Here is a 54747-nt window from a genome sequence, read left to right on the forward strand (position 1 = left end):
CGTTTTCAAACAGCCGCTCGGCGCATAGTCCCGGATATTTGCCGGCGCCGAAACGGATGCCGATGTCGACGTCGTCGCGGTCGAAGTCCCTGACATCGTAGGTGATGTCGAAGCGCAGTTCGATGCCCGGCTTCTGCCGGCGGAAATCGTCGATACGCCGCATCAGCCATTTTGTCGCGAACTGCGCGTCCAGCGTGATCTTCAGCAGCGCCGTTCCGCGCGTCGTCTTCTGCGCCCGCGAAACCGCCCGGCCCAGCAGGTCGAGCGCGTCGGTCGCGGCGTCGAACAGCACCGTGCCGGCCTCGGTCAGCCGGATGGTGCGGCTGGTTCGCGTGAACAGCACCAGGCCGAGCTGGTCCTCGATTTCCTTGATCTGATGGCTGACCGCGGCTGGCGTCAGCCCGAGCTCGTCGGCGGCTCGCGTGAAATTGAGATGCCTGGCCGCCGCCTCCAGCGTCCTCAAGGCACGAGTTCCCGGCAGCAGGCGGGCCATCAGGACGAGACCGATTCGGGCGGGGTCATGGTGCTTCGATCCTCAAAGAAAACTTGATGATGAGAAAAGAACTACTCGTTTCCCCCTTAGATTTCAATCCTGCATGATGTGACCATCGAAACACCATCAAACCGGATTTGATATCCGGAGAACGGATGACACCATGTCCCACATCGCTTTGAGATCACCAACCGCCCGCCCGACATGGCTCAGCGCTGCGCTTGATTGGCTCCGCCACACCAGGGTCGCGGTTCGCCTGCCGGACCAGACCATCGAGGATCTTTCGGATCGTCAATTGCGCGACATCGGCGCCGAACGGAAGGATGTCGCGCGCGCCATGGACCGGGAGCTAGGCCGGTTGGGCCTGCTCGACACTGGCTGGCAGAAACCGGGACGACGTATAGGGGAGTAAGTGCGTAGGGCAGTAAGGCAGTAGGGGAAGTTAGAGCGGCACCGACGCTTATCCCCTACTGCCCTACTGCCCTACTGCCCTACCGAACCACCCTCACCACCGTCCTATCCGACAGCAACGGCAAAAGCCGCGCCATGGTTTGCGCCGTCACCGCCACGCAGCCTTGCGTCGGCGTGAAGCCCGGCCGCGCCAGATGGAAGAAAATGGCGCTACCGCGCCCGCGCCGCCGTGGCGCAATGTTCCAGTCGAGCACCAGGCAGGCATCATAGAGCCGATCGGTACGCCGCATCCGCTCGTGGCTGGCGCCATAGGGGATTTTCACCGGGCGATTGTAGTTGCGGTCGTCCGGCACCTCGCACCAGCCGAGATCGGGGCCGATCAGCGCCATCGCCAGCCGGGTCCTGCGGCCGCCGGAAAACTGATCCCCACGAAAATAACCGGACAGGATCCGCATGGGGCCAAGCGGCGTAGCGCCATCGCCTTCGCGCTTGTTGGCTGAAATGCCACCGCGCCCCAGGGCGCAGGCAAACACCAGGCGGCCGGCCTGCAAAAACCCCTGACTGGGGTTGCCAGGCCTGGCGCGCACGCTGAGAACGCGCAGCCCTTTTGGCAAAAATGCGCCGGCTGCATTGCATGGACGTTTTTTCTTGTATGATCGTGTCACGGAACAAATCACTGTGATCGGCTGTTCTGTCGGTCAGCTTCCGCATAAACGGGGGGCGGTCAACTGAATTTTCTTTTCAAAACAACGGATTGATCCATGACCTCACGCACCATTCTGATCGTTGACGACGATGACGACCTGCGCGGCACACTCGTCGAGCAACTGGCCCTCTACGAGGAATTCGACGTCCAGCAGGAAGCAACGGCCGCAAAAGGCGTCGCTGCGGCCCGCGGCGGCCTCGTCGACCTGCTCATCATGGATGTCGGCCTGCCCGACATGGACGGCCGCGAGGCCGTGAAAATCCTGCGCAAGGGCGGCTACAAGGCGCCCATCATCATGCTGACCGGGCACGATACCGATTCCGACACGATTCTCGGTCTCGAAGCCGGCGCCAACGACTATGTGACCAAGCCGTTCCGCTTTGCGGTACTGCTTGCCCGCGTCCGCGCCCAGCTGCGCCAGCACGAGCAGAGCGAGGACGCCACCTTCTCGGTCGGCCCCTACACTTTCAAGCCGAGCCAGAAGCTCCTGATCGACCAGCGCGGCGCCAAGGTGCGGCTGACCGAAAAGGAGGCCTCGATCATCAAGTATCTCTACCGCGCCGACCAGAAGGTGGTGACGCGCGATGTACTTTTGGAAGAGGTCTGGGGCTACAATTCCGGCGTCACCACGCACACGCTGGAAACCCACGTCTACCGTCTGCGCCAGAAGATCGAGCGCGATCCTTCCAATGCCGAAATTCTTGTGACAGAAAGCGGCGGCTACAAGCTGGTTCCTTAAACTTTTCATGATCCAATGAGCGGTCGGGCGGGACCGCTTTCGGGTGCGATCCTGATGCTGGAGGGTGGTAGGATCGACTCCGAAACGCATCGGCCAAAGATCGGAATCGATTTTTGGAAAGCATGGTGCGTAGATTCAGGATGTTGGAGCGTCCTTTGCGTATCCAATGGGATGCGGCGCTCTAAGGGAGGGATTGGACTGACCGCTCGGGGACTTAGCTAGATGGCGCTGGATGACGACATCCGTATCCTGTCCGCCGTGAGGCTCTTCGAGGGCTTCACGCAGGAACAGCTGCGCCTGCTCGCCTTCGGCGCCGAAACCACGCTGCTGCAGGCGCACCACAAGCTCTACCGCGAGGACGACGTGGCTGATTCGGCCTATATCGTGGTCAGCGGCCGCATCGTGCTCTATCGCGAGCAGAATGGCGACCGCATCCCCATCAACACGGTTGGTCCGGGCACCATGTTGAGCGAGCTGGCGCTGATTGCCGACACCAACCGGCTGACCAGCGCTTCCGCCGAGATCGATTCGGAAGTGCTGCGGCTCAGCCGCAAGATGTTCCGCCGCATCCTCGAAGAATACCCCGAGATCGCGGTGCAACTGCACCAGCGCATCCTGGAGGATTTTCAGGCGTTGATCCGTCGCATCGAGGAGCTGGCGCCGCGCTTTGCGGGGTAGGTTCGACTATGCGCCGACCACGCCTACTCTAAATCAAATCGCGCAATCACAGGCACATGGTCCGAGGGTCTTTCCCAACCGCGCGCCGGCCGCAGGATTTCATAGCCGGCAAAATGCTCGACCAGGTTCGGCGACGACCAGACGTGGTCGAGCCGGCGGCCGCGGTCCGATGCCTCCCAGTCCTGGGCGCGATAGCTCCACCAGGTGTAGAGCTTCTGCTCCTGCGGGACGGTGAGCCGCATCAGATCGACCCAGTCGCCGGCGCGCCGCATCGCCTCGAAGCTTTCCGTCTCCACCGGCGTGTGGCTGACGACCTTGAGCAACTGCTTGTGCGACCAGACATCGTGCTCGAGCGGTGCGATGTTGAGGTCGCCGACCAAGATCGAGCCGGACATTTCATCATGTTCGGCGCGAATGGCGTTCATCTCGGCGACGAAATCGAGCTTGTGCCTGAACTTGCGGTTGATCTCCGGGTCGGGCTCGTCGCCGCCGGCAGGGACGTAGAAATTGTGCAGCAGGATCGCCTTGCCGCCGGCCCGCACGGTGACCGACAGATGCCGGCTGTCATCGATCTCGCAGAAGCGCCGCTTCTCGACCACTTCGATCGGACGCCGCGCCACCGTCGCGACGCCGTGGTAGCCCTTCTGGCCGTGGAAGGCGATGTGCCCGTAGCCAAGCTTGCGGAAAGCCTTTTCGGGAAACAATTCGTCGGGAACTTTCGTCTCCTGCAGACAGAGCACGTCAGGAGCCTGCTCGATAAGCAGGCGCTCGACGATCGGCATGCGCAAGCGAACGGAGTTGATGTTCCAGGTGGCGACGGAAAAGGGCATGCGATGGATCCGGGACAGCGCAAGACCCGCCACAGCCGGACAGGCTCTGACGGATGATGACGCCTTTTTGAAAGAGTCCGTCCCGGACCCTGCCAGCCGCAGCCGGCAAAGACAAGCCGGGCCGTGCTTGAAGCCCGGCTCAGGCTGCGGTCGGGGTTCGCCAAGATTCAGGTCAGACCGGCCTCACCTGAATAACGGCGTAACCTAGCGCGTCTTGGTGTTCAACTCGCGGTTCGCGGTATAGTCGATAGCGAAGGTGTCGGGGGCGAAGCTGACGCCTTCCTTGACGTTGAAGATCATCACCGTCGTGTCCTTGCCCTGCGCGTCGGTGATGGTCCACTGGCGCAGTTCGTAGGATTTCGGATCGAACATCATGGTGATCCTCGCATTGCCGAACACCGATTTGTCGGAGAGCTGGATGGTCGTCAGGTCGTCCTCTTCCTTGACGCTTTTGACGCGGTTGCCGGAGAGGTCGATCCTGTCGTCGAGCAACAGCTTCAGCGGCGTCTTCGACAGCGGATAGAGGTCTGACGTCTTCAGCTTCTTGTTGAGGATGACCACCGATTTGCCGTCGGAAATCACCCGGAAATTCGACGATCCGTCATAGTTGAAGCGGATCTTGCCTGGACGTTCCAGGAAGAACTTGCCGCCGGTCTGCTCGCCCTTCGGCCCGAACTGCACGAATTCGCCGGACATCGATTTGACGGACGAAAAATGGTCGGCGATCTTCTGTGCCGCCGGCGGAACCGCGGCTTGCGCCGATGCCAGCAGCTGGAAACCGGGCACGACGTTGATGGCTGCGGCACCCGCAAGGACCATGCCGAGGCCAAGCACCTGACGGCGGGTTGGGGCAAAATCGCTATTGGCGAAAAATGAGTTTTTCATGCCGGTCACTCTCGTCTGTTGCGTATGTTGTAGCAGTCCGTGGACCCCCAGTTAGGCTTAAGTTTGGCGGGTCGCACAGCGCTCAGTCGCTTCAACGCGCCGGAAGGTTCAAAGGTTGCTCGCAGGCGCTGCGCAGCGCCTGCCGGCGCATCAGAACTTGTCGTCCTCCGTCGGCACAAGGATCTCGCGCTTGCCGGCGTGGTTGGCCGGGCCGACAATGCCTTCCTTCTCCATCTTCTCGATGATCGAGGCGGCGCGGTTGTAGCCGATGCCGAGCCGGCGCTGGATGTAGCTGGTTGAGGCCTTGCCGTCGCGCAGCACCACGGCCACCGCCTGGTCGTAGGGATCGTCGGAATCCTCGAAATTGCCGCCACCGCCGCCGCCGGACCCGCCTTTGCCGGACGGCTCATCGTCGTCGTCCTCGCCATCGTCCTCGGTGATGGCGTCGAGATACTCAGGCACGCCCTGCAGCTTCAGATGGGCAACGATCTTCTCGACCTCGTCGTCCGAGACGAACGGCCCGTGCACGCGCTGGATGCGGCCGCCGCCGGCCATGTAGAGCATGTCGCCCATGCCGAGCAGCTGCTCTGCGCCCTGCTCGCCCAGAATGGTTCGGCTGTCGATCTTCGACGTCACCTGGAAGGAGATGCGGGTTGGGAAGTTGGCCTTGATCGTGCCGGTGATGACGTCGACCGAGGGACGTTGCGTGGCCATAATGACATGGATGCCGGCGGCGCGTGCCATCTGCGCCAGGCGCTGCACGGCACCCTCGATGTCCTTGCCGGCGACCATCATCAGGTCGGCCATCTCGTCGATGATGACGACGATGTAGGGCATCGGCTCGAGATCGAGGTTCTCCGTCTCGTAGATCGCCTCGCCGGTCTGGCGGTCGAAGCCGGTCTGCACCGTGCGGGAAATCTTCTCGCCCTTCTTCTCCGCCTGCTGGACGCGTGCGTTAAAACCGTCGATGTTGCGCACGCCGACCTTCGACATCTTGCGGTAGCGATCCTCCATCTCGCGCACGGTCCATTTCAGCGCCACCACCGCCTTCTTCGGATCGGTGACGACCGGCGTCAAAAGATGCGGGATGCCGTCATAGACCGAGAGTTCCAGCATCTTCGGGTCGATCATGATCAGCCGGCAGTCCTGCGGCGTCAGCCGGTAGAGCAGCGACAGGATCATGGTGTTGATGGCGACCGACTTGCCGGAGCCGGTGGTGCCGGCGACCAGCACGTGCGGCATCTTGGCGATGTCGACGATGACAGCCTCGCCATTGATGGTCTTGCCGAGCGCCAGCGCGAGCTTGGCCTTGGTGGTCTCGAAATCGCGGCTGGCCATGATTTCGCGCAGGTAGACCGTCTCGCGCTTGGCGTTCGGCAGTTCGATGCCGATGGCGTTGCGGCCGGGCACGACGGCGACGCGGCAGGCGATCGCGCTCATCGAGCGGGCGATGTCGTCGGACAGGCCGATGACGCGCGACGATTTGATGCCGGGCGCGGGCTCGAGCTCGTAGAGCGTGACCACCGGCCCGGGACGGACATGGATGATCTCGCCCTTGACGCCGAAATCCTCCAGCACGCCCTCGAGCAGGCGGGCATTCTGCTCCAGCGCGTCCTTCGACAGGCTGGCGTCGCGCACCACGTTCTTCGGTTCGGACAGGAAATGCAGCGACGGCATTTCGAACGTTTCCGAGCCGATCAGCGAGGTTTGCGCCTCGCGCTGGATGCGGGCGCCGGCCACTGGACGCGGCGCCGGCGCCTCGACGCGGGTCGCGGCATCGGAGCGGAAGTTCTGCACCTTGGCGGTCGGGGCGGCGCGGCGCTGGATGGGCTCCTCGTCGGCAAAATCCATGTCGGCGTCGTCATTGTCGAACACGTCGTCATCGTCCGGGTCGACGGAAACGCTGCGGTCGTTGACCATGGCGGCGAAGAATTCCGGCTCGACGCGGGCGCGGCCGCCCGGGCTCATCCGCGCCTCGGCATATTCAGCCGATTCGACGCGCTCGGCGGCGCGGCGCCAGGCAGTGGAGCGCTGCTCCATCTCCGGCTCGAACTCGTCGCGCTCCTGCTGGCGGCGCACGGCGCGGCGATGCATCCAGGCGCGCAGCGACAGCCACCAATGGGTGATGGCGCCGAGTGCCAATATGCCTTCGTCGCCCTCATCCTCGTCATTGTCGAAGAGCAGGTCGTCCTCGCGCGGATCGGCGGCGGGCGCTGGCTCGAGCACCGCGAAGCCGTTCTTGCGCGCGATCAGCGCCGAGCCATAGGCAAACAGCCACAGCGCCGGCGCGGCAAACAGCACGGCAAGCACGCTGGCGAAGAGACCGGTCGGATAACCGCCGATGACCAGGCCGGGGATCTTCAGCACCATGTCGCCGAACACGCCGCCGAGCCCGGTTGGCAGCGGCCAGGTCTTGGGCGGTGTCACGCAGCCGGCGATAGCCGCCGCAACCAACGCGAAGCCGAACCAGGCGAGCCCTCGCTTCGGCAACCTGTCGACGCCGCGCGCGGAAAACAGCAGATAGCCCCAGATCACCGTCGGCACCAGGGCGGCGACCGCGGCAAGACCGAAGAACTGCATGGCAAGGTCGGAGAAGACCGCGCCCGTATAGCCCATGGCGTTGGTGACGATGTTGGCGGTGGCGTGGGAAAAGCTCGGATCGGCGACGTTCCAGGTGGCGAGGCTGGCGATGCCGAAGGCAACGAACACGAACAGGGCGACGCCGACCAACCGGCCGATCTGGCGCCGCGCGAATGCCTGGATGCCGTGCCCCGTATCGGTCAGCGCGAGCGGTGCTGAAGCCCCTGAACGCATGCCTCGTTCCCCGTCTGTCATGGACTGGCCGGGCGCAACACGCACTCCGGCAGATTCGGATGCCAGACTATCGGTGGGAAGGTTAAGGCCGCATTAACTATAAGAAGTTGAGGCGGCCAAAGTGCATCACCGTGAGTTGCGGACGCCTGCCGGAGCCCGCCTTTCCGAGCCGGACACGTCGACGCAAAAAAGCCTCGCGAGCCGGAGCCAGCGAAGCCTTTCTTGAGGAGGGCGAAAGTGGGATTTGGCCCTCCGCTGATCCGGGGGTGGGATCGAGGCGCAAGCTAGCCGACAAACGATGCGCCTGTGGAATCACTCTGAATCACATTCGCTTGAAGCCTAGCAGGCCGGATCCATACCAACAAAAAAGTGGCGGACCCGCGAGCCCGCCATCGCTTGCTTGGAAAGATCAGGTCCGCGCGGGCCTGATCCTTGCCATCTCAGTTCGCGCCGCCGAGCGCCTGCAAATTGGCGCAGAATTCGGCATGCGGCTTGCTCATCGCCGCATCCTGGCATTCCTTCATCATCGCGTCCTGCTTGTCCTTGGCCATCGAGTCCCAGGCAGCCTTGAACTCGGCCTTGGGCTTCATGGTCTTCATGCCGCTGTCGACGAAGAACGGCGCCATGTTGTCCGGTGAGTCGAGAGCGCCGGCGAACGACACACCGCTGACCATGGAAAGAGCAAGCGCGCCAATGCAGATATTCCTGATATTCATGAGATGGTTTCCTTCCCTGTTGTTCGCGAGCGCCCAAGCGGACGATCGCCACCCCAGTTCGGAACCGACCCGGCCGATGTTTCAGGCCGGATGCCTGAAGATGCGCCCGATCAACTGATTGTGATCGAGCCGCCGGGATTGGCGGCAGGCCGGCATCTAGAGCAATTCCAGGAAAAGTGTGCAGCGGTTTTCCGTCCGGAATTGCGCAAAAACAAAAGGTTAGACAAAAAAGAGGCCCGGACAAGTCCGGGCCTCAATGCGTGAGCCCTTTTCGGGAGCGTCACGACGGGATGGGAGGATGCAGGGCGGCGCAAACCGCCCGGCACTGGCGAGGCTTACGAGTGATAGGCCGCTTCGCCATGCGAGGTGAGGTCGAGACCTTCGCGCTCTGCGTCGGCGGTCGGACGCAGACCAACGATCATATCGACGATCTTATAGAGGATGGCGCTGCCGATACCCGACCAGAGCACGGTCACAAGCACGCCTTTGCCCTGCGCCAGCAACTGGGTGGCCGTTCCGGCATAGCCGGCGGCGAAGTCGGCCGTCGAATAGTCGACGATGCCGGCACCGCCGAGGGCGGGGTTGACCAGGATGCCGGTGCCGAGCGCGCCGATGATGCCGCCGACGCAGTGGACGCCGAAGACATCGAGGCTGTCGTCATAGTCGAACGTGTTCTTCACCACCGAGACGAAGAAGTAGCAGACGCAGGTGGCGACGATGCCGAGCACGATGGCACCCATCGGCCCGGCAAAGCCGGCAGCCGGCGTAACGGCGACGAGGCCGGTCACCGCGCCCGACACAGCGCCGAGCATGGAGGCCTTGCCGCGCAGCAGCGATTCAAGCACGATCCAGGTCACTGCCGCCGCCGCCGTGGCGACGAAGGTGTTGATCATGGCCAGCACCGCATAGGCGTTCGCTTCGAGGTTCGAACCGGCGTTGAAGCCGAACCAGCCGACCCACAGCAATGAAGCGCCAACCATGGTGAGCGTCATCGAGTGCGGCGCCATGATGTCCTTCTTGTAGCCGATGCGCTTGCCGATCATGAGCGCGCCGACGAGGCCGGCGATGCCCGCATTGATGTGAACGACCGTGCCACCGGCGAAGTCGATGGCGCCGAAGCTGAAGATCAGCCCGGACGGATCGGAATAGGCGCTCGGACCACCCCAGAACCAGACCATATGCGCGATCGGGAAGTAGACGAAAGTGACCCAGAGGATGACGAAAAGGATCAAGGCGGAGAATTTGACGCGTTCGGCGAAGGCGCCGACGATCAGCGCGGGCGTGATGCAGGCGAAGGTCATCTGGAAGACGACGAACACCAGTTCAGGGATGGCGACGCCCTTGGTGAAGGTTTCCGACAGCGTCGATACGCTGACACCGGAGAGAAGCGCTTTGGAAAGGCCGCCGACGAAGGCGTTGCCGGCGGTGAAGGCGAGGCTGTAGCCGTAGAAAACCCAGATGATCATGACCACGCTGGTGATGGTGAAGACCTGCATCAGCACCGACAGCATGTTCTTGGTACGAACCAGGCCGCCATAGAAAAGGGCAAGGCCCGGAATGGTCATCAACAGCACCAGCACGGTGGAAATCATCATCCATGTGGTGTCGCCCTTGTCGACGGTGAAAGCGGGGGCTGCCGGCGCCGCCGCGGCGACGGCGGGAGCCGCTTCCTGCGCCAGCGCGGCGACCGTGCCCAACGCTCCGAGCGCGAACGAGCCCAGCAGCGCTGAGCGCGCCGCCGACTTCAAGGTGGAAGGTATGTTCATTGAACTCTCCATTGGAATACGTGCTCGCTGCTCAAAGCGCGTCAGTGTCTGTTTCGCCGGTGCGGATGCGCACGGCCTGGTCGATGCCGAAAACGAAGATCTTGCCGTCACCGATCTGGCCGGTCTTGGCCGCCGCCGTGATGGCTTCGACGGCCTTGTCGACCATGTCGAGACCGACCGCGACTTCGATCTTGATCTTCGGCAGGAAGCTGACCGCGTATTCCGCCCCGCGATAGATTTCCGTATGTCCCTTCTGACGCCCGTAGCCTTTGACTTCGGTGACGGTCAGGCCCTGGATGCCGACTGCGGTGAGCGCTTCGCGCACCTCGTCGAGCTTGAACGGCTTGATGATAGCCATCACGATTTTCATAAGGTTTCACCCTTTGCTGTTGCGGGTCCCCCGCGTTTGCACGACTTCGCCGATCCCAATGAGAGCCGGAGAGTGCCCGCTAGGATTCAAGCTCCGTGCCAATTGCCGAAGCAGCCTGTTAACCTGTTGTAAACAAAGAGATTGGAGGCCGTCGGACGGCAGGCCGTGCACAGTCACAGCATTGTCACTGATTAAAAAATAGGCAATTTTCTGAAAATGCCTATTCGACAGGCCGAAGCTGGATGCGACCGCTTCCTGTCCTGCTCAACGCTTGAGCCGGATCAGCCCTTCCTGGGCAACGGAGGCGATCAGCGTGCCGTCGCGGGCAAACAGCGAGCCGCGCGTGAAGCCACGCGAGCCTTGCGTCGACGGGCTGTCCTGCGTGTAGAGGATCCAGTCGTCGAGCGGATGGCTGCGGTGGAACCACATGGCGTGGTCGAGGCTGGCCGCCTGGATGTCGCGGTCGAAGATGGCGCGGCCATGCGCGAAGGTCGATGTATCGAGCAGCGTCATGTCGGAGAGATAGGCGAGCACCGCCGCCTGCGTTGCACGGTCGGCCGGCACCGGTCCGGTCGTGCGGATCCAGATGTTCTGCTCCGGTTCCAGCTTCTCGCGGCTTGTATAGTGCTTCAGCATCACCGGCTTCATCTCGATCGGCCGGTCGCGGTCCCAGTAGCGCTTGATGCCTTCCGGAACCGCCTCGCCGAACTTGCCGAGCAATTCGCGCTGCGACAGCAGGCTGTCGGGCGCCGGCACGTCCTGCGGCATCGGCACCTGATGCTCGAGACCGATCTCGTCCTGCTGGAACGAGGCTTCCAGCGAAAAGATCGCCTGGCCGTGCTGGATCGCCACGACCCGGCGCGTGGTGAAGGAGCCGCCGTCGCGGATGCGGTCGACCTCGTAGACGATCGGCACCGTGGTGTCGCCCGGCCGCATGAAATAGCCATGCAGCGAATGCACATGGCGCTCGGCCTCGACCGTGCGCTGGGCGGCGACCAGCGCCTGGGCGATGGTCTGGCCGCCGAAGACGCGCTGCCAGTCGAGCTTGGGGCTGCGACCACGGTACAGGTTGTGTTCCAGCTGCTCGAGGTCGAGAATGCCGAGAAGCTCGTCCATGGCCGCCGTCATGTTTCGCGCTCCATCCGCGGAAGTGTTATGGCGGTTTCCGACAGGAATCGCGGGCAGTCAAGGCCGAATGGCCGGACATGGCCGGCCAGAGCCAGGGCCACGAAAGGAATTTGTCATGGTTGACCGCAAGGCGGATGCAAAAAACCGGGCCTCGCTCGACGTGCTGGTCGCCGGCGCCGGCTATGTCGGCCTGGCCAGCGCCGTGGCGCTGAAGCAGGCGCGTCCGAGCCTCGCCGTCGCCGTGGTTGACGCCGCGCCCGCCGGCGTCTGGCAAAGGGACGGCCGCGCCTCGGCGATCGCTGCTGCCGCCTGCCGCATGCTGGAGCAGCTTCAGGTCTGGAACGAGATCGCACCGGAGGCGCAGGCGATCACCGACATGATCATCACCGATTCGCGCGCGTCCGATCCGGTGCGTCCGGTGTTTCTCACCTTCGACGGCGAGGTCGCGCCCGGCGAGCCTTTCGCGCATATGGTCGCCAACAAGGATCTGAACGGCGCCTTGCGCCGGCGCGCCGAAAAGCTCGGCATCGACATCATCGAGGGCCTAGCCGTCAGCGCCTTCGACACCGACGGCGCCGGCATCACCGTGCACCTGGCCGACGGCGCGACGCTGAAGGCGCGGCTGCTGGTCGCCGCCGACGGCGTCAGTTCGAAGCTGCGCGACATGGCCGGCATCAAGACTGTGAAATGGGAGTATGGCCAGTCCGGCATCGTCTGCACCGTGGCGCATGAGCGCCCGCACAATGGCCGCGCCGAGGAGCATTTCTTGCCCGCCGGCCCCTTCGCCACACTGCCGCTCAAGCCGGACAGCAACGGCACCAACCGCTCGTCGATCGTCTGGGTCGAACGTTCCGAGGATGCGCAAAAACTGGTCGACGGCGACGACCTCGCCTTTGAACACGAACTCGAGCAGCGTTTTGGCCTGAAGCTCGGCGCGATCCACGTCGCCGACAAGCCACGCGCCTGGCCGCTTGGCCTCACCCTTGCCCGCGCCTTCGTCGCGCCGCGCATCGCGCTTGCGGGCGACGCCGCCCACGGCATCCACCCGATCGCCGGCCAGGGCCTCAATCTCGGCTTCAAGGATGTGGCCGCGCTTGCCGAAGTGGTGGTCGAGGCCGACCGCCTCGGACAGGACATCGGCGCGCTCGACGTGCTTGAGCGCTACCAGCAGTGGCGGCGCTTCGACACCGTGCAGATGGGCATCACCACCGATGTGCTGAACCGGCTGTTTTCCAACGACATCGGCCCGCTGCGCACTGTCCGCGACATCGGCCTTGGCCTCGTCGAACGCATGCCCAAGCTGAAGGATTTCTTCATCCGCCAGGCATCGGGACTCTCGGGCGACACGCCAAGGCTGTTGAAGGGTGAAGCGATCTGATCCGTGTCAAGCACATGCCAGGGTGTGTTGAGATTCAGGTCAGGCCGAGTCGAGAATGGTGGTTTCCGAGAACCGGAGCGGAGCGTACTTAACGTACGTGAGCCCCGGAAGCGCAGGAAACCGCCATTCGCAGGCAGGCATCACCTGAATATCAGCACACACTAGTTCACCTCGAAGCCCAGCTTCTGCCTTAGCCGCAGAATGCGCTGGTCGGCTATCTCCAGGCTTTTCTCGCCGCCCTGAGCCGCGCGGTTCACCATCTGCAGCAGATCGTTTCGCTCGGCCACGTCGAGACGTTCGCGCAGGAACGGCGCCAGCTTGTCGATGACGATCGTGGTGTCATCGATCTGTGCCGCCGCCCATTTGGCATAGACCACTGCCTCGTCAGTCTTCTTCTTGTCGGCGATCTCCAAGATCACCGAGCGGATAACGGCTTCGCGCTGCGGCAGCACGGGGCCATTCTCGGAGACGATGGCGGTGATCAGCGTGGCGGCGGCCACCACCGGATCGTCGATTGCCGTCAGCGGCGACAGCGCCGCCTGCTTGCGCAGCTTCTTGCGCCGGATGCTGCCTTGCACGCGCCCGACGACGTCCGCGACCTCGCGCGCCGCGTCGTTCATGGCCTTCATCCGGTACCACCAGAATGCGGCCGCCCCCAACACACCAAGGATAGCAAGCAGGAAAGGCATGTCGAAATCCCCCAAACCCGCGGCGAGGATAAGAGAAGTGTCGCCTTGCTTCAACACTCTAGAGTTGCGACTGCGAAGAAATCCGAGGCGTTCCATTCAGGCATTTTAGATACCGCAATCGGACTACGCGGTTTCAGGTCCCGGCCGCAAGAGTGGGAGCAGGATGCCGGGGCTATGACCCCGGCACGTTGTAGATCGCGCGGACTTCGATCGTGCCGAGTTCGGCCAGAGGAATGTTGCCGGCGATCTCCAGCGCCTCGTCGAGATCGTCGGCCTCGATCATGACGAAGCCGAGCAGTTGCTCCTTGGTTTCGGCGAAGGGACCGTCGGTGACCAGCCGCTTGCCCTTGCGCCGCCGTACCGACTTCGAAGTCTTCACCGATTGCAGCGCCTGCGCGATGATCAGCTTGCCTTGCTGGTCCAATGACCTGTCATAGGCCAGCGAATCGGCGTCGAGCTTGGCCGACCCCTCGGCGGTGAGCGCGTAGAGGTCTTTTTCCTCGCCATAGACCAGGCAGACATATTTCATTTCCGGCTCCCTTGCTGTGACGAACCATAGGATGCGGTGACGACGCTGTCAGCGGCGCCTTTGACTGTCGCCGCATGATCGAGAAGCCATGCCGCGACAGCGATGATCGCGATCGCCGCCAGCAGCCGGCCGAGACCGGAAGGCGGCGGATGCAGCCAAAAATCTTCCGGTCGCCCGGCCTTGCGGCCTGGCCTCTTCCATAGGGCGAAAAACAGATTGTCCATCTTGAACCTCCATCCGGCCACGAACCCATGGCCGCCCGCAGGACGGGCGAGGCGAATGGAAGTCGACATTTTTGCACGCACATTTTTTTCAGAATAATTTTCGCCGCCGCCGACATTGTATGACCGCTCGCGGTGGCCTTCGCGCGCGCGCGCGCTATAGTCCGAAGGAACGCCGCCGCCCGGCCGGCGCAACCACGACAATCAAGGAGGACTCCATGGACCGCACCGCAAACGCCGTCTGGCAAGGCAATCTGAAAGAGGGCAAAGGCACGCTCGACAGCCAGAGTGGGACCTTGAAGGGCACGCCCTATTCGTTCAAGGCGCGCTTCGAAGACGAGAGCGGCAAATCCGGCACCAACCCCGAAGAGCTGATCGCCGCCGCCCATGCCGGCTGCTTCGCCATGCAGTTCTCGCATTTCCTGGCCGAGAACGGCACGCCCGCCGACCAGGTCGACGCCAAGGCGGTTGTGACGCTGGTTCCCGGCACCGGCATCACCGGCAGCGCTCTTACGGTGGTCGGCAAGGTGCCGGGCATCGATGAGGCGAAATTCCAGGAATTGGCCGAGAAGGCCAAGGCCGGCTGCCCGGTGTCGAAGGCGCTCGGCGCCATCAATGTATCGCTGGACGCCAAGCTTGGCTGAAACGAGGCAACCTTGTGTTGGGAAACGCCGGCCTCGGGGCCGGCGTTTTCGTTTGCAGGTTGATCGTTCAGGAGCGTCCTTCGTCGGTCAGGGCGTCGATGCGTGCGCGCAACTGCGCAAGCTCTTCTTCGAGTGCCTCGACCCGCGCTTCCAGGTCCGAGGCTGGCGAAGACCGCTGTACGGAGGTCACTGCCGCAGGCATCTGCACGGCTCCGCTCAACAGGTGCGCATAGCGCTCTTCGCGCTGGCCGGGTCCGCGCTCGAGCAGCACGACGAGCGGCGGCCTGCGGCCGATCAAGAGGTCGAGATCGGCGCGAAGCGCCTCGATCGACGAAAACCGCGCCATGCGTTCGGCCCGCGCCAGCAATTCATAGGCCGTCTGCGGCCCGCGCAGCAGCATCAGGCCAAGCACCGCGATCTGCGAAGAGGTGAGCGAAAAGCGCTGCGCCACGGTGTGCTCGTAGCGCTCGACGCGTGAGGCGAAGGCCCGTCTGACCAGGCCTTTCTGCTCGAGCTGGCCGAACGCCCTTGCGATCTCGGCGAGCTCCAACGCCATCACCGGCTCGCGCGCCGTCTTCTGGTTGGCGGCCGCATGCGCGGCATTAAGCGTCAGCGGATAAATATCCGGCGTCAGCTCCTTCTTCTCGATGAGGCAACCGAGCACACGGACTTCGGCGGGTGCGAGGATGGGAAGGTCAGTATCGGTCATGGGGTCAGCTATCCTTTTGATGCCGGAGGGACAGCACCCCTCTGTCCTGCCGGACATCTCCCCCGCAAGGGGGAGATCGGGAGCTTCAGCGCTGTCCATCCACTCTTGCAACGTTGGAGCTTAGCGAAGGCCGGAATAATGGCCAATCTCCCGCCTTGCGGGGGAGATGTCCGGCAGGACAGGGGGGTGTGAAGGATCGCTACGGACGACAATCTCGCCGCTAAACCCGCCGCTCCACCATCATCTTCTTGATCTCGGCGATCGCCTTTGCCGGGTTCAGCCCCTTGGGGCAGGTCTGGGCGCAGTTCATGATGGTGTGGCAGCGATAGAGGCGGAACGGGTCCTCGAGATTGTCGAGCCGTTCGCCCTTGGCCTCGTCGCGGGAATCGATCAGCCAGCGATAGGCCTGCAGCAGCGTCGCCGGACCGAGATAGCGCTCGCCGTTCCACCAGTAGCTCGGGCACGAGGTCGAGCAGCAGGCGCACAATATGCATTCGTAGAGCCCGTCGAGCTTCTCGCGATCCTCATGGCTCTGCAGCCATTCCTTGGCCGGTTCCGGCGACACCGTCTTCAGCCACGGCTCGATCGAGGCATGCTGGGCGTAGAAATTGGTGAGGTCCGGCACCAGGTCCTTGACCACCTGCATATGCGGCAGCGGGTAGACCTTGACCGCACCGGAAATGTCGTCGCAACCCTTGGTGCAGGCCAGCGTGTTCGAGCCGTCGATGTTCATGGCGCAGGAGCCGCAAATGCCCTCGCGGCAGGAGCGGCGCAGCGTCAGCGTCGGATCGATCTTGTTCTTGATCCAAAGCAGCGCGTCGAGCACCATCGGCCCGCAATCGTCCATGTCGACGAAGTAGGTGTCGATGCGCGGGTTCTCGTCATCATCCGGCGACCAGCGGTAGATCCGGTACTCGCGCAGATTGGTGGCGCCCTCCGGCTTCGGCCAGGTCTTGCCCTGCTGGATCTTCGAGTTCTTGGGGAGCGTGAGTTCGACCATTACCTGCGGTCCTTTCGGATGACGAGCTTCAGCCCGGACCAGATCTCGTTGACGGCAGCGACCTTGACGTCGACAAGGTCGCGCTTCAGCGCCTCGGCGCGGATGACGTCCTCGGTGATGTCCGTCCGCACCTTCGATGCCTTCTTCGGCCACGAAACCCACACCATGCCGTCACGCTTGATCGCCGCCTCGACATCACCAAGGCGGTCCTCGATCTCGGCGCGCTGCCGGGTGAAGGCGTGGACGGCGTCATATCTTTGATGACTGCCCGAAATCGCCGACCAATCGGCCAGCCGATTGACTTCGGCGAAGTCGACGGCATCGGCCAATTCATCGAGCTCCGATGGCAGCGCGATGAAAGCGGCGACCATCCCGTCCTTCAGGCCGAGCTTGGCCGGAAGGGGCGTGCCGGAATATCCTGCGGCCGCCGGCGCCATGGTCAGTACACCCTGGCCTTCGGCGCGATCTTGGCGAGGTCGATGCCGCCGTCCTTTTCCGCCAGCAGCGGTTCTGTGTGCACGGGACGGTAGCTGAGCGTCACCTTGCCGGTCTCGCTCAGCTGGGCCAGCGTGTGCTTGCGCCAGGTTGCATCGTCGCGCGCCGAGAAATCTTCCCGCGCATGCGCCCCGCGGCTCTCCTTGCGCGCCTCGGCGCCGTAGACCGTGGTGATCGCGTTGGCCATCAAATTCTCCAGCTCCAGCGTCTCAACCAGGTCGGAGTTCCAGATCATCGAGCGGTCGTACACCTTGATGTCCTTCAGCTCGCCCCAGATCTGCGAAATGCGCTTGCAGCCGTTCTCCAGCGACTCCTGCGTGCGGAACACCGCCGCGTCTTCCTGCATCGCCTTCTGCATCTTCTCGCGCAGCACGGCCGTCGGCGTAGAGCCGTTGGCGTGGCGCAGCCGGTCGAAGCGGTCCATGATCTTCCCGACCGAAGCTTCGTTGGGCGCGGGGATCGCCGACTTGCGATCGATGACCTGGCCGGCCCGGATCGCCGCCGCGCGGCCGAACACCACGAGGTCGATCAGCGAGTTGGAGCCCAGCCGGTTGGCGCCGTGCACCGAGGCGCAGCCTGCCTCGCCGACTGCCATCAGGCCGGGCGACACCTTGTCCGGGCTCTTCGCCGTCGGGTTGAGCACCTCGCCCCAATAATTGGTCGGCACGCCGCCCATATTGTAGTGCACCGTCGGCAGCACCGGGATCGGCTCCTTGGTCAGGTCGACGCCGGCGAAGATCTTTGCCGACTCCGAAATGCCGGGCAGCCGCTCATGCAGCACCGCCGGATCGAGGTGATCGAGATGCAGGAAGATGTGATCCTTCTTCTTGCCGACGCCGCGACCCTCGCGGATCTCCAGCGTCATGCAGCGCGAGACGACGTCGCGCGAGGCAAGGTCCTTGGCCGACGGTGCGTAACGCTCCATGAAGCGCTCGCCCTCGGAATTGACAAGATAGCCGCCCTCCCCGCGCGCGCCCTCGGTGATCAGGCAGCCGGCGCCATAGATGCCGGTCGGATGGAACTGCACGAACTCCATGTCCTGCAGCGGCAGGCCGGCGCGAGCGGCCATGCCGCCGCCATCGCCGGTGCAGGTGTGCGCCGAGGTGGCCGAAAAATAGGCGCGGCCGTAGCCGCCGGTCGCCAGCACCACCATCTTGGCCGAAAAGCGATGGATGGTGCCGTCGTCGAGGTTCCAGGCGACGACGCCGGTGCAGGTGCCGTCCGGCTCCATGATAAGGTCGAGCGCGAAATACTCGATGAAGAACTGGGCATTGTTCTTCAGCGACTGGCCGTAGAGCGTGTGCAGGATGGCGTGGCCGGTACGGTCGGCGGCGGCGCAGGTGCGCTGCACCGGCGGGCCCTCGCCGAAATTCATCATGTGGCCGCCGAACGGCCGCTGGTAGATCTTGCCCTCTTCGGTGCGCGAGAACGGCACGCCGTAATGTTCGAGTTCATAGACGGCAGCCGGCGCTTCGCGCACCAGATACTCCATGGCGTCGACATCACCCAGCCAGTCCGATCCCTTGACGGTGTCGTACATATGCCACTGCCAGGAATCAGGACCCATGTTGGACAGCGACGCGGCAATGCCGCCTTGCGCCGCCACCGTGTGCGAGCGGGTCGGGAACACCTTGGTGATGCAGGCGGTGCGCAGCCCCTGCTCGGCCATGCCGAGCGTGGCGCGCAGGCCGGCACCCCCGGCGCCGACGACCACCACGTCGAACTTGTGGTCGACATAGGTGTAGCCAGCCGTGTTGGCGGTTTTCGCGTCCTTGGCCAACGTCAGCCTCCGAATGCCAGTTTGAGCAGGGCGAAGAGCGAGGCCACGCCGACCGCTATGGAAAAGAAGGTGTTGAGCGCGATCAGCGCCAGCTTCATGCCCTCGCCATGCACGTAGTCCTCGATGATGACCTGCATGCCGAGCCGCATATGGTAGAGCCCGGAGATCAGCACCAGCGCCAGGATCAGCGCCACGAACGGATTGGCGAGCGCTGCCCGCACCTCGGCATAGCCGGCGCCGTTGAGCGCGATCAGGAAGCCGACGAAAAACAGCGTCAGCGGGATGTTGGCGATTGCGGTAAGGCGCTGGCGCCAAAAATGCTCGGTGCCCTCGCGGGCCGAGCCAAGACCACGGACCTTGGCCAGCGGCGTGCGCATGTCGGTATTCTTGCCGCTCATGGTCAGGCTCCCCGCGCCATGTAACCGGCGATCCAGATCAGCAGCGTCAGCGCGATCGAGCCGGCCAGCGTCGCCCAGGCGATCTTCGACGCTGTGTGCTTCTCGAGCCCGGCGCCGGTGTCCCAGACCAGGTGACGTACGCCACCCAGCATGTGGTGCATCAAGGCCCAAGTGTAGCCGAACAGCACCAGCCGCCCCAGCCACGAGCCGAGGGCCCAGTTGACGAGATCGAAGGTGGCCTCGGTGCTTGCCGCCGCCATCAGCCAGAGCGCCACCAGCAGCGTGCCGAAATAGAGCGCGCCGCCGGTGATGCGATGGATGATCGACATCGTCATGGTGATCGGCGGCCGGTATACGGTCAGGTGCGGCGAAAGCGGCCGTTCACGTCTGGCAGTTGCGCGGGTGGCTGGTGATTTGCTCATGGCTCCCCCAGTTCGGCGTCGCTCAAGCCCCAGGCGGAAATGCGGCATTGCCGCTTCCGGATGCGACTTCGGACAGCCGGTTTCTAATGCTCTTTTTGCACCGCGTCAAAGCCAGAAAATCGTTTTGGAAACGTCATTTAGTCTGACAAATCGGCGGTCTTTTGCTTCAATCGATTAGGGCACCGGCTCGAAGCCGGCGCAACGTTCGCTGCAGTGCGGTATACCGATTGCACTGCATTACCGTGTGCATGTCAGCGGCGTCTCTCCGCCCTTCATCACCAGCGCGTCGCGACCGTCGATCACGATTGCGTCATGTGCGATGCCGAAGCGGCTGTTTTGGTTGGCGGGCGAGGCCGGCAGATCTTCGCTCGTGCCGTCGGGATCGAGCACGCGCAGCGAGGTGCCAAGGTTCTCGATGGTCATCCTGCCGCCGTCGGCGCAGTTGTAGGTCGCGGTGCGCGGCTGCGGTGTAGACAGATCGGCGGCGGTGGGTGCGACGGCATTTCCAGCCTTCGGCGCGCTGTTTTGCGGCACGCAGGCCGCTACGTCCAAGAGCAGCAAAACCAACGGCGCTACCCGAAATGTCCGGCGTAACGCCATATGCTGTCCTCCCGCGCGGCAAGCTAGCCGCCATGTCTTGCCAAGATCAAGCCCGCCTCACGTCAATCCGCTTGCGAAGCCCGGTGCGATGGTGCGGGCAAGCATGGCCGAAAGATGGCTGCCGGCCGCAGGATATTAACCATGTTCATCAAGATCCTGCCGCCGAAGCCGCCTGGCTATTAACAAAGGTTAAGAAAAGGTTAATTTCTGATTCGAACAGGCTCCAGACCAAAAAGGTCGAAGATCACGGAGGACGCCATGCGTTCGAATTCGGGCAGACTGCGCCTCACGGCGCTCACGCTGGCGGCGCTGGCCGTCGGCATTGCGGCTCCGGCCTATGCCGGGCTGAGACACCATGATCGCGTCTATGCCGATTCCTTCGGCAATCTCGTCATCGACAGCGCCGCCGGCTACAAGCGCATCATCGTCGGCGAGGGCAAGTTGGCCAAGGAATTGTCCGACTACACCGGCGCCGGCCAGCCCGACGTGATCTATGAAAACGAATCGGACGATGTCTCGGGCCACGGCTGCTACCAGCCGCCGGTCTTTGTGAAGGGCCGCTCCTATATGTACGGCCTCTCCGACGGCGAGATGCCGAACCTCAGCCCCTGCCGCTGACCTTGGGCATCGCGCGGTCTTGCCGCGCTGCCGGCTCGGTCGAGACGCGCACGCAGTCGCGACCGCTACCCTTGGCCTGATACAGCGCCTCGTCGGCGCGCCGCAGCAGATCGGAAAAATCCTCGCCTGCATGAAGCTCGGCAACGCCGAAGCTGGCGGTGCAGCGATGTTCGACCGGCAGGCTGTCGATCGGCAGCGCGCCGAAAGCGCTGCGCGCGCCTTCGGCGAACAGGCGCGCGGCCGCGAGGTTGGTGCCCGGCAGGATGATGGCGAACTCCTCGCCGCCGATGCGGCCGGCAACGTGATGCTCGGCCGCGGCCTCGCGCAGGAAGCCGGCAAACGTCTCGATGACGCGGTCGCCGGCGGCGTGGCCGAAACTGTCGTTGATGCTCTTGAAGTGATCGAGGTCGGCAATGACCAGCGCCACCGGAACGCCCTGGCGCACCGCGTCCTTCAGCGCGATCTCGGCATGGCGCTCGAAGCCGCCGCGGTTGAGCAGCCGCGACAGCGTGTCGGTCTCCGACTTCGACGTCGCTTCGGCCAGCACGTCGCGCACCAGGATCGCCAGCGCCAGCAGCGCCAGCGCGAAGCCGAACACCGTGCCGAGCGATTGCGACACCAGCGCGTAGACGGTCTGCCCATAGGCCTGCGGATTGGCGCCCCAGCCACCCAGCGCATGCGCGATGAACGGCTTCGAGGCGAATTGCATGGCGCTGGCGGCCAGAACGGCCATCAGCAGGGCATCGAGCCGCCCGCGCCTTTGCCTGGACGACCCGACGATGCCGAGGGCCGCGAACTGCATGGCGGCGTAGGGTAGCTGGTAGGCCATCATGCGGGTGAGCGAATGACGCGGCAGATCCTGCACGAACCACACCGCGACCGAAGCGACAGCCAGGAAGGCCAGCATCGGCGCCCAGGGCGGCGTCACACCGTATTTATGGGCCAGCCCGCCATTGAAGGCGATCGTGGCGCCGAGGAACACGGCAAAGGCCGTGACAACCACCGGCCGCGCATTGTCGAAGGCCGGGATGCTGAATTCTATGGCGAAATAGGCCATGCCCAGCATGTAGCCGAACGCCAGCCAGCGCGCCGACACGCGGCCCACGTCGTGGATGGCGATCATCATGAAGGCCGCTGCCAGCAGGCCGGCAACGAACAGATTGATAATCAGAATGAATTCGGCGCTGCCCATGGTTCTTCATACCCCGCAGGACAGCAAACCATCGACGGGCGAAAAAGACGTTAACAGGATCGCTTTGGCAGGTGCCGCAACTCACCCGACGCTGGCATTCTCCGGAACGAAGACGGTTTCCGCCCGCTCATAGGACAGGCGCACGCTGTCGCGGCCGTTCTTCTTGGCCTTGTAGAGCGCCTCGTCGGCGCGCTGCATCAACGGCGCCAGTCCTTCATCGCCGGTACGCGCTGCGACGCCGAAGCTTGCCGTCACTCGGACACCCGGCGGCAGGGTGGTGACACCGCCGGTCGAATAGAGCGAGCGGATGGCCTCGGCGAACAGGCGCGCCGAAGCAAGGTCGCACAGCGGCAGGAGCACGGCGAACTCCTCGCCGCCGATGCGGCCGGCAGCACCCCGCGTGCCGGTGGCGAAGCTCAGCTTGGCGGCGAAATCGGCGATGACCCTGTCTCCCGCCGCATGCCCGTGCTGGTCGTTGAGCGCCTTGAAGTGATCGAGGTCGGCCAGCACCAGCGCAACCGGGAGCCTGGCCGAGGCGCATTGCCGCAAAAGCAGGGCCGCCCGCTCCTCGAAACCGCGACGGTTGAGCAGGCCAGACAGCGGATCGGTGTAGGTCTCGGCCTTCAGCGCCTTCATCACGTCGAGGGCGGCGGCGGTAAACAGCGACAGCGCGATCAACAGTGACAGCAGCGCCTGCGACAGCAGCGCCGTCGTCCAGTAGGACGAGGAATAAAACCCGTCATAGGTCGTGAAGGGACCATGCACGACGACGATGGCGAGGGTGCGGCCGATGAAATTGAGCCCGGAAAGCAGCGCCAGCACGAACAGGATCATCTCCGTCGGGCCATTTCTGCGCACGGCGCGCAGTTCCGCGGCAACCAGCAGGCTGATGCCGCCGAACCCGAAATTCATCGAGAGAATCCGCCATGTCAGGTCCGGCTGGACGAACAGGAACCAGCACAGCGCCGACAGGCCGCCGCCCGCCAGAATGCCGATCCCGACATAAGGCACGCGACGCCCGTAACGCGAAACGATCGCGCCGGCCAGGCAGCAGGCGGCAATGGTGAAGCATATATTGGACAGGAGCTTGGTCGGCGCCATGCCGATCGGCAGCGTGAAATACTGCAGCAGGAAACCCGCGGGACAGAAGGCATAGCTGAGAGCCAGCACGGCCAGATAGGGACGGTGGCGTTGATGGAACCACAGCATGAGGAACGCAGCGCCGAGCGCCAGCGCTATCGTCGGATTGAGCAGCGCTATGAATAGGCCGGTGTCCAAAAGACCGTGACTTCCCCTCGCTTACGCCGGGGAAGACTTTAGACCCTAAGCCCAAACAAGCAGTTAAACGACACCGGAAATATACAGGGATCGTCTTCTATCGGCGCGCCGCCGGCGCGATCCTTCAAAGCAAAACCCCGAGCCGCATCGCGGTCTCGGGGTCTGGCTTGGTTCGCAATGGATTGCTTTGATCAGTACCTATTTCCAGTCGCGGATGTCGACGAAATGGCCGGCGATCGCCGCCGCCGCCGCCATCGCCGGCGACACCAGATGGGTACGGCCCTTGAAGCCCTGGCGGCCCTCGAAATTGCGGTTCGAGGTCGAGGCGCAGCGCTCATGCGGCTTCAGCCGGTCGTCATTCATGGCCAGGCACATCGAACAGCCCGGCTCGCGCCAATCGAAGCCGGCGGCGCGGAAGATCTTGTCCAGACCCTCGGCCTCCGCCTGCTCCTTGACCAGGCCGGAGCCCGGCACGATCATCGCGTCGACATGCGCACTGACGGTCTTGCCTTCGACTACCTTGGCGACGGCGCGCAGATCCTCGATGCGGCCATTGGTGCAGGAACCTATGAAGACGCGGTCGAGCGCGATGTCGGTGATCTTCGTCCCCGGCGTCAAGCCCATATAGTCGAGCGCGCGCTGCTTGGAGGTGCGCTTGTTTTCATCCGCGATATCGTCCGGGTTCGGCACAATGCCCTGCACCGAGACGACGTCCTCGGGCGAGGAGCCCCAGGAGACGATCGGCGGCAGTTTCGCCGCGTCGAGCACGATCACCTTGTCGAAATGCGCGCCTTCGTCCGACTGCAGCGTCTGCCAGTAGGCGAGTGCCGCATCCCAGGCAGCAGCCTTAGGCGCCCGCGGCTTGTCCTTGACATAGGCGAAGGTGGTCTCGTCCGCTGCGATCAGGCCGGCGCGCGCGCCGCCCTCGATCGACATGTTGCAGATCGTCATGCGGCCTTCCATCGACAGAGCGCGGATCGCCTCGCCGGCATATTCGATGACATAGCCGGTGCCGCCGGCGGTGCCTATCTCGCCGATGATGGCGAGGATGATGTCCTTGGCGGTGACGCCTTCCGGCAGCACGCCGTCGACGCGCACTAGCATGTTCTTGGCCTTGCGCTGGATCAGCGTCTGCGTCGCCAGCACATGCTCGACTTCCGATGTGCCGATGCCATGCGCCAAGGCACCAAAGGCACCGTGCGTGGAAGTATGGCTGTCGCCGCAGACGATGGTCATGCCGGGCAGCGTAAAACCCTGCTCGGGGCCGATGATGTGGACGATGCCCTGGCGGATATCGTTCTCGGAATAATACTCGATGCCGAAATCCTTGGCGTTCGTCGCCAGCGCCTCGACCTGGATGCGGCTTTCCTCGTTCTTGATGCCGAACTTGCGTTCGGGCGAGGTCGACACATTGTGGTCGACCACGGCCAGCGTCTTTTCCGGATGCCGGACTTTGCGACCGGTCATGCGCAGGCCCTCGAAGGCCTGCGGGCTGGTCACTTCATGGACGAGGTGACGGTCGATGTAGAGCAGGCACGTGCCGTCGTCCTGGCGGTCGACGACGTGGTCGTCGAAGATCTTGTCGTAGAGGGTGCGCGGTGCGCTCATGTGCGTAAATCCGTCGATATGAAAAGGGGAAGAGGTAAGCGCCGGAAGCCATCCGGCCCGGCAAGCGATCTGGTCAGTTCGGCCTAGCTAAGTCGGCTGGTCGGCGCGCCGCAGACGCGCGCGGAAAATCGCGACGGCAGGCGCTTCCTGTCCTGCAGCACGAAACCCTTATAGGCCGGATTGCCAAAAAGCTCTTCCATGGCGCTGCTCATATCAATCTTTGCCGATTTCGGCAATCGGTGGGTTGGTTGGCCTCGCGGCACGGAGTGTGTTGAGATTCAGGTCAGGCCGTGCCGGAGTCGAAGACGGGCGCGAAGCGACCAAACTAGGTGGTTTCCGAGAACCGCAGCGCAGCGGACATTTGGGTCCACATATGAGCACCGGAAAGCGCAGGAAGCAGCCGTTTGCGGGCCGGCCAACACACCCTAGAGCACCTCGAACACGAAGGTTTTTACCAGCGCCTCCGGATCGCCAATCGCATAACAGCGAAACCACGGACTTTCCTCGACCGGCCGCCATTTCTTCGCCTGCGCAAGCTCGTCGAACACGGCCTGAAAACCGCCGCTCGCAAACACCTGGTCGCGAACGGTGAAGATGGCGTGGCCGCCCTTTCTGGTGATGCGCACCAGCTCATGCAGGCCGGAGGCCGGCGCGTGGCCGATGGTGAACACGCCGGTGGAGAAGAAGGCGCGGAAATGACCGTCCGGCCAGGGCAGCGGCCCGCCGAGCATTGCGTTCTTTAGGTCGCTGTAGGCCTGGCGGCTGCCGGCGATCTTCAGCATGTCGTCCGACAGGTCGAGCCCGGCAATGTCGTGATACCCCAGCGCCTTGAGCGACGGCCCCGACAGGCCGGTGCCGCAGCCGGCGTCGAGCAATGGACCTTCGCCCGCCGGCACATGGCGTGCCACCCAGGCGGCAATCAGGAACGGCAACAGATAGCCAAGCGAGGCGGTCTCGCTGTCATAGGTCGCGGCCCATGCGGCGTAGGCCTTGGCGAGCGCTTCCGGCGTGTCGGCCGAATAGACAGAGTCCAGCGCCGCATTGGCCTTGTCGACGATCATGGGGTTCTCAGGAGCTGGTCGCATCGTGCGATGGTAGCCCGGTCTTCGCCGTCCCGCTATTCCCCGTGCTGGTTTCGCAGCCGCTTCTCCAGCGCCCGCAAGGCCAGCGACAGCCCGACGGTCAGGATGAGATAGATATAGGCGACGATCGAATAGGTCTCGAAGAAGCGGAACGATCCGGCGGCATAGACCTTGCCCATCTGGGTGATGTCGGCGACGCCGAGCACCGACACCAGCGAGGAATCCTTGACCATGGCGACGAAGTCGTTGCCGAGCGGCGGCAGGATGGTGCGGATCGCCTGCGGGAAGACGATCAGCCGGAAGCGCTGCACGCGCGTCAGCCCGAGCGCCTTCGCCGCCTCGATCTGGCCCTTTTCGACCGACTGGATGCCGGCCCGGAACACCTCGGCGATGAAGGCCGAATAGCCGATGGTCAGCGCCATGATGGCGCGCCACAAAAGTGATACGTCGCGCACCAGAAGTTCGCCAAGCAGACCGGCATTCTGCAGCGGCGCGGTCAACGTGTTCCACGCCGCGACGAAGGCTGGCGCGCCGGCGAAGGCGATCCAGAACAAAAGCACCAGGATCGGTACGCCGCGGATGATCTCGACATAGAAGCGCGCGACCTGCTGGAGCAGCCGCGACTTGGACAGCCCCATCAGCGCAATGCCGAGCCCGATCGCCGAGGCCAGCGCGAAGGCGACCACGGTGACGAAGACGGTGATGCCGATGCCCTTGGCGACGGTGGCGAAAACCTGGGCGTAGAGGCCGCTCGTGGCGATGAAGATGGCGGCCGCAAGCGCGAGCGCCGCGGCTACGGCAAGCCACCAGGGGAACTCGCTCTTGGTGGCGGATCCGGACGCGGTAGGCATCAGGCGATACCGTCGGCAAAGCGACGAAGGCAGCACTCCGTCTCCGCCTGTGCGATGTTCAGCGCACAGGGCTCACGCATCACTCGCGCCAAGAGCGCCTACTGCCCCATCTTGTAATCAAGAAACCACTTCTTGTTCAGCGCATCGAGCGTGCCATCCGCCTTCAGCGCAGCGATCGCCGCGTTGACCGGCTTCACCAGATCCGACCCCTTCGGGAAGATGAATCCAAAGTCCTCGGTGCCGAGCGGGCCGCCGATCAGCTTCAGCTTGCCTTCGGAAGCGTCGACATAGCCCTTGCCGGCGGTGCCGTCGGTGAGCACGACGTCGACGTCGCCGGACTTCAGCGCCTGCACCGTGGCGCCAAACGTCTCGAACAGTTTTATCCTGGGGTTCTGCTCATTGCCGTCGAGCACGCTGTAGACGGCGGTGTAGAAGGGCGTCGTGCCGGCCTGTGCGCCGATAAGCCCGTCCTTGAAGGCGCCGAAGGTCTTGGCGTCGTTGAACCGGCTTTCGTCGCCGCGCACCAGCATGAACTGTTCCGAGCGCATATAGGGGTCGGAGAAGTCGACCTTCTCCTTGCGGTCGTCCTTGATGGTGATGCCGGTCATGCCGATGTTGTACTGGTTGTCGGAAACCGCCTGGATCATCGCGTCCCAAGAAGTGTTCTGGTACTCGACCTTGAAGTTCAGCCGCTTGGCGATCTCGTCCATCGCGTCATATTCCCAACCGATCTGTTTTCCCGTCTTGGAATCGATGAACTGCAGCGGCGGATAGGCGTTTTCCGTCACCACCACCACTTTCTTGCCGCCGAGATCGGGCAGCGCCTGCGCCCATGCGGCGACGGGCGCGAGCAAGCAGGCCAGCAGGCCGGCCAGCAGCAGTTTCGATTTGGTCATGACACACTCCCAGAACGTGAAACGCCCCGATCTGTCCGGGGCCTGCAGGAAACCGGCGCCGACTTTAGCTTTCCGCAAGCGCCTTGCAAGCCGATCCGCTGCACCGCTTGGCGCGATAGCGGATTCCTACGCTTTCAATGGGTGGATTCCGGAACGATCCTGTCGTGGTGGGGATCAGTCGCAGTCCGCCGCATTCTCGGTAGCGTTCCGCAACCGAGAGACCAAACGGGTGACCGTCGCGTGCAGGGCTTTCAACTCGCCAGGCTCCAGCGGCATGCTGCAGGCAAGCCCGGAGGAAACATCCTTGACGCGCCCGCGCAACGCCTGGCCCTTGGCAGTCGGCTCGACCAGCACGCGGCGCTCGTCCGCCGCGTCGCGCCGGCGCGTGACGAGACCACCTGCTTCCAGTCGTTTGAGCAGCGGGGTCAGCGTCGCGGAATCCAAGCCCAGCGCCGCGCCAAGCGCGCCGACCGTGCTCGGCGCATGCTCCCACAGCGCCAGCATCGCCAGATATTGCGGATAGGTGAGGCCGAGCGGATCGAGCAAAGGCCGGTAGAGCTTCGTCATCAGCCCGCTCGCCGAATAGAGCGCGAAGCAGAGCTGCTGGTCGAGCCGCGGAACGGGAAAAGTCCCGGCGGCTTCCGCCGGGACCTCGCTGGCACTCTCTATGGACTTTGTCGTCATGCTGCCTTTGCCGGAAGCGCCACTGCCGAAAGCGCCACCTCGACATTGCCCTTGATGGCGTTGGAGTAGGGGCAGATCTGGTGCGCCGCCGATACAAGCGCCTCCGTGGCCGCCTGATCAAGACCTTTCGTTTCCGCCGACAGCGAAACGCCAAGCGCGAAACCGCCCTGGCCATTGGGGTGAAGGCTGACTTTGGCCGTCACCGCAGCATCCTCGAGCGGCAGCTTCTGCTTGCCGGCGATGAAGCGCATGGCGCTTTCGAAGCAGGCGGCGTAGCCGGCAGCAAACAGCTGCTCCGGATTTGTGGCGCCACCCTTGCCGCCCAGTTCCTTCGGCATGGCAAGGTCGACGCTGAGCAGGCCATCATTGGTCCGGACATGGCCGGCGCGGCCGCCGACGGCGCGGGCTTCGGTGGAGTAGAGTGCTGACATGCGTGGATCTCCAATTATTTTGTGCACGATTAGTTAGTGTACAAGATAATATATTGTCAAGCTCCGCAGGCCCTTCTTTTGACCAGGAAGCCTTCACAGCTCAGTGAGCGAATCCGATAAACGAAAAAAGGCGGCCGAAGCCGCCTTTCCCAAGCATGCGTATCGAAGAACCTTATTCGGCGGTAGCCGCTTCCGCGGCCTTGGCGGCCTCGTCGGCGGCCTTGGCGGCTTCGTCGGCGGCCTTCTTCTCGGCGGCTTCCTGGGCGGCCTTCTCGGCGGCCAGCGCCTGGGCAGCAGCGACTTTCTCGGCCTCGATGCGCGCCTTCTCGGCGTTCAGCGCGTCGCGCTCCTCGTCGTTCAGCTTGCGGGCGCGCACGCCGGTGTTTTCCGAAATACGGGCCGACTTGCCGCGACGATCACGCAGGTAATAGAGCTTGGCGCGGCGCACCTTGCCGCGGCGCACGATCTCGACGCCTTCGACCATCGGCGAATAGACCGGGAACACGCGCTCGACGCCTTCGCCGTAGGAGATCTTGCGGACGGTGAAATTTTCCTGGAAGCCGGCGCCGGAGCGGGCGATGACGACGCCCTCATAGGCCTGGACACGGGTACGGGTGCCTTCGGTCACGCGGACCTGGACGCGCACGGTGTCGCCGGGCTGGAATTCGGGAAGCTTGCGCTTGGCTTCGATCTTGGCGGCCTGTTCGGCCTCGAGCTGACGGAGAATATCCATCTGTAAAAATCCACTTCTTGTTCTTCCGACAGTCAGAGCGTCCGACACTCGCCTTGCAGTTCCATTGACCGCTTGGCTATGCCCTTTGTTGGAAACATCGGGCAGGGGCGACTACACCGCCATTGTTGACGGGCCAGAAGATCGCGCTTGGCAGATTGTTCTTCCGGTTCGGGCGGGCACATACAGCTATTTCGAGGCTTTGTCACGCCTTGGCCCTGTCTTTTTTGCGCGCATGCCATCACGCAATTGTAGTGGGCGGGGTTGCGCCCTCCCGTCAACCTTCCTAATCCGGGGCAAGCATTAAGTCTTCTGCGGCGCCCTGATGTCTGTTTTCGACGTGATCCTGCTCTTTCTGGCGGGCTTTCTCTCCGGCGCCGCCAACGCGGTCGCCGGCGGCGGCACATTCATCACCTTCGGCGCCATGACGCTGGTCGGCTTGCCGCCGATCGTCGCCAACGCCACCTCGTCGGTGACGCAGTTTCCCGGCTATATCACCTCGACGCTCGCCTACGCCGCCGACATCAGGCATTTCTGGCGCCAGGCATTGCTGCTCTGCGTGATCTCTGCCTTCGGCGCGCTGGCCGGCGCGCTCATCCTTTTGGCGCTCGACAACCCGTCCTTCCGCGCCATGGTGCCGTGGCTGCTGCTGGCCGCGACCGCTCTCTTCGCCGCCGGTCCCTGGCTGAAGCCGTCGCCGAAGCCGGATCATGAAGCGTCGGTGGGTTCGCTTGTCGGCTCACTGGCGCAGTTCCTGACCTCCATCTATGGCGGCTTCTTCGGCGCCGGCATGGGTGTCATGATGCTGGCGACACTCGGCCTTACCCAGTCAGGTGACTATCACAAGCTGAACGCGCTGAAGAACATGCTGGCCATGGTCATTGCCGCGGTTGCGATCGTCGTCTTCGTCTCGGGCGGCGTCGTCGCCTGGCCGCAGGCGATCGTCATGATCCCGGGCGGTGCGCTGGGCGGCTATGCCGGGGTCTGGATTGCCAAGCGCGTGCCGCAGAATGTCGTGCGCGGCTTTGTCGTCGCCGTCGGCCTGTTCCTGGCCTTTTACTACTTCGCCAAGGGGTGAGCAGGAGCGGCCAAGAGATCAGGCCGCCGCTCCTGCGTCAGCTTTTCAGCCTCGGCGCGCCGCCAGTCGGCGATCTTCTTGTGGTTGCCGGAGGTCAGCACCTCGGGGATCTGTCGGCCCTCGAATTCCTGCGGCCGCGTGTAGTGTGGATGTTCGAGCAGGCCGTTCTCAAAACTTTCTTCCTCGCCCGACACCGCATTGCCCATGACGCCGGGCAAAAGCCGCACCACGGCATCGAGCAGCACGAGTGCCGCCGGCTCGCCGCCGGAAAGGATGAAGTCGCCGACCGAAACCTCCTCCAGCCCGCGCGCCTCGATAACTCGCTGATCTACGCCTTCGAAGCGGCCGCAGAGGATGACGGCACCTGGCCCGGCGGCCAGTTCGCGCACACGGGCCTGCGTCAGCGGTTTTCCACGCGGGCTCATCAGCAGGCGCGGCCGGGCATCGCCCGGCGGCGAAACATGGTCGATCGCCTTCGCCAGCACGTCGGCGCGCATCACCATGCCGGCGCCGCCGCCGGCCGGCGTGTCGTCGACGGTGCGGTGGCGGTCGGTGGCGAAATCGCGGATCTGGATCGCCTCCAGCGACCATGTCCTGGCCTCCAGCGCCCGCCCGGCCAGCGACAGGCCGAGCGCGCCCGGAAACATCTCGGGATAGAGCGTCAATACCGAGGCGGCAAAGCTCACCGGTTGCCCCCGGCATCCCTTGGTCCGCGCGGCCGGCCCTTCGGATCGAAGCCGTCGCGGCCGGGCGCCTCGCTGTCTTCGTCGTCGACCAGGCCGGCGGCTGCCGGGTCGACGCGCACAAAACCTTCGGCGATCGACACTTGCGGAACCGCGGCCTGCGTGAATGGGATCAGCACGCCCTTGCGCCCGCCAAGCGTCACGTCGAGTATGTCGCCGCCACCGAAATTGTGCACGGCCACGACCTTGCCGATCTCGGCGCCGGTGTCGTCCCTGACCGCCAGGCCGACAAGGTCGGCATGATAGAATTCGTCCTCCTCGCCATCGTCCGGCAGCATCGAGCGGTCGACGAAAAGCTCCGTGCCGGCGAGCGCCTCGGCGGCGTTGCGGTCGCTGATGCCCTTGAAGCGCACCACGACCACGGTGTTGGCCGGCCTGATATCGATGATCTGGAAGGCGCGGCCGTCCCGAGCATAGAGAGGCCCGTAGTCGGCCAGCGCCAGCGGCTCGCCGGTAAAGGTTTTCACGCGCAGTTCGCCCTTGATGCCGTGCGCGGCGCCGATCACGGCCATCTGGACGGGGTTCTGGGGCTTGCTCATGGCGAAAGGTCCTTTGCCTTGCTGTAGCCCTAGCCAGTTGTCATTTCAATGACGCGCTCTTCACCGCTTCCTAACCCGGCTGCCGGAAAATGCCCGGGAACTGGAAGAGCGTCATGCAGGAATTCCTCATCCCGGCAAAGCCCGACCTTCAGGCGGCGCGCGAAAGCTGGCTGAAGATGCTGGCGCGCGAGCGCCGCCTTTCGCCTGAGACGGTGGAAGCCTATGAGCGCGACACACGCCAGTTCCTGCATTTCCTGACCGGACATTGCGGCGGCTCGCCCGGCATTTCGGATATCGCCAATCTGCGTCCAGCCGATCTGCGCGGTTTTCTCGCCGCCCGACGCAACGCCGGGGCCGGCGCCCGCACCCTCGGCCGCGGCCTGGCCGGCATCCGCTCGCTGTTGCGCTTTCTCGAGCGGCGCGGCCTCGCCAATGCGGCGGGTGCCACAGCGCTACGCGCCCCACGCCAGCCGAAATCGCTACCCAAGCCGCTGACGGCAAGCGACGCAAAACATGTCGTGTCGGTGGAAGGCCAACTGGCGGAAGAGCCGTGGATCGCCGCCCGCAACGCCGCCGTGCTAACGCTGCTCTATGGTTCGGGTCTGCGCATTTCCGAGGCGCTCGGCCTCAGCGGCGCCGACCTGTCGTCGGACACCGACACCGTGCTGCGCATCACCGGCAAGGGCGGCAAGACGCGGCTGGTGCCGGTGCTGCCGGTGGCGATCAGGGCAGTTGCCGAATACCGCAAGCTCTGCCCCTATCATATCGATCCGAAGGGCCTGCTGTTTCGCGGCGCCCGCGGCGGCCCGCTCAACCCGGCCATCGTCCAGCGCGAGATGGCAAAATTGCGCTCGGCGCTCAATTTGCCCGACACGGCGACGCCGCATGCCTTGCGCCATTCCTTCGCCACGCATCTGCTGGGACGCGGCGGCGACCTCAGAACCATCCAGGAACTGCTTGGCCACGCTAGCCTGTCGACCACCCAGATCTATACCGGCGTCGACACGGCAAGGCTGCTCGAAATCTACGACTCCGCGCATCCGCGGGCGTGAACCTTCAAATTTGCGGCGCCGATTAACGGTTTTGCCGCTTTTTTCCGTTAAGACGCAGGCCATGAAACGCGTCATCGCCATCGCCGACCGCGCGGCCTCTGTGTCGCTCAAGCTGCTTGTTGCGTTCAACGTCCTGTTTTTCCTGTCTTTCCTGATCGTCGCGTTACTCGCCGCCGGTAGGGCAAATGCGCAGACGTCGGCCTGCAGCGGCCTCGACATGCTGTCGGCCTTGCAGAAGGACAACCCGGACACCTACCGCAAGATCGAGACGGAAGCGGCCGCGACCCTGAACGGCAAGGGACTGTTGTGGAAACTGGAAAAGGCCGGCGAGAAGCCATCCTGGCTGTTCGGCACCATGCACATGACCGACCCGCGCGTAACCACGCTGCCGCCCACCGCGCAGACCGCCTATGACGCCGCCGACACTATCATCATCGAGACCACGGAAGTGCTCGACAAGCAGAAGATGATGGCGGCGATGCTCAAAGAGCCGGACCTGATGATGTTCACCGACAACACCACGCTGTCGTCGCTGCTGTCGCCGGACGATAACGCAGTGGTGAACAAGGCGCTCGACGCACGCGGCATTCCGCCGGGCAGCGTGTCCAAGATGAAGCCGTGGTTGTTGTCGGCCATGGTGGCGCTCCCGGTCTGCGAGGTCGCTCGCCAGGCCGGCGGCACGCCGGTGCTCGACGTCAAGCTCGCGCAGGATGCCAAGGCTTCAGGCAAGTCCGTCGAAGGTCTGGAAACGGTCGCCGACCAATTGCGCGCCATGGCTTCGCTGCCGCTCGCCTTTCACATGAAGGGGCTGGTCGACACCCTCAGACTCGGCGACAAGATAAACGACGTCAACGAAACCATGATCGTGCTCTACCTGAACGGCGACACCGGCATGTTCTGGCCGCTGTTCCGCGCGATCCTCCCGGGCGATGGCGACGATGCGGCGGGCTACGCCGCGTTCGATCAAACCATGATCACCAGCCGCAACAAGGTGATGGCTGACCATGCCGGGCCGATCCTCGCTCGCGGCAACGCCTTCATGGCGGTCGGCGCCATGCACCTTCCGGGCGCGCAAGGCCTGGTCGAGGATTTTCGCAAGGCCGGCTACACCGTCACCGCCGTCCACTGATCTGCACGGTCGGGTTGCACTTCGAATCACGCGAGTCCCCGTCCTTGTCGGGATTCGTCCTGATTCGCCGTTCGATGGCGGACCGGTCCTGTTTTCAGCGAAAAAGGCTAAAGCGGTTAGCTTCCGCTCGCTCGCGGCCAAATTTGCGGGGGAAATACATGCCAACCAGCGATTCCGGGTTAAAATTGCCCTGCTTTCGGCATTTTCCAGGCGTAGTATGAAACCCGTTCAACGGTTGCGCGTTGATGGGTGTTGATTGATACTTTTCATCCACGGAGGACACTTTTATGGCGAACCCAAACGACCCTTTCACCTCTCCTGGCCCTGCGCCCAAATCGGGTGGCGGCGGTAGCGGCTGGCTGATTGCCCTGGTTGTCATCATCCTGGCCATCGTCGCCTACTATGTTTTCGGAAGAAGCGGCGAACCCCCCTCGGCGCCCGCCGAACCGCCGGCCGCCAGCACACCGGCGCCTGCTCCGGCACCAGCTGAACCGATGAAGCCCGCCGAACCGGCTCCCGCACCTGCGCCCGCTCCGGAACCTGCGCCTGCGCCAGAACCTGCCCCGGCGCCTGCGCCCGCACCGGCTCCTGCGCCAGCCCCGGCGCCCGCACCGGCCAACTGATCAGGCTGCTGAGTTCAACGACGAACGGCCCGCTGCAAAGCGGGCCGTTTTGTTTTTGGGGGATGACCCTCGACTGTGTGCCAGTGCAGACTGCAGCGCGGGATCGCCCCTCCTCTGCCTGCCGGCAATGAGGGGCGGGGCGGACGTTGAAAGTCTTCTTCTCACCGCAACGAGAGCGTGACGCGAAAGGTTGCGTCGCCTCAGATGTGGATCGGCTTGAAGAACGTGGCCAGCGCCGCCTCCTTCACCGCCTCCGACATGGTCGGGTGCGCATGGCAGGTGCGGGCGAGGTCTTCCGACGAGCCGCCGAACTCCATCAGCACCGCCGCCTCGTGGATCATCTCGCCGGCGCCGAAACCGACGATGTGAACGCCGAGCACGCGGTCGCTTGCCTTGTCGGCCAGGATCTTGACGAAGCCGTCCGTGTGCAGCATGGCGCGCGCCCGGCCATTGGCGGTGAACGGGAATTTGCCGGCCTTGTAGTCGATGCCGGCCTTCTTCAATTCCTCCTCGGTCTTGCCGACCGAAGCGATTTCCGGGCTGGTGTAGACGACGCTCGGGATCACGTCATAGTTCACGTGGCCGGCCTGGCCGGCAATAATCTCGGCCACCGCAACGCCCTCATCCTCGGCCTTGTGCGCAAGCATCGGCCCGGCGATGACGTCGCCGATCGCGTAGATGCCCTGCACATTGGTTCTGAGATGACCATCGGTCTTGACCCGGCCGCGCTCGTCGACCTCGACGCCGGCTTCCTTCAGCCCAAGGCTGTCCGAATAGGCGCGGCGCCCGGTCGAGATCAGCACCGCATCGGCCTCGATCGTCTCGGCGGCACCGCCCTTGAGCGGCTCGAATGTGACGGTGGCACCCTTCTTGGCCTTGGCGACGCCGGTGACCTTGGCGCCGAGCTTGAATTCGAAACCTTGCTTCGAAAGCATGCGCTGGAACTGCTTGGAGACCTCGCCGTCCATGCCGCCGAGGATCGTGTCGAGGAATTCGACCACGGTGACCTTGGCACCGAGCCTGGCCCAGACCGAGCCGAGTTCCAGCCCGATGACGCCGCCGCCGACCACCACCAGATGCCCCGGAACCTTGGCCAGCGACAGCGAGCCGGTCGACGACACGATGACCTTCTCGTCGATGTCGACCTTGACGCCGGGAATGCCGGCGACGTCGGAACCGGTGGCGATGACGATGTTCTTGGTCTCGATCTCCTCGACCTTGCCGTCCTCGCCCGTCACCGAAACCTTGCCCGCCGCGACCACCTTGCCGGTGCCGCGAAAGCTATCGATCTTGTTCTTCTTGAACAGGAAGGCGACGCCGCTGACGTTGGCCGCCACCGTCGCATCCTTATGCGCCATCATCTTCTTCAGATTGAGCTTCGGCGTCACCTCGACGCCCAACGTATCGAAGGAATGGCCGGCTTCGGCGAACATCTCGGAGGCATGGAGCAGCGCCTTGGACGGGATGCAGCCGATGTTGAGGCAGGTGCCGCCGAAGGTCGCGTTCTTCTCGACCACGGCCGTCTTCAGCCCGAGCTGCGCCGCCTTGATGGCGCAGACATAGCCGCCCGGTCCCGATCCGATGATAACGACGTCATAAGCCATGATGGTGTCCTTCTTGGTCCGGCCCTCAGCGGCCGCCGCTTACATTCAGGATCGCGCCCGTCGAATAGGACGCCGCGTCCGACAACAGATAGAGGATTGCGCGCGCGACTTCATCCGATGTGCCGGCTCTTTTCATCGGCAGCGAGTCCTGGATCCGCGCCACGCGGTCGGGCTGGCCGCCCGAGCCATGGATTTCGGTGTCGATGATGCCCGGGCGCACCGCATTGACCCGGATGCCCTCGGTCGCGACCTCGCGCGCCAGCCCCACGGTGAAAGTATCGATCGCGCCCTTGGACGCGGCGTAGTCGACATACTCACCCGGTGAGCCATGCGCTGAGGCGGCCGACGAGACGTTGACGATGGCGCCGCCATTGCCGCCGTGCAGCGTCGACATGCGCCTGACAGCCTCGCGCGCGCAGAGGAAGGGACCGACGACATTGATGCGCATCATGCGCTCCAGCCGCGCGCCGCTCATCTCGTCGAGGCGCGCCTTGGCGTCGACGATGCCGGCATTGTTGACGAAGGCATCGAGCCGTCCCCAGGTCCGGTCCACCGCCTCGAACATCGCCACGACATCGGCCTCGACGCCGACATCGCCCTTGACCGCGATCGCCTCGCCGCCCTTCGCCTCTATCTCGGCGACCAGCGCCCTGGCGGCGCCTTCATTGGAGGCGTAGTTGACCGCGACGCGGTAGCCGGCTTCGGCGCCGAGCCGGCAGACCGCCGCACCAATGCCGCGGCTGCCGCCGGTGACCAGAAGAACCTTTTGCGCCGCGCTCATTCCTGGCAGCCCTTCAGCAGAAACGCATCCCACGGCACCTTGGAAAAGCCATCGGCGCCATAGGCCGCAGACATCTGCAAGGACGGTCCGAGGTCGGGAAAGATCAGGGTTTTCGGCGCATCGACGCCTTCGGCCGGCAGCAGGGCGATGTTGCCCTGGTCATCGGCGCTGTAGACGACACCTTCCCAGACGGTGCAGGCTGCGAGTTCGTCGCCGGTGACGTCGCCGGTCGGGCATTTGTACATCAGCGAGCCATGCGGCCGCGCCACGCCATCCGTCCACATGACGATGCCGTCCAGCACGACGCCCTTGTCGAGCACCATCTTGAAACTGTTGGTGACGGTGGCCGCACCCATTGTCGGCCGAAAATCGATGCCGGCCTCGCTTTCGGCATCGCCATAGACGGCAAGCGCCAGCGGACAGGCGGCGTGGACGGGGGCAGGTATCATCACCGCTCCAACCGCTATCGATACGGTCGACAGGCTTTTGGACAAGAAAGAACGGATCGTCACTGCTATCCACCTTGAACAGCTTGATCGAGGATGAATACCGTAGAAAGAAAATAGTCTATCTCGAACGCAACGTTTTCATTCCTGTCGACCGGAAGCACATTCACCTCGTATTTGAGGGTCAAGATGCGAGAACTCTCCGCCATCTCAATATAAACGTCGCGCTCACGACCGCCGCCGATTGCCCACTTGAATTCGCTCTTGTTCAGGAACTGTAGTGCCTTGGGCAAGGTATGTATGGCTATCGGCTTTGTGCCTGCAAAAGCCACGGGATGCCGACCCACATCGACGTCCAGATGGCCGTACCAAGTTGCCATCGTTCCACCCGATTGCATTCTTCCGAAGACGGGCTCGATGCTGATCGACCTCAGACGAAAATCGGGGCTGAAGAAGAATTCGCAATTGGCGCCATAGATGCACCACGCGGACTCCGTGTCCTCGTGGCGATAATGGTTGTCCGCCCGCAGATCCTCCGCGTCGATAAGGCCTCGAACCGTCTCTCGGCTGCTTTTGCCGAGTTCGAGAGGACCCGCACGGCCTGCCGTCAGAAGCTCGAACAGGTCGATGGGCTGGGCGGGCTCGGCCATCCCGGGTCACTCACAGGTCGAGCACCAGCCGTTCCGGATCTTCCAGGCTTTCCTTGACGCGCACCAGGAAGGTCACCGCTTCCTTGCCGTCGACGATGCGGTGATCGTAAGAGAGCGCCAGATACATCATCGGCCGGACCACGATCTGGCCGCCGACCACCATCGGCCGGTCCTGGATCTTGTGCATGCCCAAAATGCCTGACTGCGGCGCGTTGAGGATCGGCGTCGACATCAGCGACCCGTAAACACCACCGTTGGAAATCGTAAACGTGCCGCCCTGCATATCCGCCACCGAGAGCTTGCCGTCGCGCGCCGCGAGACCCAGCCTGCCGATCTCCTTTTCGATCTCGGCGATGGACATCTGGTCGGCGTTGCGCACCACCGGCACGACAAGGCCTTTTTCCGTGCCGACGGCGACGCCGACATGGGCGAAGTTCTTGTAGATGATGTCGGTGCCGTCGATCTCGGCATTGACCGCCGGGATTTCCTTCAGCGCATGCGTCACCGCCTTGGTGAAGAAGCCCATGAAGCCGAGCTTCACGCCGTGCTTCTTCTCGAACACGTCCTTGTATTTGGTCCGCAGCGCCATCACCGCGCTCATGTCGACCTCGTTGAAGGTGGTGAGCATGGCGGCGGTCGACTGCGCTTCCTTGAGCCGGCGCGCGATGGTCTGGCGCAGCTTGGTCATGCGCACGCGCTCCTCGCGCGAGGCATCGTCGCCCGACGACGGCGCGCGGGCGGCAACCGGTGCCGCCTTCGGCGTCTCGGCCGGCTGCGACGGCTCGCCCTTGGCGATCGCATCGAGCACGTCGCCCTTCAGCACCTGGCCGCGCTTGCCAGAACCAGAAATTTGATCGACCGCGAGATTGGCCTCGGCGATCAGCTTTGCTGCGGCCGGCGCCGGCGGCATCGAGCGCTGTTCGATCGCGCCGGCATCGCCGGCGATCTTGGCGCTCTCGGCAGCGGCCTGCTTGACGGTGGACGCCGCCTCGGGGCTCGACGCCTGTGACACGGCTTGCGGCTTGGTGGCGGGAGCGGCAGCGCCGGCGCCAGCCGAAATCGTTCCCAGAAGCGCGCCGACCTCGACGGTCTCGCCTTCCTTGACGGTGATCTCGGACAGCGTTCCGGCGCTTGCTGCCGGCACTTCCACCGTCACCTTGTCGGTCTCGAGCTCGACCAGCGGCTCGTCGGCGGCGATCGTGTCGCCGACCTTCTTGAACCATTTGCCGATGGTCGCCTCGGTGACGGATTCGCCGAGTGTGGGGACGCGGATTTCGGTAGCCATTGTGCCTGTCCGTTCTGTCTCTTGAAGGGTTCTATTCGCCGAGCGCGTCGTCGAGCAAGGCGGCGAGCTGGCTGAGATGCTTCGACATCAGTCCGGTCGCCGGCGAAGCGGAAGCCGGCCGGCCGGTGTAGCGCACCCGCTGATGCTTGGCGTCGATATGCGCCAGCACCCATTCGAGATACGGATCGATGAACGACCAGGCGCCCATGTTCTTGGGCTCTTCCTGGCACCACACCATCTCGGCGTTGCGGAAGCGCGACAGTTCGGTGATCAGCGCCTTGGCCGGGAACGGATAGAGCTGTTCGACGCGCAGCAGGTATATGTCGTTGATGCCGCGCTTCTCGCGCTCCTCGTAGAGGTCGTAATAGATCTTGCCCGAGCACAGCACGACACGGCGGATCTTGGAATCCTTGACCAGTTTGATCGCCTGGCCGGAAAGCAGCTGGGCATCGTCCCACAGCAGCCGGTGGAACGAGCTTTCGCCTGATATTTCCGGCAGCGTCGACACCGCCCGCTTGTGGCGCAGCAGCGACTTCGGCGTCATCAGGATCAGCGGCTTGCGGAAGTCGCGCTTCAGCTGCCGGCGCAATATATGGAAATAGTTAGCCGGCGTGGTGACGTTGGCCACCTGCATATTGTCCTCGGCGCAAAGCTGCAGGAAGCGCTCGAGCCGGGCCGAGGAGTGTTCGGGGCCCTGACCTTCATAGCCATGCGGCAGCAGGCAGACGAGGCCCGACATGCGCAGCCACTTGCGTTCGCCCGACGAGATGAACTGGTCGAACACCACCTGGGCGCCGTTGGCGAAGTCGCCGAACTGCGCTTCCCACAAGGTCAGCGCCTTGGGCTCGGCCAGGCTATAGCCGTACTCGAAGCCGAGCACCGCTTCTTCCGATAGCATCGAGTTGATGACTTCGTAGCCGGCCTGCGCGGCGGAAAGGTTGTTCAGCGGGATGTAGCGGGTTTCGTCGCGCTGGTCGTAGAGCACGGAATGGCGCTGCGAGAAGGTGCCGCGCTCGGAATCCTGGCCGGACAGCCGGATCGGGTTACCGTCGAGCAGGATGGCGCCGAAAGCCAGCGCCTCTGCCGTCGACCAGTCGATGCCTTCGCCGGACTCGATCGCCTGGCGGCGGTTCTCGAGGAAGCGCAGGATCGTCTTGTGCGCCTCGAAATCCTTCGGCACTTCGGTCAGCTTCTTGCCGATTTCCTTCAGCGTCTTGACCGGCACGGCGGTCTTGCCGCGCCGCTGTTCGTCCTGGTTGTCGGCCGTGCGCAGGCCCGACCATGCGCCGTCCAGCCAGTCGGCCTTGTTCGGCTTGTAGCTCTGGCCGACCTCCCACTCCGATTCCAGGTGCGCCCGCCAATCGGCTCTCATCTGGTCGAACTCGGACTGGGTGATGTGGCCTTCGGCGATCAGCCGGTCGGCATAGATCTGCACCGTCGTCTTGTGGCTGCGGATGCTGCGATACATGATCGGCTGGGTGAAGGCCGGCTCGTCGCCCTCATTGTGGCCGAAGCGGCGGTAGCAGAACATGTCCACCACGACCGGCTTGTGGAACTTCATGCGGAATTCGGTCGCCACCTTGGCGCCGTGGACCACCGCTTCCGGATCGTCGCCATTGACGTGGAAAATCGGCGCCTCGATCATCTTGGCCACATCCGACGGATAGGGCGACGAGCGCGAGAAGCGCGGATTGGTGGTGAAGCCGATCTGGTTGTTGATGATGAAATGCAGCGTGCCGGCGACGCGATGGCCGCGCAAACCCGACAGGCCGAGGATTTCGGCGATCACGCCCTGACCGGCGAAGGCGGCATCGCCATGCAAGAGCAACGGCATCACCTTGGCGCGTTCCGACAGCGGCACGATCTCGCCGCGCTCGCGGCCGGCGAACTGGTCCTGCTTGGCGCGCGCCTTGCCCATCACCACCGGGTCGACGATTTCCAGATGCGAGGGGTTCGCGGTCAGCGACAGATGCACCTTGTTGCCGTCGAACTCGCGGTCCGAGGAGGCGCCGAGATGGTACTTGACGTCGCCCGACCCCTCGACCTCGTCGGGAGCCGCCGAGCCGCCCTTGAATTCGTGGAAGATGGCGCGATGCGGCTTAGCCATCACCTGGGAGAGCACGTTGAGGCGGCCGCGATGCGCCATGCCCAGCACGACTTCCTTCAGGCCAAGCTGGCCACCGCGCTTGAGGATCTGCTCCAGCGCCGGGATCAGCGACTCGCCGCCATCGAGGCCGAAACGTTTGGTGCCCTTGTACTTGACGTCGATGAACTGCTCGAAGCCTTCCGCCTCGATCAGCTTCTGCAGGATCGCCTTCTTGCCGGGAGCGGTGAAGGTGATCTCCTTGTCGGCGCCCTCGATGCGCGCCTGAATCCAGGCCTTCTCCTCGGGATCGGAGATGTGCATGAACTCGACGCCGAGCGTCGAACAATAGGTGCGGGTCAGGATTTCCAGCATCTGCCGGATGGTGCCGAATTCGAGCCCGAGCACATTGTCGAGGAAGATCGGCCGGTCGTAGTCGGCGGCGGTGAAGCCGTAATTCTCCGGCGACAACTCGTTGTAATCCTCGAGCGGCTTGGCGATGCCGAGCGGGTCGAGATTGGCGTGCAGATGGCCGCGCATGCGGAAGGCGCGGATCATCATGATGGCGCGCACCGAATCGCGCGTCGCCTGGTGCACATCGGCATCGGACAGCGCCACGCCGTTGACGACCGCCTTCTCCTTGACCTTCTTTTCGATCGCCTTTTCGACAAGGCCCCAATTGCCGTCGAGCGCCGACACCAGTTCGCCATTGGCCTGCAGTGGCCAGGACGGCCTCGCCCAGGAAGCGCCCTTGGCGTTCTTGCGAACGTCGGCGGCGTCGTCCTTCAGCGCCGCGAAGAAATCCTGCCATTCGGGATTGACCGAAGCCGGGTCGTCCTCATAGGCGGCATAAAGCGCGTCGATATAATCGGCGTTGCCGCCATAGAGGAAAGAGGTGAGCGAAAACTGGTCGTTGGCCTGATCTTGTCTTGCCATTTTCTCAGCGGAGCGCCTGCTCCGTCTCCTTTTCAAAGCGAATAGTGAGTAGCGATTAGCCTGGGTCGCCGTCGTTACTCTGTTCTTCCCTATTCGCTATTCATTACTCGCTACTCACTACTCACTTAACCCTTGATCGCCTCGACCAAGGTCGTACCCAGCCTTGCCGGCGACGGCGAAACCTTTATCCCGGCCGATTCCATCGCCGCGATCTTGTCCTCGGCGCCGCCCTTGCCGCCGGAGATGACCGCTCCCGCGTGACCCATCGTGCGGCCGGCCGGTGCCGTGCGCCCGGCGATGAAGCCGGCCATCGGCTTGCTGCGGCCACGCTTGGCTTCGTCCTTGAGGAATTGCGCGGCGTCTTCCTCGGCCGAGCCGCCGATCTCGCCGATCATGATGATCGACTTGGTCGCGTCGTCGGCGAGGAACATCTCCAGCACGTCGATGAACTCGGTGCCTTTGACCGGATCCCCACCGATGCCGACGGCCGTGGTCTGGCCGAGGCCGACATTGGTGGTCTGGAACACTGCCTCATAGGTAAGCGTTCCCGAGCGGGAAACAACGCCGACCGAGCCCTTGCGGAAGATGTTGCCGGGCATGATGCCGATCTTGCATTCGTCGGGGGTGAGCACGCCCGGGCAGTTCGGGCCGATCAGCCGCGAGGTCGAGCGGTCGAGCCGCGCCTTTACCTTGACCATGTCCATCACCGGTATGCCTTCGGTGATGCAGACGATCAGCGGGATCTCCGCCTCGATCGCTTCGATGATCGCTTCGGCCGCACCCGCCGGCGGCACATAGACGACCGAGGCGTTGGCGCCGGTCTTTTCCTTGCCTTCGGCGACGGTGGCGAAGATCGGCAGGCTCTCGCCCGTCGCGCCGGCCCAGGTCTCGCCGCCCTTCTTGGGATGGATGCCACCGACCATTTTGGTGCCGTGATAGGCCAAAGCCTGTTCGGTATGGAACGTCCCGGTCTTGCCGGTCAGGCCCTGCACGAGCACCTTGGTGTTCTTGTCGACGAGAATGGACATTGGAGCCCTTTTTAAAAACCGTTGATCGAGGAAGGCTGCGCGGTCATGGTCAGAGCCGCTTCAGGTCGGCGACGGTGAGGTCGCTCTTGGCATTGCCGGTGTTTAAAGTCGTCGCCGGCTCGAACATCAGCACCACAGGCTGTTCGGTGAGCGAGCGCGGCCGGTGTTCGACGCCGCGCGGCACGACGATGAAGTCGCCTTCGCCGAGTTCGACCGGCCCGTCGCGGAAATCGATGGCGATGCGACCGCGCAGCACCAGGAAGGCTTCATCTTCTTTCTCATGCGCGTGCCAGTCGAAGACGTCGCCGAACTTGGCGACCTTGGCCTGGCTGTCATTGACGTCGCCGGCGATATGCGGATCGAACACCTTGGTGATCGTCCGGTCCGCCGCCTCTACGAGGTTTATCTTGCGCGGAGGCACAGGCTCAGCCCTTCACCGCCTTGACGATCTTCTTGGCCGCGTCATCAAGGTCATCGGCCGAGACCACATTCAGGCCGCTGTCATTGATGATCTTCTTGCCGAGCTCGGCGTTGGTGCCTTCGAGCCGCACCACCAGCGGCACTTTCAGCCCGACTTCCTTGACCGCGGCGATCACGCCCTCGGCGATGACGTCGCACTTCATGATGCCGCCGAAGATGTTGATCAAAATGCCTTCGACGGCCGGATCCCGGGTGATGATCTTGAACGCCGCCGTCACCTTCTCCTTGGAAGCGCCGCCGCCGACATCGAGGAAGTTGGCCGGCTCGGCGCCATAGAGCTTGATGATGTCCATCGTCGCCATGGCCAGCCCTGCGCCGTTGACCATGCAGCCGATATTGCCGTCGAGCGCGACATAGGCGAGGTCGTATTTCGACGCCTCGATCTCCTTCTCGTCCTCTTCGGTGGTGTCGCGCAATTCCATCACATCGGGGTGGCGAAACAGCGCGTTGTTGTCGAACGACACCTTTGCGTCGAGCACGCGCAGCCGGCCGTTCTTCATGACAATCAGCGGGTTGACCTCAAGCAGGCTCATGTCCTTCTCGACGAAGGCCTTATAGAGCAGCGGGAACAGCGTGCCGGCGTCCTCGGCGGCCTGGCCATCGAGCCCCAGTGCTTGCACCAGTATGTCGACGTCGACCGTCGTCACGCCGGCCAATGGGTCGATGGCGCGGGTGATGATCTTTTCCGGCGTGTCGTGGGCGACGCCCTCGATGTCCATGCCGCCCTCGGTCGAGACGACGAAGGCGATGCGGCCGACCGAACGGTCGACCAGGATCGACAGATAGAGCTCGCGCTCGATGTCGGCGCCGTCCTCGATATAGAGGCGGTTGACCTGTTTGCCGGCCGGGCCGGTCTGCTTGGTGACCAGCGTGTTGCCGAGCATCTCGTTGGTGTTGGCGACGACATCGGCCACCGACTTTGCCAGCCTGACACCGCCCTTGGCGTCGGGCGAAAGCTCCTTGAACTTGCCCTTGCCGCGACCGCCGGCATGGATCTGGCTCTTCACCACATAGAGCGGGCCCGGCAGCGCCTTGGCGGCGGCTTCCGCCTCGCTCGCCTTGAACACCGCCACGCCCTCGGCAACCGGCGCCCCAAAACTCTTCAGCAGCGCCTTGCCCTGATATTCATGGATATTCATGCGTGTTGTCTCCAGATCAGCTGCTGGGGGATCACTTCGAGGCGAGGTGCGGGGCGATCTTCACGCAGGCCTCGGTGAGGCCCTGCACAGCTGCCACCGAGCTGTCGAACATCTTCTGCTCGGCCTTGGAGAGGTCGATCTCGATGATGCGCTCGACGCCGCCGGCGCCGATCACCACGGGAACGCCGACATAGGTGTTCTTGACGCCATACTGGCCCGAGAGATGCGCGGCACACGGCAGCACGCGCTTCTTGTCCTTGAGATAGGCTTCAGCCATCGAGATCGCCGAAGCGGCGGGCGCGTAATAGGCCGAGCCGGTCTTGAGCAGGCCGACGATCTCGGCGCCGCCGTCGCGGGTGCGCTGCACGATCTGATCGAGCTTGTCCTTCGAGGTCCAGCCCATCTTGACGAGGTCGGGCAGCGGAATGCCGGCGACCGTCGAATAGCGGATCATCGGCACCATCGAGTCACCATGGCCGCCGAGCACGAAGGCGGTGACGTCCTCGACCGAGACCTTGAACTCCTCGGCGAGGAAATAGCGGAAACGTGAACTGTCCAGCACGCCGGCCATGCCGACGACATGGGTCTTGGGCAGGCCCGAAAACTTCTGCAGCGCCCAGACCATCGCGTCGAGCGGGTTGGTGATGCAGATGACGAAGGCCTTCGGCGCGTATTTCTTCAAACCGGCGCCGACCTGTTCCATGACCTTGAGGTTGATGCCGAGAAGGTCGTCGCGGCTCATGCCCGGCTTGCGCGGCACGCCGGCGGTGACGATGCAGACATCGGCGCCCTCGATCCCGGCATAGTCGTTGACGCCGGTCAGCCTGGAGTCGAAGCCGTCGACCGGCGACGACTGCGCAATATCCAGCCCCTTGCCCTGCGGAATGCCCTCGGCGATATCGAACAGCACCACATCGCCGAGATCCTTGAGGCCGATCATATGGGCGAGCGTGCCGCCGATCATGCCAGAGCCGATGAGCGCTATCTTGTTGCGTGCCATGTCAGGATGTTTTCCCTTGTCGGTGACGGCGCCAAACGGCGTCGAGGAGGAGGCCGGAATGCTGCGGGGAACCGCGGATTTTCGCCGCACCCAATAGCCCCGGTGGAGATGAAATTCAAACGATTATTTTGGGCGTAGGAATTTCAATCGGTTAGATGGTTTGGGACTTACGTAAAGGTCAAAGTTTGTGAGCCGACTTCGAGGAATTTACACAATGACGGTCGAAATCAAGGCTGGAAGCGGGCGATGACGCCCTTGTGATGCACGTCGCCGAGGACGTGTTCGACGAGCCGGTGCAGCCGGACCGGCTTGCCAGCTATCTGAGGAAATCCGGCCATTTCATGATCGTGGCGCTTGCCGACGGCGTGGTCGTCGGCCAATGCGCCGCCGTCATCCATCGCCACCCCGACAAGGTGAGCGAGCTCTACATCGACGAGGTCGGCGTGGCGCCAGCCTTCCAGCGCCAGGGCATCGCCCGAAAAATGCTCGACGCCATGTTCGCGATCGGGCGCGAGCAGGGTTGCGAGGAGGCTTGGGTTGGAACCGAACCGGACAATGCTGCGGCGCGAGCGCTTTATGAGACGCGTGCGGAGCCGCATGGACCGGCGGAAGAGTTCGTCATGTATGTGTATAAGCTTTAGGATTGGCCGAAGCCTCCCCACCTTCGTCATCCTAGGGCGAGCGGGAGCGAAGCGACGTCGCGAAGACCCTAGGATCCAATGCCGTGACGGGGAGGAAAACGCAGCGATGCAGAACAAGCCCCGCTCTTTGGCAATCCATCACGCTTCGTCCCGTAGACGTCACAAGGTTCTGCGCCGCCACGGCGCTCGTAAGTCACGGCATGGTCCTAGGGTCTGCGCTCCGCTTTGCGTTGCTCCGCCCTTGGATGACGAAGGTATGGCGGCTAAGCCTGCGCCTGCTGCGCTTCCGTCGGCGCCACCTGCGCCTTCTGCCGCTCCGCCCAGTCCTCCAGCCAGTCGCGGCTCTGCATCTCGATCAGCCGCGATGCGGTGCGCTCGAACTCGAACACCTCGTTGCCGCGCTTGGCCGTATAGAGCCCGGGCGGCAAGGTTTCGGCGCTGACCACCAGCCGCACATGATGGTCGTAGAGCGTGTCTATCAGCAGGATGAAGCGCTTGGCCTCGTTGCGCTTGCCTTCGCCGAGCACCGGCACATGGTCGATGAAGAGGGTCGAGAAGCGGCCGGCGATCGCCAGATAGTCGCGCGCGCCGAGCGGCTTTTCGCAGAGATCGGCGAAGGAGAAGCGCGCCGCGTCGCCTGCCGCGCGGGGTACCGCCACCTGCCGGCCCTTCACCGTCAGCGCCGTCTCTGACGTCGGCCGGCCATGCGTCATCGCTTCCCAGGCCTGGTCTAGCACTTGGTCGGCTGCCGCATCCGCCGGCGTGACATAGACCGGCATGCGGCTGAGCTTTTCCAGCCGGTAGTCCTTGTCTGCGTCGAGCGCAAGCACCTCGGCGTGCCGTCCCAATATGCCGACGAAGGGCAGGAAGAGCTGCCTGTTCAACCCGTCGCGATAGAGATCGTCGGGTGCGACATTGGAGGTGGCGACCAGCACCACGCCATTGGCAAACAGCGCCGAAAACAGCCGGGACAGGATCATCGCATCGGCAATGTCGGTGACCGAGAACTCGTCGAAGCACAGCACCCAGGCCTGCTCGGCCAGCGCACGCGCCACCGGCGGGATCGGATCGTCCTCCTTGACGTCGCCGTTCTTGCGCGCCGCCCGGTGCTTCTGGATGCGGTCCTGCACATCAGCCATGAAGTCGTTGAAATGCACGCGGCGCTTGCGCCGGACCGGCAGCAACTCGAAGAACATGTCCATCAGCATGGTCTTGCCACGGCCGACGCCGCCATGGATGTAGAGGCCCTTGACCGCCGCGGGCAGCTGCTTGCGCGCAAACAGCCAGCCCAGCGCGCTCGACTTCTGCGCCAGCCGCTTTACCGAGATCTCGTCAGTCAGCCGGTCGAGTGCGGCGGCGATGCGCTCCTGCGCCGGATCGCACTCGATGGCGCCGGTCTCGACCAGATGGTCGTAGCGCTGCCTGACGGTCGCATGGGTCTGGAGGCCGTCACGCAGATGCATCGGTCAAGTCGTTCTCGAGCAATTCCAGGAAAAGTGTGTAACGGTTTCCGTCCGGAATTGCGTAAAGACAATAGGGGCGGATCAGCCTACCTTGTAAGCGAGATCGGCAGGCCAGTGGAAGTCTGACCGTCGAATTTCTCGCCGCCCGAGGAATAGAGGCGCGCCAGCGTGCCGCCATTCTCGTCGTAAAGCGTCAGCTGCTTGCCGGCCACGTTCCAGGATTTGATGCCGTCGATCGGCGCCGGGCAATGCAGCGGGCCGGCACGGTAGCCGGCGCCGAATTTGGTCTGCGGCGTCGCCACCTTGCAGCTCTGGCCTGACACGCTGGCGTTCCAGACGCCGGCGACGCTGGCCGCAGTCAGATCCGGTGCGCCGGCAGGCGCCGTGCCGTCCGGCGGCAGCGAAGCGACCTGGCTGTTCGCCGGCGCGGTCGGGAATTGCGACGGGTCGGTGGTGCCGGGCGCGGCGGGCGGCGGCAGCTGGTTCCCCGTCACCGTTCCGGAAGGCGCCGGCGTCAGCGGCGCCGGCTGCTGGTCATCCATCGATGAGAATCGCGAGGTCGAACAGCCGCTTGCAATAAGCGCAGCAAGCGATACGGCCACCAGAGCGGTCTTCGAAAAAGTCATTCCAACCTCCGTCGGATCCGGCTTGGGGGCGCCGTCCGCGCAATCTCTCCCTCACCAAGATGGAGAAGGTGGCAGAATTTCAACCCGATATGGTTAAAATAGGGTTTTCGGCGCAATTGTTGCAATTTTATCGCAACAGGCGTGTGACCGCTCAGGCGCCTGTTGCCGTCTGGCCCGCGAATGCGCGGCATTTTGGGCGTGAAAGCTAGACCTATTTGTTTTTTGCGCAAATTCCGGACGGAAAACCGCTACGCACTTTTCCTGGAATTGCTCTACGCGGGGAGCGGCGCGCTCGGCACGAAGACGTAGCCGTCCGGGCCGACGATATGGCATTCGCGCAAGCCGTGCGGCTTGTCGATCGCGCCGGCGAGCACGATGTGGCCGAGGTCGCGCGCTTTGGCTTCCACCGCGTCCGGATCGGCACCGTAAAGCCGGAGCTCGATGCCCGCGCCGCGCGTCTCCGCGCCTGCGATGACGCCGGTCATCGGATTTCCGAGGTAGGAGTGGTCGGCGTGCAGCATGAACACCGACACCAAGAGTTCGATCGCGGCGAAATCCTCATCGGCATAGATGATCCGGGCGCCGAGCACGTCGCGGCAAAAAGCTTCCATGGCCGGCATGTCGGTGACAAGAAGATTGACGCCGATGCCGCGCGGCAGCGAGCGGCCGAAATCCTCGGCCTTCATCCACGGTGCTTTGGTCCGCTTCTTCGCCATGGTGGTCCCCTGCCTTGCCGGTTCCCACGATTCTAGCCGATGCAGATTGCATGCCCTTGGCATTCGCCGGCCAAATGCTTGCGCCAGACAACCAAGGCCCTATCTCAGAGGAAAGGGACGCAGCGGGAGCGGAAGAAAAAATGGCTGCGAGAAAAAGAGCCGCCAACCGCTACTATGGCGGCCCGCCCAGCGATCATTTCGACGGCACCTTGTTCTTCAATCCCGACGGCCAGCCGCCGGGCCGCTTTGCCGACCTGCTGAAATGGCAATTGAGCGGTGAGCGCTCGAAATGGCCGGCGGCCAGTCCGAGCCCGTTTCATCAGGCAAAGCCGGCAGAGCGGATCGACGGATCAGGGCTGCGGCTGACCATGGTCGGCCATTCCTCGCTGCTGATCCAGACGGCCGGTCTCAACATCCTGACCGATCCGGTCTGGTCGCCGCGCGTCTCGCCGCTCTCCTTTGCCGGGCCGAAACGGGTCAATGCGCCGGGCATCGCCTTTTCACAGCTGCCGCCGATCAACCTCGTGCTGGTCAGCCACAATCACTACGACCATCTCGACCTCGCCACGCTGCGGCGGCTGAGGGCGAAACACGATCCGCAGGTGCTGACGCCGCTCGGCAACGACGCCATCATCGACGATGTGGTGCCCGGCATGCGGCTCACGGCACATGACTGGGGCGACCGGGTCGAGATCGACGACGGTGTCGCCGTCCATGTCGAGCCGGTGCATCACTGGTCGGCGCGCGGCGCGCGTGATCGGCGCATGGCGCTGTGGGCCGGTTTCGTCGTCGAAACCCCGGCCGCAAAGATCTACTTCGCCGGCGACACCGGCTTCCATGGCGGCACCAACTACCGGCTCATGGCCGAAAAGCATGGCGGCTTCCGCCTCGCCATCCTGCCGATCGGCGCCTACGAGCCGCGCTGGTTCATGGCGCCGCAGCACCAGAACCCGGAGGAGGCGGTGCAAGGCATGAAACTGTGCAACGCCGCCCATGCCGCCGGCTGCCACTGGGGCACGTTCCAGCTTACCAACGAGCCGATCGACGAACCGGCTCTGAAACTGGCCGAAGCGCTGAACGCGGAGGGGGTGCCGCAAGAGCGGTTCCGCGCCTTGCGGCCGGGCGAGGTCTGGGACGTGCCGGAGATCGGCTGAGGAACCCAACCTTTGAAAACGCGTTGGTTCACAACCCAAGTCGGCTGGGAGCCCTTTCCATGATCAAGTGGATCATCATTCTTCTGATTGTCGCCGCCGCCGCCAGCCTGCTCGGCATGCCCGCATTGGCCGGTGCCGCCGCTACGGGCGCGCGCATCCTCATCGGCATCGTCCTCATCATCTTCCTGCTGCTCGTGCTCGGCGTCTTCGCGGTAACGTAGGCGCGGCGTCTTCGCCGTCGCCAGCCCGGCGTCTTCGCCGTGGCCCAGCTCGGCATCTTCGCCGTAGCTGAGCCCGGCGTCTTGAAGCGTGGCACACTGGTAATTCCTGCCCGTTTCCGCCATATAGCGGCAAACGGACATGGAACCATCGGAGCAATGGCAGGCACCGCCCCCTTCGCCAAGATGAACGGCATCGGCAACGAGATCATCGTTGCCGACATGCGTGGCCGTGCCGATCGGGTGACGCCGGCTGCCGCCATCGCGCTGAATGCCGATGCCGCGACCAAGTTCGACCAGATCATGGCGATCCACGACGCCAGGACGCCGGGCACCGCATTCTTCATCGACATCTTGAATTCCGACGGCTCCGGCGCGCAAGCCTGCGGCAACGGCATGCGCTGCGTCGTCCAGGCGCTCGCCGCCGAGACCGGCCAGAAGATATTCACCTTCGAGACGGTCGCCGGGATCCTCAACGCCAGGCAGCACGCCGACGGCACGATTTCGGTCGACATGGGCACGCCACGCTTCGGCTGGCAGGATATCCCGCTGGCCGAGGAATTCCGCGACACCCGCATGATCGAATTGCAGATCGGCCCGATCGATGCGCCGGTGCTGCATTCGCCCTCGGCCGTTTCGATGGGCAATCCGCACGCCATCTTCTGGGTCGACGGTGACGTCTGGTCCTATGAACTCGACCGTTTCGGCCCGCTGCTCGAAAACCACCCGATCTTCCCCGAGCGCGCCAACATCACCATCGCGCAGGTGACCTCGCCCGAAACCATGGTCATCCGCACCTGGGAGCGCGGCGCCGGCCTGACCAAGGCCTGTGGTTCGGCCGCTTGCGCCGCTGTCGTCGCCGCTGCCCGCACCAGGCGCACCGGCCGCAGCGTGTCGCTGATGACGCCCGGCGGCGGCTCGCTGCATGTCGAATGGCGCGATGACGACCATGTCATCCTCACCGGTGCCGCCGAATGGGAATTTTCCGGCAGCTTCGATCCCTCGACCGGCCAGTGGGCCCGCGACACCGAAAGCGCGGCCTGATGGCAATTGATGTCGTCACCTTCGGCTGCCGGCTGAACACCTATGAATCCGAGGTGATGCGGCGAGAGGCGGAAAGCGCCGGCCTCGGCGTGCTGGAAGGTGGCGCCATCATCTTCAACACCTGCGCCGTTACCGGCGAGGCGGTGCGCCAGGCCAAGCAGTCGATCAGAAAAGCCCGTCGCGAAAACCCGGCCGCCCGTATCATCGTCACCGGCTGCGCCGCGCAGACCGAGCCCGAAAATTTCGTTGCCATGGACGAGGTCGATCTCGTCCTCGGTAATGAGGAGAAACTGAAGGCGCATTCCTATCGTGCGCTGCCGGATTTCGGCGTCAACGACACCGAGAAGGTGCGCGTCAACGACATTTTTTCGGTGCGCGAGACGGCCGGCCACATGGTCGACGCCATCGAGGGCCGGGCGCGCGCCTTCGTCCAGGTGCAGAATGGCTGCGACCACCGCTGCACCTTCTGCATCATCCCCTATGGCCGCGGCAATTCGCGCTCGGTGCCGATGGGCGCCGTGGTCGAGCAGGTCAAGCGTCTTGCTGGCAATGGTTATGCCGAGATCGTGCTGACCGGCGTCGACATGACCAGTTTCGGCGCTGACCTGCCTGGCGGCCCGAAGCTCGGCAAGCTGGTCAAGACGATCCTCAAGCAGGTGCCCGACGTGAAGCGTCTGCGGCTCTCCTCGATCGATTCCATCGAAGCCGACGACGATTTGCTCGATGCGATTGCCACCGAGCCGCGGCTGATGCCGCATCTGCATCTGTCGCTTCAGTCGGGCGACGACATGATCCTGAAGCGGATGAAGCGGCGCCATCTGCGCGATCAGTCGATCCGCTTCTGTGAGGATGTACGCAAGCTGCGCCCCGGCATCGTCTTCGGCGCCGACATCATCGCCGGCTTCCCGACCGAGACCGAGGCGATGTTCGAGAACTCCGAAAAAATCGTAGAGGAATGCGGCCTGACGCATCTTCACGTCTTCCCCTTCAGCCCACGCGAAGGCACGCCCGCCGCGCGCATGCCGCAAGTCCGCCGCGAGGTGGTCAAGCAGCGCGCCGCCCGGCTGCGCGCCGCCGGCGAGGCCGCCTATCGCTGTCATCTCGCCACGCTCGCCGGCACGCGTCAGTCGATCCTGATCGAGCGCGACGGCCTTGGCCGCACCGAAGGGTTCACGCTTGCCGTGATCGCCGCAGGCGCGCCGGGCGAGATCGTCGAGGCCGACATCACCGGCCATGACGGCGCCCGCCTGATCGCCGCGCCCGCTACCGCCCGCGCCGCCTGAGAAACGCAAAGCATGGCTGGTTTTTTCAAGAAGATATTTTCGTTCGGCAAGAAGGAAGTGGTCGAGGAGCGGATCGACGAGACCGCACCGCTGCCGCCGATCAAGTGGGAAGCGCTGGACGCGCTGAAGCCGGCGGCCGAGCAGGCGTTGCCGGAGTTTTTGAAGCGCGACGAGCCGCAGCCCGAGGCAGAGGTCGCGCCGCAGGCTGAACCGACGCCGCCTCCCGCTGTTGAGCCAGAAGCGCCGCCGGCTCCGCAACCGGCCCCCGAGGAGCCAAAGCCAGAGCCTGCCCCAACCATACCGCCGGCACCGGAGCCGATTGTTCCGTCCGAGCCGGAACCTCTGCCGGAACCCGAGCCCATAGAAGAGCCGAAACCCGCTCCTGAGGTCCCTGCCGAGCCGCCGGCGCCCGAGGAAATTCCGACACCTCCGGTCGTTCCTGAGCCTGCCCCCGAACCGCAGCCGCAGGAGGTGCCGCCACCTGCGCCGGCCGAGCCGGAGATCACGCCGCCGCCGGAGACAAAACCGGAGCCCGCGCCGGTCGAAGTGCCGACGCCGCCTGTGGAGATTCCGGCCGAAACGCCGGCGCCTGAAATTCCTCCGGCCGAAGTCTTGCCGCCCATTCGCCAGCCGGCACCCGTCGAGCCACAGCCGGTGCATGCCGAGATTGCGCCGGAGATCGAAGCCGCGCCAACGCCCCACCCTCCCCTCGATATGGAGGGTGAGGGGGCGGAAGCGGCGGGGTGGGGTGACAGCGCCGGCGCCGATCACCCCCACCCCCGAGCTGCGCTCGGGACCTCCCCCATCGAGGGGGAGGTAAAGCGCGCCCCGCCCGAAGCTCCCCCTGTGCCGGCGGCAACTCAGCCAATCGATGCCAAGATCGCGCTTATCCCACAACCAGCCCCCGAGCCCAAACCCGCTCCCGGCAAGGTAACCGTCACCAGAAAGGTCGAGCAGAAAGCCGAACCGCAGAAGGCGCCGGAGCCGGCGCCGAGGCGCTCATGGTTCCAGCGCATGAGGGACGGGCTTGCCCGTTCGTCCCGGGAATTGTCCGGCAACATCGCCGGCGTCTTCACCAAGCGCAAGCTGGACGAGGACACGCTGCAGGATCTGGAGGACGTGCTGATCCGCGCCGATCTTGGCCTGGAGACGGCCTTGCGCGTCACCGACGCGCTTGCGTCCAGCCGCTACGGCAAGGATGTCTCCGACACCGAAGTGCGCGCGGTGATGGCGGC

At 64.0% G+C, this 54747-nt stretch carries 60 protein-coding genes (2 of these 60 running past the window's edge); 16 read left to right on the top strand and 44 right to left on the bottom strand.

The window, feature by feature from the left end:
• A protein-coding gene (gcvA, locus tag D3227_RS12560) for a transcriptional regulator GcvA (RefSeq protein WP_120014432.1) crosses the window boundary here: on the bottom strand, positions 1-493 show its 5' portion. The gene continues 458 nt to the left of window position 1, outside the view; only the first 493 of its 951 coding nucleotides appear in the window; its start codon is at positions 491-493; its stop codon lies off the left edge, out of view.
• A 163-nt stretch (positions 494-656) separates the two neighbouring features.
• On the opposite strand from gcvA, the gene D3227_RS12565 reads away from it, so the two are divergent.
• Complete coding sequence (locus tag D3227_RS12565; protein ID WP_120014433.1) at positions 657-905, top strand: hypothetical protein; 249 nt, start codon at positions 657-659, stop codon at positions 903-905.
• Between the two features lie 79 nt (positions 906-984).
• Here the strand turns inward: D3227_RS12565 and D3227_RS12570 are convergent, their stop codons facing one another.
• Positions 985-1518 (bottom strand): L,D-transpeptidase family protein, encoded by a 534-nt coding sequence (locus D3227_RS12570; protein WP_208646366.1) that lies wholly within the window; start codon positions 1516-1518, stop codon positions 985-987.
• 147 nt (positions 1519-1665) lie between these two features.
• Between D3227_RS12570 and D3227_RS12575 the strand changes: the two genes are divergently transcribed.
• Both D3227_RS12575 and D3227_RS12580 read left to right on the top strand, forming a co-directional pair.
• Positions 1666-2349, top strand: a complete 684-nt coding sequence (locus D3227_RS12575) for a response regulator transcription factor (RefSeq protein WP_006201134.1) — start codon at positions 1666-1668, stop codon at positions 2347-2349.
• 222 nt (positions 2350-2571) lie between these two features.
• Positions 2572-3027 carry a cyclic nucleotide-binding domain-containing protein gene (locus D3227_RS12580; RefSeq protein ID WP_120014435.1) on the top strand — a complete coding sequence of 152 codons (456 nt, stop codon included), beginning with the start codon at positions 2572-2574 and terminating at the stop codon, positions 3025-3027.
• A 23-nt stretch (positions 3028-3050) separates the two neighbouring features.
• Here D3227_RS12580 and D3227_RS12585 read toward each other — a convergent pair whose 3' ends face one another.
• From D3227_RS12585 to D3227_RS12600, 4 genes are all read right to left on the bottom strand, one after another.
• Positions 3051-3857 carry an exodeoxyribonuclease III gene (locus D3227_RS12585; protein ID WP_120014436.1) on the bottom strand — a complete coding sequence of 269 codons (807 nt, stop codon included), beginning with the start codon at positions 3855-3857 and terminating at the stop codon, positions 3051-3053.
• Between the two features lie 204 nt (positions 3858-4061).
• A complete protein-coding gene (locus tag D3227_RS12590; protein ID WP_120014437.1) occupies positions 4062-4742 on the bottom strand; it encodes an outer membrane lipoprotein carrier protein LolA in 681 nt (226 codons plus the stop codon).
• A gap of 150 nt (positions 4743-4892) precedes the next feature.
• Positions 4893-7556: a DNA translocase FtsK gene (locus D3227_RS12595; RefSeq protein ID WP_120014557.1), complete on the bottom strand. Its 2664-nt coding sequence runs from the start codon at positions 7554-7556 to the stop codon at positions 4893-4895.
• A 440-nt stretch (positions 7557-7996) separates the two neighbouring features.
• A complete protein-coding gene (locus tag D3227_RS12600) occupies positions 7997-8272 on the bottom strand; it encodes a hypothetical protein (RefSeq protein WP_120014438.1) in 276 nt (91 codons plus the stop codon).
• 3 nt (positions 8273-8275) lie between these two features.
• Between D3227_RS12600 and D3227_RS41090 the strand changes: the two genes are divergently transcribed.
• The gene (locus D3227_RS41090; RefSeq protein ID WP_147377597.1) at positions 8276-8536 is read left to right on the top strand and encodes a hypothetical protein; all 261 of its coding nucleotides are present in this window, start codon (positions 8276-8278) and stop codon (positions 8534-8536) included.
• Positions 8537-8607: 71 nt separating this feature from the next.
• On the opposite strand, the gene D3227_RS12605 is transcribed toward D3227_RS41090, so the two are convergent.
• The 3 genes from D3227_RS12605 to tesB all read right to left on the bottom strand — a co-directional run bounded on the left by D3227_RS12605 (position 8608) and on the right by tesB (position 11536).
• The gene (locus tag D3227_RS12605) at positions 8608-10038 is read right to left on the bottom strand and encodes an ammonium transporter (RefSeq protein ID WP_120014439.1); all 1431 of its coding nucleotides are present in this window, start codon (positions 10036-10038) and stop codon (positions 8608-8610) included.
• A gap of 31 nt (positions 10039-10069) precedes the next feature.
• A complete protein-coding gene (locus D3227_RS12610) occupies positions 10070-10408 on the bottom strand; it encodes a P-II family nitrogen regulator (protein WP_023800571.1) in 339 nt (112 codons plus the stop codon).
• A gap of 264 nt (positions 10409-10672) precedes the next feature.
• Positions 10673-11536 (bottom strand): acyl-CoA thioesterase II, encoded by an 864-nt coding sequence (gene tesB / locus D3227_RS12615; RefSeq protein ID WP_120014440.1) that lies wholly within the window; start codon positions 11534-11536, stop codon positions 10673-10675.
• A 115-nt stretch (positions 11537-11651) separates the two neighbouring features.
• On the opposite strand from tesB, the gene D3227_RS12620 reads away from it, so the two are divergent.
• Positions 11652-12914 (top strand): ubiquinone biosynthesis hydroxylase, encoded by a 1263-nt coding sequence (locus tag D3227_RS12620; protein WP_120014441.1) that lies wholly within the window; start codon positions 11652-11654, stop codon positions 12912-12914.
• Positions 12915-13075: 161 nt separating this feature from the next.
• On the opposite strand, the gene D3227_RS12625 is transcribed toward D3227_RS12620, so the two are convergent.
• From D3227_RS12625 to D3227_RS12635, 3 genes are all read right to left on the bottom strand, one after another.
• A complete protein-coding gene (locus tag D3227_RS12625) occupies positions 13076-13603 on the bottom strand; it encodes a hypothetical protein (protein WP_120014558.1) in 528 nt (175 codons plus the stop codon).
• A gap of 172 nt (positions 13604-13775) precedes the next feature.
• Positions 13776-14132 carry a YciI family protein gene (locus D3227_RS12630; protein WP_120014442.1) on the bottom strand — a complete coding sequence of 119 codons (357 nt, stop codon included), beginning with the start codon at positions 14130-14132 and terminating at the stop codon, positions 13776-13778.
• Positions 14129-14356 carry a hypothetical protein gene (locus D3227_RS12635; RefSeq protein ID WP_120014559.1) on the bottom strand — a complete coding sequence of 76 codons (228 nt, stop codon included), beginning with the start codon at positions 14354-14356 and terminating at the stop codon, positions 14129-14131. Before D3227_RS12635 ends, D3227_RS12630 begins: the two co-directional genes overlap by 4 nt.
• Positions 14357-14571: 215 nt before the next feature.
• Between D3227_RS12635 and D3227_RS12640 the strand changes: the two genes are divergently transcribed.
• Positions 14572-14997 carry an OsmC family protein gene (locus D3227_RS12640; RefSeq protein WP_120014560.1) on the top strand — a complete coding sequence of 142 codons (426 nt, stop codon included), beginning with the start codon at positions 14572-14574 and terminating at the stop codon, positions 14995-14997.
• Between the two features lie 67 nt (positions 14998-15064).
• Here D3227_RS12640 and D3227_RS12645 read toward each other — a convergent pair whose 3' ends face one another.
• The 7 genes from D3227_RS12645 to D3227_RS12675 form a co-directional block, all read right to left on the bottom strand.
• Positions 15065-15706 carry a YceH family protein gene (locus D3227_RS12645; protein ID WP_120014561.1) on the bottom strand — a complete coding sequence of 214 codons (642 nt, stop codon included), beginning with the start codon at positions 15704-15706 and terminating at the stop codon, positions 15065-15067.
• A 220-nt stretch (positions 15707-15926) separates the two neighbouring features.
• On the bottom strand, positions 15927-16706 hold the full coding sequence (locus tag D3227_RS12650) for a succinate dehydrogenase iron-sulfur subunit (protein WP_120014443.1): 780 nt from the start codon (positions 16704-16706) through the stop codon (positions 15927-15929).
• The gene (locus D3227_RS12655) at positions 16706-17143 is read right to left on the bottom strand and encodes a DUF3052 family protein (RefSeq protein WP_120014444.1); all 438 of its coding nucleotides are present in this window, start codon (positions 17141-17143) and stop codon (positions 16706-16708) included. Before D3227_RS12655 ends, D3227_RS12650 begins: the two co-directional genes overlap by 1 nt.
• A gap of 2 nt (positions 17144-17145) precedes the next feature.
• Positions 17146-18981, bottom strand: a complete 1836-nt coding sequence (gene sdhA, locus D3227_RS12660; RefSeq protein WP_120014445.1) for a succinate dehydrogenase flavoprotein subunit — start codon at positions 18979-18981, stop codon at positions 17146-17148.
• Between the two features lie 2 nt (positions 18982-18983).
• Complete coding sequence (sdhD, locus tag D3227_RS12665) at positions 18984-19379, bottom strand: succinate dehydrogenase, hydrophobic membrane anchor protein (RefSeq protein ID WP_006202213.1); 396 nt, start codon at positions 19377-19379, stop codon at positions 18984-18986.
• Between the two features lie 2 nt (positions 19380-19381).
• Entirely contained in the window at positions 19382-19801 is a 420-nt protein-coding gene (sdhC, locus tag D3227_RS12670) for a succinate dehydrogenase, cytochrome b556 subunit (RefSeq protein WP_120014446.1), read from the bottom strand.
• Positions 19802-20038: 237 nt separating this feature from the next.
• Positions 20039-20401, bottom strand: coding sequence for a hypothetical protein (locus D3227_RS12675; protein WP_120014447.1), 363 nt, complete (start codon positions 20399-20401; stop codon positions 20039-20041).
• 258 nt (positions 20402-20659) lie between these two features.
• On the opposite strand from D3227_RS12675, the gene D3227_RS12680 reads away from it, so the two are divergent.
• Positions 20660-21019, top strand: a complete 360-nt coding sequence (locus D3227_RS12680) for a hypothetical protein (protein ID WP_120014448.1) — start codon at positions 20660-20662, stop codon at positions 21017-21019.
• On the opposite strand, the gene D3227_RS12685 is transcribed toward D3227_RS12680, so the two are convergent.
• From D3227_RS12685 to rplS, 9 genes are all read right to left on the bottom strand, one after another.
• Positions 21003-22211: a GGDEF domain-containing protein gene (locus D3227_RS12685; RefSeq protein ID WP_120014449.1), complete on the bottom strand. Its 1209-nt coding sequence runs from the start codon at positions 22209-22211 to the stop codon at positions 21003-21005. The two genes, D3227_RS12680 and D3227_RS12685, sit on opposite strands and share 17 nt — an antisense overlap.
• 81 nt (positions 22212-22292) lie before the next feature.
• Positions 22293-23489, bottom strand: coding sequence for a GGDEF domain-containing protein (locus D3227_RS12690; protein ID WP_120014450.1), 1197 nt, complete (start codon positions 23487-23489; stop codon positions 22293-22295).
• A gap of 198 nt (positions 23490-23687) precedes the next feature.
• Positions 23688-25097 (bottom strand): 3-isopropylmalate dehydratase large subunit, encoded by a 1410-nt coding sequence (gene leuC, locus D3227_RS12695; RefSeq protein ID WP_120014451.1) that lies wholly within the window; start codon positions 25095-25097, stop codon positions 23688-23690.
• A 425-nt stretch (positions 25098-25522) separates the two neighbouring features.
• Positions 25523-26158: a class I SAM-dependent DNA methyltransferase gene (locus D3227_RS12705; protein WP_120014452.1), complete on the bottom strand. Its 636-nt coding sequence runs from the start codon at positions 26156-26158 to the stop codon at positions 25523-25525.
• 56 nt (positions 26159-26214) lie between these two features.
• Entirely contained in the window at positions 26215-27030 is an 816-nt protein-coding gene (locus D3227_RS12710; RefSeq protein WP_120014453.1) for an amino acid ABC transporter permease, read from the bottom strand.
• Positions 27031-27128: 98 nt separating this feature from the next.
• Positions 27129-27926 carry a transporter substrate-binding domain-containing protein gene (locus D3227_RS12715; RefSeq protein ID WP_120014454.1) on the bottom strand — a complete coding sequence of 266 codons (798 nt, stop codon included), beginning with the start codon at positions 27924-27926 and terminating at the stop codon, positions 27129-27131.
• Positions 27927-28100: 174 nt separating this feature from the next.
• Positions 28101-28610: a MarR family winged helix-turn-helix transcriptional regulator gene (locus D3227_RS12720; protein WP_120014455.1), complete on the bottom strand. Its 510-nt coding sequence runs from the start codon at positions 28608-28610 to the stop codon at positions 28101-28103.
• Complete coding sequence (locus D3227_RS12725; protein ID WP_120014456.1) at positions 28607-29041, bottom strand: organic hydroperoxide resistance protein; 435 nt, start codon at positions 29039-29041, stop codon at positions 28607-28609. The genes D3227_RS12720 and D3227_RS12725 overlap by 4 nt, the downstream gene beginning before the upstream one ends.
• A 172-nt stretch (positions 29042-29213) precedes the next feature.
• Positions 29214-29774, bottom strand: coding sequence for a 50S ribosomal protein L19 (gene rplS, locus D3227_RS12730; protein WP_006202641.1), 561 nt, complete (start codon positions 29772-29774; stop codon positions 29214-29216).
• A 322-nt stretch (positions 29775-30096) separates the two neighbouring features.
• Between rplS and D3227_RS12735 the strand changes: the two genes are divergently transcribed.
• Complete coding sequence (locus D3227_RS12735; RefSeq protein ID WP_120014457.1) at positions 30097-30849, top strand: sulfite exporter TauE/SafE family protein; 753 nt, start codon at positions 30097-30099, stop codon at positions 30847-30849.
• Here the strand turns inward: D3227_RS12735 and trmD are convergent.
• Positions 30831-31535: a tRNA (guanosine(37)-N1)-methyltransferase TrmD gene (trmD, locus tag D3227_RS12740; protein WP_120014458.1), complete on the bottom strand. Its 705-nt coding sequence runs from the start codon at positions 31533-31535 to the stop codon at positions 30831-30833. The two genes, D3227_RS12735 and trmD, sit on opposite strands and share 19 nt — an antisense overlap.
• Complete coding sequence (gene rimM / locus D3227_RS12745) at positions 31532-32131, bottom strand: ribosome maturation factor RimM (protein WP_120014459.1); 600 nt, start codon at positions 32129-32131, stop codon at positions 31532-31534. The genes trmD and rimM overlap by 4 nt, the downstream gene beginning before the upstream one ends.
• A 113-nt stretch (positions 32132-32244) precedes the next feature.
• Between rimM and D3227_RS12750 the strand changes: the two genes are divergently transcribed.
• Together D3227_RS12750 and D3227_RS12755 are read left to right on the top strand one after the other, a co-directional pair.
• On the top strand, positions 32245-33183 hold the full coding sequence (locus D3227_RS12750) for a tyrosine recombinase XerC (RefSeq protein WP_120014563.1): 939 nt from the start codon (positions 32245-32247) through the stop codon (positions 33181-33183).
• Positions 33184-33244: 61 nt separating this feature from the next.
• Positions 33245-34312 carry a TraB/GumN family protein gene (locus D3227_RS12755; RefSeq protein ID WP_120014564.1) on the top strand — a complete coding sequence of 356 codons (1068 nt, stop codon included), beginning with the start codon at positions 33245-33247 and terminating at the stop codon, positions 34310-34312.
• Between the two features lie 94 nt (positions 34313-34406).
• On the opposite strand, the gene D3227_RS41555 is transcribed toward D3227_RS12755, so the two are convergent.
• The 11 genes from D3227_RS41555 to mdh all read right to left on the bottom strand — a co-directional run bounded on the left by D3227_RS41555 (position 34407) and on the right by mdh (position 46367).
• Positions 34407-34694, bottom strand: a complete 288-nt coding sequence (locus tag D3227_RS41555; RefSeq protein WP_167480676.1) for a hypothetical protein — start codon at positions 34692-34694, stop codon at positions 34407-34409.
• A 441-nt stretch (positions 34695-35135) separates the two neighbouring features.
• Entirely contained in the window at positions 35136-36539 is a 1404-nt protein-coding gene (lpdA, locus tag D3227_RS12765; RefSeq protein WP_120014461.1) for a dihydrolipoyl dehydrogenase, read from the bottom strand.
• 25 nt (positions 36540-36564) lie between these two features.
• Positions 36565-37320, bottom strand: a complete 756-nt coding sequence (locus tag D3227_RS12770; RefSeq protein ID WP_120014462.1) for an SDR family oxidoreductase — start codon at positions 37318-37320, stop codon at positions 36565-36567.
• Complete coding sequence (locus tag D3227_RS12775) at positions 37317-37769, bottom strand: hypothetical protein (RefSeq protein ID WP_208646367.1); 453 nt, start codon at positions 37767-37769, stop codon at positions 37317-37319. Before D3227_RS12775 ends, D3227_RS12770 begins: the two co-directional genes overlap by 4 nt.
• A gap of 65 nt (positions 37770-37834) precedes the next feature.
• The gene (locus D3227_RS12780) at positions 37835-38416 is read right to left on the bottom strand and encodes a hypothetical protein (RefSeq protein WP_120014463.1); all 582 of its coding nucleotides are present in this window, start codon (positions 38414-38416) and stop codon (positions 37835-37837) included.
• 10 nt (positions 38417-38426) lie between these two features.
• On the bottom strand, positions 38427-39701 hold the full coding sequence (odhB, locus tag D3227_RS12785; RefSeq protein ID WP_120014464.1) for a 2-oxoglutarate dehydrogenase complex dihydrolipoyllysine-residue succinyltransferase: 1275 nt from the start codon (positions 39699-39701) through the stop codon (positions 38427-38429).
• Positions 39702-39732: 31 nt separating this feature from the next.
• Positions 39733-42720 carry a 2-oxoglutarate dehydrogenase E1 component gene (locus D3227_RS12790; RefSeq protein ID WP_120014465.1) on the bottom strand — a complete coding sequence of 996 codons (2988 nt, stop codon included), beginning with the start codon at positions 42718-42720 and terminating at the stop codon, positions 39733-39735.
• A gap of 125 nt (positions 42721-42845) precedes the next feature.
• On the bottom strand, positions 42846-43748 hold the full coding sequence (gene sucD / locus D3227_RS12795) for a succinate--CoA ligase subunit alpha (RefSeq protein WP_120014466.1): 903 nt from the start codon (positions 43746-43748) through the stop codon (positions 42846-42848).
• 49 nt (positions 43749-43797) lie between these two features.
• Positions 43798-44169, bottom strand: a complete 372-nt coding sequence (locus D3227_RS12800; RefSeq protein WP_120014467.1) for a cupin domain-containing protein — start codon at positions 44167-44169, stop codon at positions 43798-43800.
• Positions 44170-44173: 4 nt separating this feature from the next.
• Positions 44174-45367 (bottom strand): ADP-forming succinate--CoA ligase subunit beta, encoded by a 1194-nt coding sequence (gene sucC / locus D3227_RS12805; RefSeq protein ID WP_120014468.1) that lies wholly within the window; start codon positions 45365-45367, stop codon positions 44174-44176.
• Positions 45368-45398: 31 nt separating this feature from the next.
• Entirely contained in the window at positions 45399-46367 is a 969-nt protein-coding gene (mdh, locus tag D3227_RS12810; RefSeq protein WP_006202659.1) for a malate dehydrogenase, read from the bottom strand.
• A 260-nt stretch (positions 46368-46627) separates the two neighbouring features.
• Between mdh and D3227_RS12815 the strand changes: the two genes are divergently transcribed.
• Positions 46628-47008: a GNAT family N-acetyltransferase gene (locus D3227_RS12815; protein ID WP_120014469.1), complete on the top strand. Its 381-nt coding sequence runs from the start codon at positions 46628-46630 to the stop codon at positions 47006-47008.
• A 263-nt stretch (positions 47009-47271) separates the two neighbouring features.
• On the opposite strand, the gene zapE is transcribed toward D3227_RS12815, so the two are convergent.
• The 3 genes from zapE to D3227_RS12830 form a co-directional block, all read right to left on the bottom strand.
• A complete protein-coding gene (gene zapE, locus D3227_RS12820; RefSeq protein ID WP_120014470.1) occupies positions 47272-48471 on the bottom strand; it encodes a cell division protein ZapE in 1200 nt (399 codons plus the stop codon).
• Positions 48472-48557: 86 nt separating this feature from the next.
• On the bottom strand, positions 48558-49097 hold the full coding sequence (locus D3227_RS12825) for a protease inhibitor Inh/omp19 family protein (RefSeq protein ID WP_120014471.1): 540 nt from the start codon (positions 49095-49097) through the stop codon (positions 48558-48560).
• A 272-nt stretch (positions 49098-49369) separates the two neighbouring features.
• Entirely contained in the window at positions 49370-49813 is a 444-nt protein-coding gene (locus tag D3227_RS12830) for a VOC family protein (protein WP_120014472.1), read from the bottom strand.
• A 140-nt stretch (positions 49814-49953) separates the two neighbouring features.
• Here D3227_RS12830 and D3227_RS12835 point away from each other — a divergent pair, with 140 nt between their 5' ends.
• The 5 genes from D3227_RS12835 to ftsY form a co-directional block, all read left to right on the top strand.
• Positions 49954-50967, top strand: a complete 1014-nt coding sequence (locus D3227_RS12835) for an MBL fold metallo-hydrolase (RefSeq protein WP_120014566.1) — start codon at positions 49954-49956, stop codon at positions 50965-50967.
• A 59-nt stretch (positions 50968-51026) separates the two neighbouring features.
• Entirely contained in the window at positions 51027-51188 is a 162-nt protein-coding gene (locus D3227_RS12840; RefSeq protein WP_120014473.1) for a DUF1328 family protein, read from the top strand.
• Positions 51189-51344: 156 nt separating this feature from the next.
• Complete coding sequence (gene dapF, locus D3227_RS12845) at positions 51345-52229, top strand: diaminopimelate epimerase (protein ID WP_120014474.1); 885 nt, start codon at positions 51345-51347, stop codon at positions 52227-52229.
• Entirely contained in the window at positions 52229-53512 is a 1284-nt protein-coding gene (gene mtaB / locus D3227_RS12850; protein WP_120014567.1) for a tRNA (N(6)-L-threonylcarbamoyladenosine(37)-C(2))-methylthiotransferase MtaB, read from the top strand. The genes dapF and mtaB overlap by 1 nt, the downstream gene beginning before the upstream one ends.
• A 12-nt stretch (positions 53513-53524) precedes the next feature.
• Positions 53525-54747: the 5' portion of a signal recognition particle-docking protein FtsY gene (gene ftsY / locus D3227_RS12855; RefSeq protein ID WP_120014475.1), read on the top strand. It continues 676 nt past the right edge of the window; only the first 1223 of its 1899 coding nucleotides appear in the window; the start codon lies at positions 53525-53527; its stop codon lies off the right edge, out of view.

It is taken from the genome of Mesorhizobium waimense (assembly GCF_003601975.1).
In the GTDB taxonomy this organism is placed as follows: domain Bacteria; phylum Pseudomonadota; class Alphaproteobacteria; order Rhizobiales; family Rhizobiaceae; genus Mesorhizobium; species Mesorhizobium waimense.

Coding starts and splice junctions, on each gene's coding strand:
- sucC (WP_120014468.1), bottom strand. CDS start 45,367: ATGAATATCCATGAATATCAGGGCAAGGCGCTGCTGAAGAGTTTTGGG.
- odhB (WP_120014464.1), bottom strand. CDS start 39,701: ATGGCTACCGAAATCCGCGTCCCCACACTCGGCGAATCCGTCACCGAG.
- D3227_RS12825 (WP_120014471.1), bottom strand. CDS start 49,097: ATGACTTTTTCGAAGACCGCTCTGGTGGCCGTATCGCTTGCTGCGCTT.
- rimM (WP_120014459.1), bottom strand. CDS start 32,131: ATGAGCAAGCCCCAGAACCCCGTCCAGATGGCCGTGATCGGCGCCGCG.
- D3227_RS12565 (WP_120014433.1), top strand. CDS start 657: ATGTCCCACATCGCTTTGAGATCACCAACCGCCCGCCCGACATGGCTC.
- leuC (WP_120014451.1), bottom strand. CDS start 25,097: ATGAGCGCACCGCGCACCCTCTACGACAAGATCTTCGACGACCACGTC.
- D3227_RS12630 (WP_120014442.1), bottom strand. CDS start 14,132: ATGAAATATGTCTGCCTGGTCTATGGCGAGGAAAAAGACCTCTACGCG.
- D3227_RS12650 (WP_120014443.1), bottom strand. CDS start 16,706: ATGGTCGAACTCACGCTCCCCAAGAACTCGAAGATCCAGCAGGGCAAG.
- D3227_RS12735 (WP_120014457.1), top strand. CDS start 30,097: ATGTCTGTTTTCGACGTGATCCTGCTCTTTCTGGCGGGCTTTCTCTCC.
- D3227_RS12685 (WP_120014449.1), bottom strand. CDS start 22,211: ATGGGCAGCGCCGAATTCATTCTGATTATCAATCTGTTCGTTGCCGGC.
- D3227_RS12605 (WP_120014439.1), bottom strand. CDS start 10,038: ATGAACATACCTTCCACCTTGAAGTCGGCGGCGCGCTCAGCGCTGCTG.
- D3227_RS12750 (WP_120014563.1), top strand. CDS start 32,245: ATGCAGGAATTCCTCATCCCGGCAAAGCCCGACCTTCAGGCGGCGCGC.
- D3227_RS12725 (WP_120014456.1), bottom strand. CDS start 29,041: ATGTCAGCACTCTACTCCACCGAAGCCCGCGCCGTCGGCGGCCGCGCC.
- D3227_RS12590 (WP_120014437.1), bottom strand. CDS start 4,742: ATGAAAAACTCATTTTTCGCCAATAGCGATTTTGCCCCAACCCGCCGT.
- tesB (WP_120014440.1), bottom strand. CDS start 11,536: ATGACGGCGGCCATGGACGAGCTTCTCGGCATTCTCGACCTCGAGCAG.
- D3227_RS12620 (WP_120014441.1), top strand. CDS start 11,652: ATGGTTGACCGCAAGGCGGATGCAAAAAACCGGGCCTCGCTCGACGTG.
- D3227_RS12710 (WP_120014453.1), bottom strand. CDS start 27,030: ATGCCTACCGCGTCCGGATCCGCCACCAAGAGCGAGTTCCCCTGGTGG.
- D3227_RS12775 (WP_208646367.1), bottom strand. CDS start 37,769: ATGATACCTGCCCCCGTCCACGCCGCCTGTCCGCTGGCGCTTGCCGTC.
- D3227_RS12755 (WP_120014564.1), top strand. CDS start 33,245: ATGAAACGCGTCATCGCCATCGCCGACCGCGCGGCCTCTGTGTCGCTC.
- D3227_RS12640 (WP_120014560.1), top strand. CDS start 14,572: ATGGACCGCACCGCAAACGCCGTCTGGCAAGGCAATCTGAAAGAGGGC.
- sdhC (WP_120014446.1), bottom strand. CDS start 19,801: ATGAGCAAATCACCAGCCACCCGCGCAACTGCCAGACGTGAACGGCCG.
- D3227_RS41555 (WP_167480676.1), bottom strand. CDS start 34,694: ATGATGACAACCAGGGCAATCAGCCAGCCGCTACCGCCGCCACCCGAT.
- D3227_RS12830 (WP_120014472.1), bottom strand. CDS start 49,813: ATGGCGAAGAAGCGGACCAAAGCACCGTGGATGAAGGCCGAGGATTTC.
- D3227_RS12625 (WP_120014558.1), bottom strand. CDS start 13,603: ATGCCTTTCCTGCTTGCTATCCTTGGTGTGTTGGGGGCGGCCGCATTC.
- D3227_RS12575 (WP_006201134.1), top strand. CDS start 1,666: ATGACCTCACGCACCATTCTGATCGTTGACGACGATGACGACCTGCGC.
- D3227_RS12600 (WP_120014438.1), bottom strand. CDS start 8,272: ATGAATATCAGGAATATCTGCATTGGCGCGCTTGCTCTTTCCATGGTC.
- sucD (WP_120014466.1), bottom strand. CDS start 43,748: ATGTCCATTCTCGTCGACAAGAACACCAAGGTGCTCGTGCAGGGCCTG.
- mtaB (WP_120014567.1), top strand. CDS start 52,229: ATGGCAATTGATGTCGTCACCTTCGGCTGCCGGCTGAACACCTATGAA.
- D3227_RS12835 (WP_120014566.1), top strand. CDS start 49,954: ATGGCTGCGAGAAAAAGAGCCGCCAACCGCTACTATGGCGGCCCGCCC.
- D3227_RS12595 (WP_120014557.1), bottom strand. CDS start 7,556: ATGCGTTCAGGGGCTTCAGCACCGCTCGCGCTGACCGATACGGGGCAC.
- D3227_RS12680 (WP_120014448.1), top strand. CDS start 20,660: ATGCGTTCGAATTCGGGCAGACTGCGCCTCACGGCGCTCACGCTGGCG.
- D3227_RS12610 (WP_023800571.1), bottom strand. CDS start 10,408: ATGAAAATCGTGATGGCTATCATCAAGCCGTTCAAGCTCGACGAGGTG.
- D3227_RS12675 (WP_120014447.1), bottom strand. CDS start 20,401: ATGGCGTTACGCCGGACATTTCGGGTAGCGCCGTTGGTTTTGCTGCTC.
- D3227_RS12655 (WP_120014444.1), bottom strand. CDS start 17,143: ATGGCGCCGGCGGCCGCAGGATATTCCGGCACGCCCCTTCCGGCCAAG.
- D3227_RS12770 (WP_120014462.1), bottom strand. CDS start 37,320: ATGAGCGCGGCGCAAAAGGTTCTTCTGGTCACCGGCGGCAGCCGCGGC.
- D3227_RS12645 (WP_120014561.1), bottom strand. CDS start 15,706: ATGACCGATACTGACCTTCCCATCCTCGCACCCGCCGAAGTCCGTGTG.
- D3227_RS12705 (WP_120014452.1), bottom strand. CDS start 26,158: ATGATCGTCGACAAGGCCAATGCGGCGCTGGACTCTGTCTATTCGGCC.
- D3227_RS12580 (WP_120014435.1), top strand. CDS start 2,572: ATGGCGCTGGATGACGACATCCGTATCCTGTCCGCCGTGAGGCTCTTC.
- sdhD (WP_006202213.1), bottom strand. CDS start 19,379: ATGAGCGGCAAGAATACCGACATGCGCACGCCGCTGGCCAAGGTCCGT.
- D3227_RS12635 (WP_120014559.1), bottom strand. CDS start 14,356: ATGGACAATCTGTTTTTCGCCCTATGGAAGAGGCCAGGCCGCAAGGCC.
- mdh (WP_006202659.1), bottom strand. CDS start 46,367: ATGGCACGCAACAAGATAGCGCTCATCGGCTCTGGCATGATCGGCGGC.
- D3227_RS12715 (WP_120014454.1), bottom strand. CDS start 27,926: ATGACCAAATCGAAACTGCTGCTGGCCGGCCTGCTGGCCTGCTTGCTC.
- D3227_RS41090 (WP_147377597.1), top strand. CDS start 8,276: ATGGTTTCCTTCCCTGTTGTTCGCGAGCGCCCAAGCGGACGATCGCCA.
- D3227_RS12815 (WP_120014469.1), top strand. CDS start 46,628: ATGCACGTCGCCGAGGACGTGTTCGACGAGCCGGTGCAGCCGGACCGG.
- D3227_RS12780 (WP_120014463.1), bottom strand. CDS start 38,416: ATGGCCGAGCCCGCCCAGCCCATCGACCTGTTCGAGCTTCTGACGGCA.
- D3227_RS12790 (WP_120014465.1), bottom strand. CDS start 42,720: ATGGCAAGACAAGATCAGGCCAACGACCAGTTTTCGCTCACCTCTTTC.
- lpdA (WP_120014461.1), bottom strand. CDS start 36,539: ATGGCTTATGACGTCGTTATCATCGGATCGGGACCGGGCGGCTATGTC.
- D3227_RS12585 (WP_120014436.1), bottom strand. CDS start 3,857: ATGCCCTTTTCCGTCGCCACCTGGAACATCAACTCCGTTCGCTTGCGC.
- dapF (WP_120014474.1), top strand. CDS start 51,345: ATGGCAGGCACCGCCCCCTTCGCCAAGATGAACGGCATCGGCAACGAG.
- D3227_RS12840 (WP_120014473.1), top strand. CDS start 51,027: ATGATCAAGTGGATCATCATTCTTCTGATTGTCGCCGCCGCCGCCAGC.
- D3227_RS12720 (WP_120014455.1), bottom strand. CDS start 28,610: ATGACGACAAAGTCCATAGAGAGTGCCAGCGAGGTCCCGGCGGAAGCC.
- zapE (WP_120014470.1), bottom strand. CDS start 48,471: ATGCATCTGCGTGACGGCCTCCAGACCCATGCGACCGTCAGGCAGCGC.
- rplS (WP_006202641.1), bottom strand. CDS start 29,774: ATGGATATTCTCCGTCAGCTCGAGGCCGAACAGGCCGCCAAGATCGAA.